This window comes from Corynebacterium sp. CCUG 70398, assembly GCF_024454055.1.
GTDB lineage: Bacteria > Actinomycetota > Actinomycetes > Mycobacteriales > Mycobacteriaceae > Corynebacterium > Corynebacterium genitalium.
The window spans coordinates 114,398-169,617 of the sequence record NZ_JAGPYZ010000005.1 but is presented as its reverse complement, the minus strand read 5'-3'; the positions used below and the strand labels follow the sequence as shown (position 1 = coordinate 169,617).

General features: G+C 63.1%; 51 protein-coding genes and 3 tRNA genes (1 of these 54 cut by a window edge). 30 read left to right on the top strand and 24 right to left on the bottom strand.

Going from position 1 to position 55,220, the window contains the following annotated elements; all coding sequences use genetic code 11:
* Positions 1 to 79: 79 nt before the first annotated feature.
* Positions 80 to 153, bottom strand: a tRNA-Arg gene (locus KBX07_RS07680).
* Between the two features lie 59 nt (positions 154 to 212).
* On the opposite strand from KBX07_RS07680, the gene KBX07_RS07675 reads away from it, so the two are divergent.
* From KBX07_RS07675 to KBX07_RS07655, 5 genes are all read left to right on the top strand, one after another.
* Entirely contained in the window at positions 213 to 2,252 is a 2,040-nt protein-coding gene (locus tag KBX07_RS07675; RefSeq protein WP_256023641.1) for a cytochrome c oxidase assembly protein, read from the top strand.
* Positions 2,253 to 2,403: 151 nt separating this feature from the next.
* The gene (gene ssb, locus KBX07_RS07670; protein WP_256023639.1) at positions 2,404 to 3,012 is read left to right on the top strand and encodes a single-stranded DNA-binding protein; all 609 of its coding nucleotides are present in this window, start codon (positions 2,404 to 2,406) and stop codon (positions 3,010 to 3,012) included.
* A gap of 110 nt (positions 3,013 to 3,122) precedes the next feature.
* Positions 3,123 to 4,793, top strand: coding sequence for an energy-dependent translational throttle protein EttA (gene ettA / locus KBX07_RS07665; protein ID WP_256023638.1), 1,671 nt, complete (start codon positions 3,123 to 3,125; stop codon positions 4,791 to 4,793).
* 36 nt (positions 4,794 to 4,829) lie between these two features.
* Complete coding sequence (locus tag KBX07_RS07660; RefSeq protein WP_005289010.1) at positions 4,830 to 5,243, top strand: thioesterase family protein; 414 nt, start codon at positions 4,830 to 4,832, stop codon at positions 5,241 to 5,243.
* 154 nt (positions 5,244 to 5,397) lie between these two features.
* Positions 5,398 to 5,922: a hypothetical protein gene (locus KBX07_RS07655; RefSeq protein ID WP_370687239.1), complete on the top strand. Its 525-nt coding sequence runs from the start codon at positions 5,398 to 5,400 to the stop codon at positions 5,920 to 5,922.
* A gap of 179 nt (positions 5,923 to 6,101) precedes the next feature.
* On the opposite strand, the gene KBX07_RS07650 is transcribed toward KBX07_RS07655, so the two are convergent.
* Both KBX07_RS07650 and KBX07_RS07645 read right to left on the bottom strand, forming a co-directional pair.
* Positions 6,102 to 7,007, bottom strand: a complete 906-nt coding sequence (locus tag KBX07_RS07650) for a D-arabinono-1,4-lactone oxidase (RefSeq protein WP_256023636.1) — start codon at positions 7,005 to 7,007, stop codon at positions 6,102 to 6,104.
* Between the two features lie 49 nt (positions 7,008 to 7,056).
* On the bottom strand, positions 7,057 to 7,458 hold the full coding sequence (locus KBX07_RS07645; protein ID WP_255998541.1) for a globin: 402 nt from the start codon (positions 7,456 to 7,458) through the stop codon (positions 7,057 to 7,059).
* A 108-nt stretch (positions 7,459 to 7,566) separates the two neighbouring features.
* Here KBX07_RS07645 and KBX07_RS07640 point away from each other — a divergent pair, with 108 nt between their 5' ends.
* A complete protein-coding gene (locus KBX07_RS07640; protein WP_005289022.1) occupies positions 7,567 to 8,757 on the top strand; it encodes a cystathionine gamma-synthase in 1,191 nt (396 codons plus the stop codon).
* A gap of 147 nt (positions 8,758 to 8,904) precedes the next feature.
* Here KBX07_RS07640 and pepN read toward each other — a convergent pair whose 3' ends face one another.
* Entirely contained in the window at positions 8,905 to 11,328 is a 2,424-nt protein-coding gene (gene pepN / locus KBX07_RS07635; protein ID WP_256023634.1) for an aminopeptidase N, read from the bottom strand.
* Between the two features lie 49 nt (positions 11,329 to 11,377).
* On the opposite strand from pepN, the gene KBX07_RS07630 reads away from it, so the two are divergent.
* The 3 genes from KBX07_RS07630 to KBX07_RS07620 all read left to right on the top strand — a co-directional run bounded on the left by KBX07_RS07630 (position 11,378) and on the right by KBX07_RS07620 (position 13,496).
* On the top strand, positions 11,378 to 11,992 hold the full coding sequence (locus tag KBX07_RS07630; RefSeq protein WP_256023648.1) for a DsbA family protein: 615 nt from the start codon (positions 11,378 to 11,380) through the stop codon (positions 11,990 to 11,992).
* 49 nt (positions 11,993 to 12,041) lie between these two features.
* Positions 12,042 to 12,530: a ribose-5-phosphate isomerase gene (locus tag KBX07_RS07625; protein WP_256023633.1), complete on the top strand. Its 489-nt coding sequence runs from the start codon at positions 12,042 to 12,044 to the stop codon at positions 12,528 to 12,530.
* Between the two features lie 282 nt (positions 12,531 to 12,812).
* A complete protein-coding gene (locus KBX07_RS07620; protein WP_256023631.1) occupies positions 12,813 to 13,496 on the top strand; it encodes a hypothetical protein in 684 nt (227 codons plus the stop codon).
* Positions 13,497 to 13,608: 112 nt separating this feature from the next.
* Here KBX07_RS07620 and KBX07_RS07615 read toward each other — a convergent pair whose 3' ends face one another.
* Genes KBX07_RS07615 through KBX07_RS07600 form a run of 4 tightly spaced genes read right to left on the bottom strand, consistent with a single transcriptional unit; the run spans position 13,609 to position 16,879 of the window.
* Complete coding sequence (locus KBX07_RS07615; RefSeq protein ID WP_256023629.1) at positions 13,609 to 13,968, bottom strand: DUF4440 domain-containing protein; 360 nt, start codon at positions 13,966 to 13,968, stop codon at positions 13,609 to 13,611.
* A gap of 9 nt (positions 13,969 to 13,977) precedes the next feature.
* Positions 13,978 to 15,138, bottom strand: a complete 1,161-nt coding sequence (locus KBX07_RS07610) for a glycosyltransferase family 2 protein (RefSeq protein ID WP_256023628.1) — start codon at positions 15,136 to 15,138, stop codon at positions 13,978 to 13,980.
* The gene (locus tag KBX07_RS07605) at positions 15,129 to 16,037 is read right to left on the bottom strand and encodes a glycosyltransferase family 1 protein (RefSeq protein ID WP_256023626.1); all 909 of its coding nucleotides are present in this window, start codon (positions 16,035 to 16,037) and stop codon (positions 15,129 to 15,131) included. Before KBX07_RS07605 ends, KBX07_RS07610 begins: the two co-directional genes overlap by 10 nt.
* Positions 16,034 to 16,879 (bottom strand): WcbI family polysaccharide biosynthesis putative acetyltransferase, encoded by an 846-nt coding sequence (locus tag KBX07_RS07600; protein WP_256023624.1) that lies wholly within the window; start codon positions 16,877 to 16,879, stop codon positions 16,034 to 16,036. The genes KBX07_RS07605 and KBX07_RS07600 overlap by 4 nt, the downstream gene beginning before the upstream one ends.
* Before the next feature lie 79 nt (positions 16,880 to 16,958).
* Here KBX07_RS07600 and KBX07_RS07595 point away from each other — a divergent pair, with 79 nt between their 5' ends.
* From KBX07_RS07595 to KBX07_RS07580, 4 genes are read left to right on the top strand one after another with little or no spacing between them, the layout of a single operon-like run.
* Positions 16,959 to 17,918: a glycosyltransferase gene (locus KBX07_RS07595; protein ID WP_256023622.1), complete on the top strand. Its 960-nt coding sequence runs from the start codon at positions 16,959 to 16,961 to the stop codon at positions 17,916 to 17,918.
* Positions 17,915 to 19,030, top strand: coding sequence for a glycosyltransferase (locus tag KBX07_RS07590; protein ID WP_256023621.1), 1,116 nt, complete (start codon positions 17,915 to 17,917; stop codon positions 19,028 to 19,030). The genes KBX07_RS07595 and KBX07_RS07590 overlap by 4 nt, the downstream gene beginning before the upstream one ends.
* Complete coding sequence (locus KBX07_RS07585; RefSeq protein WP_256023619.1) at positions 19,027 to 19,989, top strand: glycosyltransferase; 963 nt, start codon at positions 19,027 to 19,029, stop codon at positions 19,987 to 19,989. Before KBX07_RS07590 ends, KBX07_RS07585 begins: the two co-directional genes overlap by 4 nt.
* The gene (locus tag KBX07_RS07580; RefSeq protein WP_256003165.1) at positions 19,986 to 20,759 is read left to right on the top strand and encodes a glycosyltransferase family 2 protein; all 774 of its coding nucleotides are present in this window, start codon (positions 19,986 to 19,988) and stop codon (positions 20,757 to 20,759) included. Before KBX07_RS07585 ends, KBX07_RS07580 begins: the two co-directional genes overlap by 4 nt.
* A 9-nt stretch (positions 20,760 to 20,768) precedes the next feature.
* On the opposite strand, the gene efeB is transcribed toward KBX07_RS07580, so the two are convergent.
* The 7 genes from efeB to KBX07_RS07545 form a co-directional block, all read right to left on the bottom strand.
* Complete coding sequence (efeB, locus tag KBX07_RS07575) at positions 20,769 to 22,037, bottom strand: iron uptake transporter deferrochelatase/peroxidase subunit (protein ID WP_256003163.1); 1,269 nt, start codon at positions 22,035 to 22,037, stop codon at positions 20,769 to 20,771.
* A 2-nt stretch (positions 22,038 to 22,039) separates the two neighbouring features.
* Positions 22,040 to 23,305, bottom strand: a complete 1,266-nt coding sequence (efeO, locus tag KBX07_RS07570) for an iron uptake system protein EfeO (RefSeq protein WP_256003162.1) — start codon at positions 23,303 to 23,305, stop codon at positions 22,040 to 22,042.
* Complete coding sequence (gene efeU, locus KBX07_RS07565) at positions 23,302 to 24,243, bottom strand: iron uptake transporter permease EfeU (protein ID WP_256003208.1); 942 nt, start codon at positions 24,241 to 24,243, stop codon at positions 23,302 to 23,304. Before efeU ends, efeO begins: the two co-directional genes overlap by 4 nt.
* Before the next feature lie 151 nt (positions 24,244 to 24,394).
* Positions 24,395 to 25,612 (bottom strand): peptidase M75 family protein, encoded by a 1,218-nt coding sequence (locus KBX07_RS07560; protein ID WP_256023618.1) that lies wholly within the window; start codon positions 25,610 to 25,612, stop codon positions 24,395 to 24,397.
* A 47-nt stretch (positions 25,613 to 25,659) separates the two neighbouring features.
* Positions 25,660 to 26,436, bottom strand: coding sequence for an enoyl-CoA hydratase-related protein (locus tag KBX07_RS07555; protein WP_256023616.1), 777 nt, complete (start codon positions 26,434 to 26,436; stop codon positions 25,660 to 25,662).
* A gap of 1 nt (position 26,437) precedes the next feature.
* Positions 26,438 to 27,418, bottom strand: coding sequence for a nitronate monooxygenase family protein (locus KBX07_RS07550; RefSeq protein ID WP_255998518.1), 981 nt, complete (start codon positions 27,416 to 27,418; stop codon positions 26,438 to 26,440).
* 88 nt (positions 27,419 to 27,506) lie between these two features.
* Positions 27,507 to 28,307 carry a DUF1542 domain-containing protein gene (locus KBX07_RS07545; RefSeq protein WP_255998517.1) on the bottom strand — a complete coding sequence of 267 codons (801 nt, stop codon included), beginning with the start codon at positions 28,305 to 28,307 and terminating at the stop codon, positions 27,507 to 27,509.
* A 92-nt stretch (positions 28,308 to 28,399) separates the two neighbouring features.
* Here KBX07_RS07545 and KBX07_RS07540 point away from each other — a divergent pair.
* The 5 genes from KBX07_RS07540 (at position 28,400) to KBX07_RS07520 (ending at position 31,572) form a co-directional block, all read left to right on the top strand.
* Positions 28,400 to 28,474 (top strand) — tRNA-Gly (locus KBX07_RS07540).
* Between the two features lie 129 nt (positions 28,475 to 28,603).
* Positions 28,604 to 28,677 (top strand) — tRNA-Pro (locus KBX07_RS07535).
* A 72-nt stretch (positions 28,678 to 28,749) separates the two neighbouring features.
* Positions 28,750 to 30,183: a trigger factor gene (gene tig / locus KBX07_RS07530; protein WP_256023615.1), complete on the top strand. Its 1,434-nt coding sequence runs from the start codon at positions 28,750 to 28,752 to the stop codon at positions 30,181 to 30,183.
* Positions 30,184 to 30,343: 160 nt separating this feature from the next.
* Positions 30,344 to 30,925 (top strand): ATP-dependent Clp protease proteolytic subunit, encoded by a 582-nt coding sequence (locus KBX07_RS07525; protein ID WP_005289085.1) that lies wholly within the window; start codon positions 30,344 to 30,346, stop codon positions 30,923 to 30,925.
* A 26-nt stretch (positions 30,926 to 30,951) separates the two neighbouring features.
* Positions 30,952 to 31,572 carry an ATP-dependent Clp protease proteolytic subunit gene (locus KBX07_RS07520; RefSeq protein ID WP_255998512.1) on the top strand — a complete coding sequence of 207 codons (621 nt, stop codon included), beginning with the start codon at positions 30,952 to 30,954 and terminating at the stop codon, positions 31,570 to 31,572.
* Positions 31,573 to 31,806: 234 nt separating this feature from the next.
* On the opposite strand, the gene KBX07_RS07515 is transcribed toward KBX07_RS07520, so the two are convergent.
* From KBX07_RS07515 to KBX07_RS07505, 3 genes are all read right to left on the bottom strand, one after another.
* Positions 31,807 to 32,313 (bottom strand): hypothetical protein, encoded by a 507-nt coding sequence (locus tag KBX07_RS07515; protein WP_255995666.1) that lies wholly within the window; start codon positions 32,311 to 32,313, stop codon positions 31,807 to 31,809.
* Between the two features lie 94 nt (positions 32,314 to 32,407).
* Positions 32,408 to 32,932: a hypothetical protein gene (locus tag KBX07_RS07510; RefSeq protein WP_256023613.1), complete on the bottom strand. Its 525-nt coding sequence runs from the start codon at positions 32,930 to 32,932 to the stop codon at positions 32,408 to 32,410.
* 110 nt (positions 32,933 to 33,042) lie between these two features.
* Positions 33,043 to 33,816, bottom strand: coding sequence for an alpha/beta fold hydrolase (locus KBX07_RS07505; protein ID WP_256023611.1), 774 nt, complete (start codon positions 33,814 to 33,816; stop codon positions 33,043 to 33,045).
* 201 nt (positions 33,817 to 34,017) lie between these two features.
* Between KBX07_RS07505 and clpX the strand changes: the two genes are divergently transcribed.
* Positions 34,018 to 35,298 (top strand): ATP-dependent Clp protease ATP-binding subunit ClpX, encoded by a 1,281-nt coding sequence (clpX, locus tag KBX07_RS07500; protein WP_256023610.1) that lies wholly within the window; start codon positions 34,018 to 34,020, stop codon positions 35,296 to 35,298.
* A 57-nt stretch (positions 35,299 to 35,355) separates the two neighbouring features.
* Here clpX and KBX07_RS07495 read toward each other — a convergent pair whose 3' ends face one another.
* Positions 35,356 to 36,174, bottom strand: a complete 819-nt coding sequence (locus KBX07_RS07495) for a TetR family transcriptional regulator (RefSeq protein ID WP_256023608.1) — start codon at positions 36,172 to 36,174, stop codon at positions 35,356 to 35,358.
* A gap of 195 nt (positions 36,175 to 36,369) precedes the next feature.
* On the opposite strand from KBX07_RS07495, the gene KBX07_RS07490 reads away from it, so the two are divergent.
* The 7 genes from KBX07_RS07490 to KBX07_RS07460 all read left to right on the top strand — a co-directional run bounded on the left by KBX07_RS07490 (position 36,370) and on the right by KBX07_RS07460 (position 46,444).
* Complete coding sequence (locus tag KBX07_RS07490) at positions 36,370 to 37,353, top strand: malate dehydrogenase (protein WP_256023606.1); 984 nt, start codon at positions 36,370 to 36,372, stop codon at positions 37,351 to 37,353.
* A gap of 40 nt (positions 37,354 to 37,393) precedes the next feature.
* A complete protein-coding gene (locus tag KBX07_RS07485; protein WP_305083415.1) occupies positions 37,394 to 40,156 on the top strand; it encodes a valine--tRNA ligase in 2,763 nt (920 codons plus the stop codon).
* Positions 40,157 to 40,184: 28 nt separating this feature from the next.
* On the top strand, positions 40,185 to 41,618 hold the full coding sequence (locus KBX07_RS07480; protein ID WP_256023646.1) for a folylpolyglutamate synthase/dihydrofolate synthase family protein: 1,434 nt from the start codon (positions 40,185 to 40,187) through the stop codon (positions 41,616 to 41,618).
* Entirely contained in the window at positions 41,615 to 42,079 is a 465-nt protein-coding gene (locus KBX07_RS07475) for a DUF4233 domain-containing protein (protein ID WP_255998503.1), read from the top strand. The genes KBX07_RS07480 and KBX07_RS07475 overlap by 4 nt, the downstream gene beginning before the upstream one ends.
* Positions 42,080 to 42,283: 204 nt before the next feature.
* The gene (locus tag KBX07_RS07470; protein WP_005289115.1) at positions 42,284 to 43,435 is read left to right on the top strand and encodes an acetyl-CoA C-acyltransferase; all 1,152 of its coding nucleotides are present in this window, start codon (positions 42,284 to 42,286) and stop codon (positions 43,433 to 43,435) included.
* Positions 43,436 to 43,439: 4 nt separating this feature from the next.
* The gene (locus KBX07_RS07465) at positions 43,440 to 45,635 is read left to right on the top strand and encodes a 3-hydroxyacyl-CoA dehydrogenase/enoyl-CoA hydratase family protein (RefSeq protein WP_256023603.1); all 2,196 of its coding nucleotides are present in this window, start codon (positions 43,440 to 43,442) and stop codon (positions 45,633 to 45,635) included.
* A 275-nt stretch (positions 45,636 to 45,910) separates the two neighbouring features.
* On the top strand, positions 45,911 to 46,444 hold the full coding sequence (locus tag KBX07_RS07460; protein WP_256003134.1) for a GNAT family N-acetyltransferase: 534 nt from the start codon (positions 45,911 to 45,913) through the stop codon (positions 46,442 to 46,444).
* Between the two features lie 19 nt (positions 46,445 to 46,463).
* Here the strand turns inward: KBX07_RS07460 and KBX07_RS07455 are convergent, their stop codons facing one another.
* On the bottom strand, positions 46,464 to 46,961 hold the full coding sequence (locus KBX07_RS07455) for a cysteine hydrolase (RefSeq protein ID WP_256023601.1): 498 nt from the start codon (positions 46,959 to 46,961) through the stop codon (positions 46,464 to 46,466).
* The gene (locus KBX07_RS07450) at positions 46,961 to 47,944 is read right to left on the bottom strand and encodes an aldo/keto reductase (RefSeq protein ID WP_255998169.1); all 984 of its coding nucleotides are present in this window, start codon (positions 47,942 to 47,944) and stop codon (positions 46,961 to 46,963) included. Before KBX07_RS07450 ends, KBX07_RS07455 begins: the two co-directional genes overlap by 1 nt.
* Positions 47,945 to 48,109: 165 nt before the next feature.
* Between KBX07_RS07450 and KBX07_RS07445 the strand changes: the two genes are divergently transcribed.
* Positions 48,110 to 49,024 carry a DUF2262 domain-containing protein gene (locus KBX07_RS07445; RefSeq protein WP_005289137.1) on the top strand — a complete coding sequence of 305 codons (915 nt, stop codon included), beginning with the start codon at positions 48,110 to 48,112 and terminating at the stop codon, positions 49,022 to 49,024.
* An 87-nt stretch (positions 49,025 to 49,111) separates the two neighbouring features.
* Here KBX07_RS07445 and KBX07_RS07440 read toward each other — a convergent pair whose 3' ends face one another.
* The 3 genes from KBX07_RS07440 to KBX07_RS07430 form a co-directional block, all read right to left on the bottom strand.
* Positions 49,112 to 50,320: an acyl-CoA dehydrogenase family protein gene (locus KBX07_RS07440; RefSeq protein ID WP_255998173.1), complete on the bottom strand. Its 1,209-nt coding sequence runs from the start codon at positions 50,318 to 50,320 to the stop codon at positions 49,112 to 49,114.
* A 111-nt stretch (positions 50,321 to 50,431) separates the two neighbouring features.
* Positions 50,432 to 51,631, bottom strand: coding sequence for an acyl-CoA dehydrogenase family protein (locus KBX07_RS07435; protein ID WP_005289144.1), 1,200 nt, complete (start codon positions 51,629 to 51,631; stop codon positions 50,432 to 50,434).
* Positions 51,632 to 51,753: 122 nt separating this feature from the next.
* On the bottom strand, positions 51,754 to 53,268 hold the full coding sequence (locus KBX07_RS07430) for an AMP-binding protein (protein ID WP_255995654.1): 1,515 nt from the start codon (positions 53,266 to 53,268) through the stop codon (positions 51,754 to 51,756).
* 204 nt (positions 53,269 to 53,472) lie between these two features.
* Between KBX07_RS07430 and KBX07_RS07425 the strand changes: the two genes are divergently transcribed.
* The 3 genes from KBX07_RS07425 to KBX07_RS07415 form a co-directional block, all read left to right on the top strand.
* Positions 53,473 to 53,778: a hypothetical protein gene (locus KBX07_RS07425; RefSeq protein WP_005289151.1), complete on the top strand. Its 306-nt coding sequence runs from the start codon at positions 53,473 to 53,475 to the stop codon at positions 53,776 to 53,778.
* Between the two features lie 23 nt (positions 53,779 to 53,801).
* Positions 53,802 to 54,212 (top strand): nucleoside-diphosphate kinase, encoded by a 411-nt coding sequence (ndk, locus tag KBX07_RS07420; protein ID WP_005289155.1) that lies wholly within the window; start codon positions 53,802 to 53,804, stop codon positions 54,210 to 54,212.
* 99 nt (positions 54,213 to 54,311) lie between these two features.
* Positions 54,312 to 55,220 carry the 5' portion of an alkaline phosphatase gene (locus tag KBX07_RS07415; protein ID WP_255998177.1) on the top strand. 789 nt of this gene lie beyond the right edge of the window, so the window shows 909 of its 1,698 coding nt (coding positions 1-909); the start codon lies at positions 54,312 to 54,314; the stop codon falls past the right edge of the window.

Sequence of the window (55,220 nt, the reverse complement as noted above, 5' to 3'; positions counted from 1 at the left end):
AAAAAATAAACACCAAGACGCCGGTTTGTCCACCATGTCGCGACTCATCTGTCAACAATGTCGCGACTGATGACAAAAGCGCCCCCGGCAGGATTCGAACCCGCGACCAGCCGGGTAGAAACCGGATGCTCTAATCCACTGAGCTACGGAGGCAGTGCCCCACTGGGGCGGGAATTATCGTATCCCACTGCACCGAAAGTAGGGTAAAGGCCATGTCAGCAGACCAGGCGGTGGAGCAGGCGGAACGCAAGCAGGACTCGGTGGCCCGCGAGCGGTCGCGTGGGCATGTGCGTGCGGCCTGGCCGATCTATCTGGCTGCGTTCGCAGTCGCCGCGGTGGTCGCTGGGGCCCTTGCGCAGGCGTTCCTGGGCGGCTCGTTGGCGTCGTTGGGTATTCCGGACCCGGGGGTGGTGACCACGGTGGGGTTGCCGTCGATACGCGCAATTGCATGGCTCCTTGCTGCTTTGGCCACGGGCTCCTTCCTATTTTCCGCCTACCTGATCCCGCCGGACGGGCCCCTGAACACCGCGCGTCTCACCGTCGACGGGCACTTGGCCGCGCGCACGGGGGCATGGGCGAGCGCCGGGCTGGCCGTAATCGGTGTGCTCATGGTTCCGCTCGTGCTTTCCGACGTCTCCGGCACACCGTTATCCCAGATTCTCTTCTCCGCCGAGATGTGGGGCACCGCGCTCGACCGCGTGGCGGACGCGAAGATCTGGCTGCTCGTGGCAGCCATTGCAGCGATCGTCGCCGGTGTCGGTTTCGCAGCGGGGTCATGGATGGCGCAAACGCCGCTGTTTCTTGGCGCGATCGCCGCCGTAATGCCGCTGGGCATGTCCGGCCACTCCGCGACCGGAGGCAACCACGACTACGGCACCAACTCGTACCTGTGGCACCTGGTGTTCATGATGATCTGGGTTGGCGGGCTGCTCGCACTCATCGCGCACGGGCGCAGGCTCGGCCCGCACATGCAGCAGGCGGTGCACCGCTACTCGCTCATCGCCCTGTTCGCGTTCTTCGCCATGACCATCTCTGGCGTGATTAACGCGCTCATCCGCGTGCGTTTCGACGATCTTCTCTCCACCGCCTACGGCTGGACCGTTTTGTTCAAAACAATCGGTTTGGTCGTGCTGGGATTGCTCGGCTTCGCCCACCGGCAGATCACAATCCCGCAGCTGGACCGGAAACCGCCGCTGTTCACCCGCATTGCGGTCGTGGAGGCGCTCGTCATGGCTGCGGTGACGGGTGTGGCTGTGTCCATGGGGCGCACTCCGCCGCCTGCGCCGCTCGACCCGGCGATCACCAACATGCAGGTCCAGATGGGCTACAACCTTGAGGTCGAACCGACAGTGGCAAACATCTTCACCATGTGGCGCTTCGAGGTGCTCTTCAGCGTCATCGCCATCTTGCTGGCCATCTACTACCTGCATCTCACCCGTCGGGTTGAAGGCTGGGACCGCGGGCGCACCGCCTGGTGGATCGCCGGATGCGCGACCATTGTTGTGACCATGTCCTCTGGCCTGGGCATGTACATGCCGGCGAGCTTCTCCATCCACATGATCGTGCACATGATCCTGTCCATGGGTGCGCCCGTCCTACTGGTGATGGGTGCGCCGCTGACGCTGATCAAACAGGCCTACCCGGCAGGGGAGTTCAACATCCGCGCGTGGGTGGAGGCCTTCGAGGAGTCGACGTTCCTGCGCGTGATCACCTACCCGCCGGTGTCGACGATCCAGTTCCTGGTCGTGTTCTACATCCTCTATGTCTTCCCATCGCTCTACGAAGTCGCGGTGTCAGAGCACGCGGGGCACGTGATCATGAACGCGGTTTTCTTAGTCTCCGGGTACTTCTACTTCTGGGATCTCATTGGCCCCGACCACATCCCGGGACGACGCCCGACCGTGGCCCGCTTCGGTTGGTTTGTTGTCTCCATGCCGCTGCACCTTTTCATGGGCGTGTACCTGATGCAGCTCAATATTGTTCTGGCGGAAAGCTTCTACGAAAATCTTGGGCTCCCATGGAACCCGGATCTGCTCCGCGATCAGAAGGTCGGCGGGGGCATTGGTTGGGCGTCGGGAAGCTTCCCGATGGCCGTGGTCTTCATCATCCTTCTTCTGGGGTGGCTGCGGGAAGATCGTGCTGATGCGAGGGCTACAGACCGCAGCGAGGACGAGACGGACGATGCGGAGTGGCGCGCCTACAACGAAATGCTCGCGCAGTACTCGCAGACCGGCCGTCGCAGCGAGAAGTAGCACGCTTATCGACGCCTCCCGCCCCCACCCGCCTGTGGATAACTCACCGTTATCCACAGCCTTTTTTGGGCCTCTTTGCGCAGGTTGATTGCGTGGTCGACCCTGGAAGGGCACCCCACCCACCAGCAAACCGCGAAAGGAAACTCCGACCATGCAATCACCCATCACGCTTTCTGGAAACCTCACCGACGATCCCGTCTGCAAGATCTTCAAAACCGGCTCGACCCTGACCAAGTTCCGTCTCGCATCGAGTCGCCGCGTGCGCACAGACAGCACCACCGCTGACGGCCGGCCCGTGTGGGCGGACGCTGACAGCCTGTTCATCGACGTCGAATGCTGGGGCCAACTGGCCGTCAATGTCGAGGCATCGCTGCGGAAGGGCTTACCCGCCGTCGTAGTCGGCCGTCTCGTTACTGAGACTTGGGTGGATGAGGGCGGCACAAAGCGTTCCAAGCAGCTGATCAAGGCGGCTCAGGTGGCGCTGGAGCTCAACAGGTACCAGGCGTCGTCGAAATGCACGACCGCCAAGGAGCACACCGCGGGCGACATCCCGTCGGTCAATCTGCGCACGCGCGAGGACACTGCCGGGGAGATCGGCGAGACACCAACTAACCAGCCCACCAGCCAGCCCACCAACCAGCCGACGGCCCAGCCAGAGCCACCGAGCTATGACGACGAAGCACTCGAGTCCCTGATGAACCGCGGCCCGTCTGACATGGGGGAGCACGCCCCGGAAGAGGAAACGGTGGGGGCGGCGTAGAGCGCACAGGAACGGTTTCTCTGCTTGCGGATCAGGCGGTGAGTGCGTGATGTACCCTTTGTGGTGGTTTACGCAAATAGCCGCCAACACGCATGTAAAGGGGGCCCCTAGTGGCTGAGTTCATCTACACGATGAAGAACGTTCGCAGGGCCGTCGGTGACAAGGTCATCCTGGACAATGTCACCATGGCTTTCTACCCCGGCGCCAAGATCGGTGTCGTGGGCCCGAACGGAGCGGGTAAGTCCTCGCTGCTGAAGATCATGGCCGGCATCGACCAGCCGAACAACGGCGAGGCCTTCCTCGACCCGGGTGCCTCCGTGGGCATCCTGCTGCAGGAGCCGCCGCTGAACGAGGACAAGACGGTCCGCGAGAACGTCGAAGAGGGCCTGGGCGACATCTTTGAGAAGAAGCAGCGCTTCGAGGAGATCGCCACCGAGATGGCCACCAACTACTCCGACGAGCTCATGGAGGAAATGGGCAAGCTCCAGGAGGAGCTCGACGCCGCTGACGCGTGGGAGGTCGACTCCAAGATCGAGCAGGCCATGGAGGCGCTGCGCTGCCCGCCGTCAGATTCCCCGGTGACCAACCTCTCCGGTGGTGAGCGCCGTCGTGTCGCACTGGCCAAGCTGCTGCTCAGCCAGCCGGACCTGCTGCTTCTCGACGAGCCTACGAACCACCTCGATGCCGAGTCCGTCCTCTGGCTGGAGAAGCACCTGCAGGACTACCCGGGCGCTGTCCTGGCCGTCACCCACGACCGCTACTTCCTCGACCACGTCGCGGAGTGGATCTGTGAGGTCGACCGCGGCAAGCTCTACCCCTACGAGGGCAACTACTCCACCTACCTGGAGAAGAAGGCCGAGCGTCTGGAGATTGCCGGCAAGAAGGACCAGAAGCTGCAGAAGCGCCTCAAGGGCGAGCTGGAGTGGGTCCGTTCTTCCCCGAAGGCACGCCAGGCGAAGAACAAGGCTCGTCTGGAGCGTTACGAGGAGATGGCGGCCGAGGCGGAGCAGTACAAGAAGCTCGACTTTGAAGAGATCCAGATCCCTACGCCGCCGCGTCTGGGCAACAAGGTCGTCGAGGTCAAGAACCTGGACAAGGGTTTCGATGGCCGCACCCTGATCAAGGACCTGTCGTTCACCTTGCCGCGTAACGGCATCGTCGGTGTCATCGGCCCGAACGGTGTGGGTAAGACCACCTTGTTCAAGACGATCGTCGGCTTGGAGGACCCGGACGCCGGTTCTGTCGAGGTCGGCGATACCGTGCAGTTGTCCTACGTGGACCAGAACCGCGCCAATATTGACCCGGAGCAGACCGTGTGGGAGGTCGTCTCCGACGGCCTCGACTACATCCACGTCGGCCAGAACGAGATGCCGTCGCGCGCGTACTTGTCCGCGTTCGGTTTCAAGGGCCCGGACCAGCAGAAGCCGTCGAAGGTGCTCTCCGGTGGTGAGCGTAACCGTCTCAACCTGGCGTTGACGCTGAAGCAGGGCGGAAACCTGATCCTGCTCGATGAGCCGACAAACGACCTCGATGTGGAAACCCTCGGCTCCCTGGAAAACGCCCTGCAGAACTTCCCGGGTTGTGCTGTGGTGATCTCCCACGACCGCTGGTTCCTCGACCGCACCTGCACCCACATCCTCGCCTGGGAAGGTAACATCGAGGAGGGCAAGTGGTTCTGGTTCGAAGGAAACTTCGGCGACTACGAGGCCAACAAGGTAGACCGCCTCGGTGAGGAAGCGGCGAAACCGTCGCGTGTCACCCACCGCAAGCTCACCCGCTAACGCTGTTTTTTCGAGCTGCTCTTCGAAAGGAACCACATGGCAGACAACAACCCGGCGAACACGCACATCATCGCGCTGCGCTGGAACGACTTCGACCGCTACGGCCACCTGAACAACTGCGCTTACCTTGATATCGCTCAAGAGGCCCGCATCAGGTTCACCAAGGAGCAGTTCGAGAACAACGGCCAGGAGTTCGGTGTCTTCGTCCGCCGCGCTGAGGTCGACTTCCTGCGTCCCGTCATGCCGGACTCTCTCGAGGTGGAGGTGGTCTCTACTGTCGTCGAGATCGGCAACACATCCTTCAAGACGGTCCAGGAAATCAAGGACCGTCAGGGCCGGGTGTGCGGCATTGTGACCTGCGTGCTCGTCGCCGTTGACCTGTCTACAGCGTCTCCGCGCGAGATCACCCAGCAGGAGCGCGGCATCCTCACCGCCAAGGCTGGGGAGTAGCGCCCTGGAAGCACTACATGTCAGCGCGGGAGCGGCGGGGCTGAAAGCCCTGACCTCCCGCGCGCTTCATCTTGATGCGCAGGCGTCCGCGCGTTTCGCCGTGCTTAGCGACGCCCCATCCGCCCCCGGCAGCAGCACCCCGATCGATGTGTTCGTGACCACCCCGTTCGATTGCGTGGCTTCGCGCCGGGTGACCGGGTCGGTCTCGCGCGACGGAGCGGTCGTGTCGGCCCGCGACTTGGACGCAGCCCTTGCCGAGGGGCGATCCGAGCTCGGCCCCGCCCGCGACCACGACTGGATCGGCGCTCTGCCGCCGAAGACCGGTTTCGTCGAACGGGAGATCGTGCCCGTCGCCGTGGTCCGCGACCTCGCCGATCAGGGGCGCAGGCTAGCCCGCCAGTTCTCCGGTCCCCTGGGCCCGCCGCGGTCCTTGCTGGAGCAGATCGTTCTGACGGTGCAGTCCCCCACCACACCGGCCGAGAGTTCGACGCCGACGGACGCAGTAGAGATCCCGATGCGCATGATCTTCACCTGCACATCCCTCGGCCTGATACCTGGTCCCTCGGCGCCGCCGGAGATTCCCCGGCACTTGCGCATCTCTACGGCTGGCCGCTGGATCCGAATGGATGCGCCCTTCGGTAGCGTGTACCACTCGGCTGGGCTCAACTTGCTGTTCTAGCTCCGTTCGCCTTTCGTCGTTCGACTTTCATGCTGCGGTTCTAGACGCGACCTGCAGTTTTCCCCGTCGTCGAACCGTCAAAGGCGAACCGTCAAAGGCGAACTGCGATGGGTGTACCTATGGCATGCGAACCAGTCCTCCGTCCGATATGAACCCAGCTCGAGACTGGCTGGGGCCGACTACCCGAACAAGCGGGTGAGGTGCTCCGAGCCGAAGGTGCGGTCCGGATCCATCTGCTCGCGGAGGGAGCAAAACTCGTCGAAACGCGGGTAGGTTTCGGCGAAGTCTTCCCGTCCCATGGTGTGCATCTTGCCCCAGTGGGGGCGGCCGTCGGCGGCTTTGAGGATCGGCTCGAGGTGGGGGAAGTAGTCGTGCGGGTTCATCGCCTTGGGCATGTGGAAAGCGATGTACATCGATTCGCGGCCGGTGGAGGTGGACAGGGCCACGTCGTCGGCGGCGGTGGAGCGCAGTTCGAGCGGGAAGGGAATAAGCCAGCCGCGCCTGTCCAGTTCGCGGCGGATCTCGCGTACTGTCTCCGGGCCGGCTTCGAGCGGCACGGCGAACTCCATCTCGTGGAACTTCACCCGGCGCGGGGTGGCGAAGACCTCGTGGGCGCGGGAACGGTAGCGGTTGGCGGCCATGGCGTCGGCGGCGACACCGTTGAGGAACGGGGCAGCACGGATGAGGTCGAGGTGCGCTACGCAATCGACCATGACGGTGATCTTCTCGCGCAGCGACGCATCTGCAGCTAGCTCAGCCAGCGCGACTTTGTCCACCGACGGGTAGGCCACCACGATGTCGTCGAAACCCTCGCGTGCCAGGTTGATCGCCTCCGGCACACTGTAGGCGAGGATGCCGCGGTACCCGTCGTGGGAGAGTGCGCGTCGTAAAGCAGCGACACTGCGCAAGCTTTTCGACGCCACACGAATCGGCAACCCCCGCGCCCGCGACGTCATTTGGGACGCGTTGTAGTCGAACGCCGCGATGTCGACGGCGGCGCAAAGGGCGACGGCGCGGCCAGCGCTGATCAGCGACGGCACGATGCTCAACAGCGTCTGGGACGGGCGAGTCACAGTAGACGGCATACGGGTAATCGTAGCTGGGCAAAACTAACCCGTTGGCCGTTTTGAATATTTATCGCATGCCGGGATGTTCACCAGGCTGATTGATCATCATGTACGCCACACGCTGCATGTGGTTCCACAACGCCTCGCGCTGGGCAGGGTTGAGTTCATCCTCGCTGAATTGGTCGAGGGAGTTGCTCATCAGCTCGAGCCAGCGCTCAGCCTCCGCCATGCCGATGCGGAAGGGGAAGTGGCGCCGCCGCAGCATCGGAGCACCGCGCTGCTCGTTGAACGTCGGCGGTCCACCCCAATACTGTGCGAGGAACCAGCGAAGGCGGTCCTCAGCACCGTCCCAGTCGTCGTCCGGGTACATCGGGCCGATGAGGTCATCGGTCTTGACCTGCGTATAAAAGCCGCTGACGAGGCGGCGGAAAAAGTCCTCGCCGCCAAGTGCGCTATAAAGCGAATCCATGCATTGAATGTTAACCAGGGGGCGAATCAGAGCAAATGAACCGCTTGGTCTACTCTGGGGCAGAGCACGCTTATCGACGCCCCGCTTATCGACGAAAGGACCCCGCCGATGCCCGGCTTCTCCACCGACTCCATCCACGCCGGTTACGAGCCCGACTCCCTGTACGGGTCGATCAACACGCCGATCTACGCGTCCACGACCTTCGCGCAGGACGATCTGGCAGTGACCCGCAACGGTTTCGAGTACACCCGCGTGGGCAACCCGACCATCGACGCGCTGGAGAAGACCGTCGCGGCGCTGGAGAAAGCTGACTACGGCGTGGCTTTCGGTTCCGGTATGGCCGCTGTCGATGCGCTGCTGCGCATCCTGCTCAAGCCTGGCGACCACATCGTCATCGGTAACGATGCCTACGGCGGCACCTACCGCTTGATCCAGCAGATCTTCACCCAGTGGGGCGTGGAGAACACCCCGGTGGACATCACCAACGTCGACGAGGTCGCCGCTGCGATCCAGCCGAACACCAAGGTGGTGTGGGTTGAGTCGCCGACGAACCCGCTGCTGTCTATTGCTGATATCGAGGGGCTTTCGGCAGTCAAGGGTGACGCCACGCTCGTCGTCGACAACACCTTTGCATCCCCGTACCTGCAACAGCCGCTGGATCTCGGCGCGGACGTGGTGCTGCACTCGACCACGAAGTACATCGGCGGCCACTCTGACGTGGTCGGCGGTGTCGTTGTCGGCCGCAACGCCGTGGAAGGGCACGAGGGCGTTTCCGCGATCACCGCAGGTAGCTTCGACGCGCTGAACAACCTGGAGGAGCAGTTGCGCTTCTTCTTCGGCTGGATCGGTGCGATCCCCTCGCCGTTTGACACCTACCTCACCGCCCGCGGCGCGAAGACCCTGGCAGTACGGATGGACAAGCACTGCGACAACGCAGAGGCTGTCGCTGACTACTTGTCCAAGCAGGACAAGGTCGCCCGCGTCTACTACCCGGGCCTGGAAGACCACCCGGGGCACGACATCGCCGTCAAGCAAATGCGCCGCTTCGGCGGCATGGTCTCAGTGGCGTTCCAGACCGCTGAGCAGGCCATGACGTTCTGCCGCTCGACGAAGCTGTTCTGCCTGGCCGAATCCCTCGGCGGCGTCGAGTCCCTCGTCGAACACCCCGCCACCATGACCCACGTCTCCGTCGCGGGCTCAGCGCTTGAGGTCCCGCCGGAGCTGGTGCGCATCTCCGTCGGCATTGAGGACACCGAGGACCTCATCGCCGACCTCGAGCAGGCCATCGCGCAGATCTAGCGCAGATCCGACCCTCCGCGGGTGGCCCCCAAGATATAGTTGACACCCGCGACCGCCAGGGGCATCAAAACCCCAGGTCAGATTTCGTTGCAGCGGGAACGGTGCGAACTATATCTGGACGGGGCCCGAGGGGTAGGGGGAGAGCCCCTACGCGCCGTCACCCGTTGCACTCTCCGCTGCCGCAGCGTCCACGATCCGGTTCCGCAGCGAGCGCGCTACCCGGTCCTGCCCCTCAGAGATGATGCGGCGCAGACCTGCCGGGATGTCGCCGGCGAGGAACTCGTCGGCCTTCGTGACAGCTTCCTCCGACACATCCCACAACGGGTAGATGCCCTCGAGCGTGCGCTGCGCCATCTCGTTCGACAGCCGCTCCCACAGCTCAGGCGCGACACGGAAGTACTCATCGGTCAAACCCTCAAGCCCACGGTCGTTGAACGTCAGGCCATCCATGAGGAAGCGCAGCGCCAGGTTCGAGCGTTCGCCAGCGATGATTTCATCCCACGCCCATCGCTTATCGACGACCGCCCGCGCCCGCAACCTCGACACCTTACCCTCCGAGGACGGATCCTTCTCCTGCTCGGCAGCGTCGAGGTCGAGCTCGCCTGCGGCAATGAGAGCCGTGAGAACCAGCCAGCGCACTTCCTGGTTGGTCTCGTTCTCGAGGAGCTCGCGGAAGTATCGAATCGAATCGTTGTCGAGGCGCAGCCGAGACAACGCGCGGTCGTAAATCGCCGCTGGCTGGGCACCGCGGAAGGCATGGTTGAGCAGGTCGAACCCCTGCGCCTGCCAGTCCGGATCGACGTAGTTCTTCACGGCCGTGGTGGCCTGCGCGACGATGCGCTCCTGCACCGCCGGCTGGTCCTCGTTCGCGCCGAAGCGGGCGACGAGCTTCACGAACTCGCGTGCCGGCAACCGCCCGTCGCGGGCCGCCTCCCACACGGCAGACCAGCACAGCGTGCGGGCCATCGGGTCCTCAATCCGGCCGAGGTGCTCCAGAACGAAGTCCATGTGCTCCTCGGTCAGGCCCATTAGGCAGTAGGTGAGGTCCTCGTCGTTGACCAGCGCGAGGTCGTGGGCCACGCCGGCGAACTCGGGGACCTCGGTGCGCTCACCGGTGATGTCGATCTCGGTGTGGTGGGTCCTGCGGACCGCACCGTCGATAAGCGAATAAAGGCCGACGCCCACGCGGTGCGTGCGCTGCACCTCGGACTCCTGAACCACCGTGAAGCTGTCCGCGGTGATCTCGGGGTAGAGGCGCGAGACGCCGGTGGTGCGCAGCCACTGCTGGGACCAGTCGGACAGGTCGCGGCCGGAGGTCTCCTCAAGCGCGCCGAGCAAATCGGCGAACTCGGCGTTGCCGAACGCGTGATTGTCGAAGTGCTTGCGCACCCCGGCGAAGAACTCGTCCCGGCCGACGTAGGCCTGCAGCTGCTTGAGTACGGACGCGCCCTTGGCGTAGGTGATGCCGTCGAAGTTCTGCTCGGCGGTCTCGATGTCGGGGGCGTCGGCACCAACGGGGTGCGTCGACGGGAGCTGGTCGGCCGCGTAGGCCCACGCCTTTTCGACGCTGGCGAACGTCACCCACGCATTCGTGAACTCCGTCGCCTCAGCCTGAGCGATAGCGGCGGACCAGGTGGCAAACGACTCGTTGAGCCACAGGTCGTCCCACCACTTCATGGTCACCAAATCACCGAACCACATGTGCGCCATCTCGTGGAGGATGGTGTCGTTGCGGCGCTCAATGCGGTAAGGGGTGGGTTCGGAGGTGAACACGTACTCGTCGCGCAGCGTCACGGCACCGACGTTCTCCATCGCGCCCATGTTGTATTCGGGGCAGAAGATCTGGTCGTACTTGCCAAAGGGGTAGGGCCGGCCGAAGTTCTCGTGGAAGTACGCAAAGCCTTCCTTGGTTTCGCGGAACAGGCGGTCGGCGTCGAGGTGCTCCATCAGCGACGCGCGGGCGTACAGGCCCAGCGGGATCGTCTTCTGCTCGTCGGAGTAGGTGTCGTTGACAGACTCGTACTCGCCAGCACACACCGCGATGAGGTAGGTCGACAGCGGGTAGGAGATGTTCGTCGACGTCGTAGCGGTGCCGCTGTTGTTCTCGGCGCGGGTGGTCTCCTCGTTGAGCACCACCACGTACTTCGACGGCGCAGTGACCGAAATATCGTAGGTGGCCTTCAGGTCCGGCTGGTCGAAGCAGGCAAAAACCAGCTGCGCGTACGCCGGCTCGAACTGGGTGTAGAGGTACTCCCTGCCGTCAGCCGGATCGGTGAACTTGTGCAGGCCTTCGCCGGTGTGGGAGTAGGAGTGCGTGGAGGTCACGGTCAGTTCGTGCTGTCCGGTAGAAAGCTGCAGCGTGCGATCGTCGATAAGCGTGCCGTCGAGCGTCGCCTCAAAGCTGTCCGCAAGAAGGTCGAAGAATGTCTCGCCCTCGCCGGAGTTGAATGTGATCGTGGTGCGGGTGGTGAATGTGTCCGCGCCGGTAATGTCGAGAGCCACGTCGTAGTGAATGTCGCTGATCAGAGCAGCGCGGGCGTGAGCATCGGTCCTGAGCAAATTCGTCTTCATGCAAACCAACGTACCGTTGAGGGGGCAAGCCCCCATCAACGAAAGGGTCATAATGGAAAACGTGACGTTCTGGTTCGACGCATCTTGCCCGTTCTGCTGGCAGACTTCCCGCTGGATCAAGGAAGTTGAAAAAGTCCGCGACATCGAGATCGACTGGATCCCCATGTCGCTGTCCGTGCTGAACGACGGCCGCGACCTCCCCGAGGACTACATGGCCATGATGGAAGCTAACTGGGGCCCGGCGCGCGTGTTCGCCAAGGTCAAGCAGGAGCGCCCCGAGCTTATCGACGACCTGTACACCGCCATGGGCACCCTCATCCACCCCGGCGGCCAGGGAGGCCAGAAGGGTTACGGCGCCTACGACGACGTGATCAAGAAGGCGCTGGAGGAAGTCGGTCTAGACGAGTCCTTCGCATCGGTGGCGAACGAAGCGTCCTACGACGACGTGCTCCGCAGCTACCACCAGGGCGCAATGGACGCCGTCGGCGATGAGGTGGGCACCCCGGTCATCCAGCTCGGTGAGACTGCCTTCTTCGGCCCGGTGATCACCCGCGTTCCTACCGGCGAGGAAGCAGGTGCGCTCTTCGACCACGCACTGGGCCTGGCCCAGTACCCCTACTTCTTCGAGCTCAAGCGCTCCCGTACCGAGGCGCCGCAGGTCTAAGGCGTGCGGGGTGCGCCGGGCGCGGTCGCTTTTGGTTACGCTGGGAACCATGCGTATTTACCTTGGAGCAGACCACGCCGGATTCGAGCGCAAGAACGAGATCGCCGAGCACCTCAAGGCTGCCGGCCATGAGGTCGTCGACTGCGGTGCACACGAGTACGACGCTGCAGACGACTACCCAGCGTTCTGCATCGCCGCAGCGGAGAAGACTGTCGCCGACCCGTCTTCGCTGGGCATCGTGCTTGGCGGTTCCGGCAACGGCGAGCAGATCGCCGCGAACAAGGTCAAGGGTGCCCGTTGCGCTCTGGCTTGGTCCGTTGAGACCGCTCAGCTCGCACGGGAGCACAACAACGCCCAGCTGATCAGCATCGGTGGCCGCATGCACTCCCTGGAGGAGACCCTCGAGATTGTCGACGCTTTCGTCGGCATCACCCCGGACCACCAGGTCGAGGAGCGTCACCAGCGTCGCATCGATATTCTCGCCCGCTACGAGGAGACCGGGGAGGCCGAAGAGATCCCGGCTCCGAAGACGCTCTAGAAAAGGCGCGGGCTCGTCGCCGCCTGCTGAGCCTGAAATCGCCCCACGTCGACTGTGAGCCGCGTGGGGCTGGTGCGTTTTCGGGGCGTTGGCGACGTCGATAAGCAAAATTGAAGCATAAGGAAAAGCGCATTTTCGTGCCGTCGAAAATGCCCTCGTAAATCCCCAGGTCACGTGTTACAGGAGTGAACCCAGTTACTTGACGTGTGGACAGCGCGAAAATGTCCCCGAAGGCCTTGGGTTGGCTAGCGCAAAACCGCCGCGCACGACACAATTGAGCGCATGGGGGACGATGCCGAACTTCGGCTGATTCGGGAGGTCGCACTGGCGCGCCCGCACGCGGTGGTGACGGGGCCAGCGGCGGCGAAGCGCTTGGGGCTGCCAACGCTCGATCGGGTGACAGTCGTGGATTTGCGCTACCGGACATCCGCGAATGCGTTGGGGCGGGGGAAAGACCCTTCAGTGCGCTACCGGGGCGGCAAACTCAGGGCGGACCAGATTTTCATGCGCGATGGGGTCGCGCACGTCGACATGATGCAAGTGCTGTTTGATATTTACCGGTCCCACGGTCGTCTGGCAGCTCTTGTGCCGCTGGAGCATCTCCGATTCAAGCACCAGGTCACAATCGAGCGGTTGCTCGATGCTGCGAGGTGGCTGCCCAGGGCGAACGGTATACGCGGGTTTGAGGAGCTGATCCGGTACAGCTCGAATACGTCGCAAAGCCCGCTGGAAACCATCGGCCGTGACGCGATCTTGCAGGCACATATCCCGGAGATCCGCGCGATCGAATACCAGGCGGAAATCCGGTATGTCGGTTTCTACGGGGAACCGCGGACAGCGCTTGTCGACGTCCTCATCAACGGGTGGCTCGTCGTCGAGTTCGACGGGCGCGTGAAGTTCAGTGGCGACTACGGCGAGGTGCGTGATGTCACCGTGGCCCAGCTCGACCGGCAGAACGCCGTGTAAGCGAAGGGTTATTTCTTCCTGCGTGCGGGCTGGGGCGATGTCGTCTCGGGGCAAATCGTCAGAGACATTGAGCGGACGTTGCGCACCCTGCCCGGCAAGGTCAGCGCTTGATCTAGTGGGTGACGGTGGTCTGCTGGTACAGCTTCATCCGGATCTGCCCGTCTACCAGCACGTAGGTGCTGGTCATGAGGGCTTCGAAGTTGTCAGAGCCGCGGCGGGCGGAGGCGTTGTAGAGGAGGGTGGCGGCGCCGTCGTTTAGCGGGATGAGCTGCGGGTCTGTGATCTCGTAGCTGTCCCACGGCGGCGCGTCGTTCATGCTCGCGGCGATGGTGGGCTGGTCCATGATCATGCCGTTGACCAGCACCATGACGGCGTCATCGGTCATGAGTTCGCCGTAGAACGTGCCGCCGCGCTGCTCGCATAGCGAGTCCCAGCCTTGGCGCTCGAGGCCCAGAAGCGTGTTGAGGTCCATAACCATTTTCTACCAGCCGGCGAAGTATCGCTCGAGGCGAACGGGACCATTGACCCACTCAATGCCAACGGGATGCTCGACGGCACGAGGTTCGCTGCCCAACGCACGGGCCCGCGCAGTACGCACGCTTATCGACGGCACCCCCGCCACATCAACCCTCCACCCCGTGCCAACACGCGTGTCCTGGGTAGCCCGGTGGAATGCTGCGGGATCGGACAGAGCCCACGGGCCGGCAAGATCGACGCTGATGCGGTGCTGTTCCGCAGGGTTCTCCGGGCCCGTCGGCGCGGTCCTCACGCGGGGCTCGTGGCGGAACAGGTCCGGTACACCAACGGCGGGGCCGCAGTACACGATTGCGTCTGCACGCAACCACGATGCGATGACCTGCTCGAGCACGCCAGGGGAGCGCTCGGACATGGAACCCACGCGGACACCGATGTCAGCCAGCTCGAAGTGCACCCCGTCGGGCCGGGCGAGCGGGTGCGTGATGCGGTGCGCCAGCGCCACCGATTCGATGTTCTTAACGCGGGCTTCCTCGTCGGGGTTGTTGTAGCGCCCACCGAAATCTTCCTCGTCGTGGACCGCGACAGCATCTGGCTCGTGGACGAAGGTCGCGCCGGCGTTCCACGCCCGGAAACCGAATTCCCAGTCCTCCCCGCCGTAGCCGACGAAGGATCCGTCGAAGCCGCCGATAGCCTCGAAGAACCGGCGTGAGCAGGTGAGAACGGAGGAGATGATGAAGCGCCAGGAGGTGTCGTCGGCACGCGAGAGGTTGTCGGTGTCGCGCCAGGCGTCGCGCAGCCATGCGGGTTCCTCGCGCGCGGCGCCCGTGAGTCGCTTGCCGACGACCACCGCCCGCCAATCCTCCTCCACATGCCGGCACGCAGCAGCGAGATAACCGGACTCGGGCACAGTGTCGGCGTCGAGGAAGGCGAGCACGTCGCCCGTCGCGGTACTCGCCCCGAGGTTGCGTGCCGCGGCGGCGCGGAAACCGAGATCCTCCTGCGTAACCACCGTCGCCCCGGGCACGTCGGGCACGACCGCGGAGCCATCGTCGGCGACAATGATCTCGACCTCGCCGACGCCTTCCTGCGCGCGCACAGCCTCGACGACCCGCGCGAGCGCGTCGGGGTCGTTGTAGTGGGGGATGATGACGCTGATCATGCCCATGCCTTTCGCCATTGCGTAGCGACGTCTGCCCACCCGTACTCCGGGGCTGTCATCTGCGGTGAGGGGGTGGCTGCGTAGGCGTCGATTGCAGAGCGCCACGAGCTAGGCTGCACGCGGGTAATGCGTCCCGGGAGCCACGGGTCGATCTCGCGGGTGTAGTCGGAATCGTTGGCCAGGACGTGCCGGCCGGCTCCTAACCACGTCATCAGCGACCCGGAGGCGGAGAAGTGCCGGTGCGCGCAGACGGGAATCTGGATGCGGCCCATTTCGGCGGCCAGGTCAGCGTCGGAAAGCCATCCCGTGATCTCCGCATGGGCCTCAAGCCCACGCGCCCACTCCTCGTGGCCGGGGGAGACGGAGCCCAGGAAACGCAGACGGTAGTCGGTGCCGCGTAGGGCGCGGATAAGCTCTTCGTGCCCTTTGCCTGGGTACAGAAATCCGAGAATTCCCACGGTCCCCGGTTCCGGCTCGAACGCTGAGTCGATCAGCGGGATCGGCAGGCGGATCACACCCACGTCGATACCGGCGTCACGGAAAAACTCAGCCTCGTGCTCTGAGTTCACTACGGCGACGTTAGCGGCAGCGGCCAAACGTTGGTAGGCGGCGGCGCGGCGGGCGAAACGGTCAGCGCCTTCTTCGGGCTGGGGGATGTCGTGGAAGCTCACGCTGAGCTGGCGCGACCCGACCCGGGCAAGCAGAGCGTCGACAGCTGCAGCGGGGGAGTCGCCGAAGAGGTGATCGGTGAAAGCGACGTGCACAGAATCGACAGAATCCGGCAGGGCGACCGCGCTGAACTCGGATTCGCGCAGCACAGGGGCATCGGTAGCTGCTGCCAACTCCAGCGCGTACCGGGTCACCCCGTGCGATTCGGGCCCGACAATGAGGTGGGTGGGCATCATGCCAGCAACCCTAGGTTGGCAATCCGTTCCGCGTGGCGCTCCAACCCGTGCGCGACCAGTGCGGGCCGCTCGCGGTAGTGCGCCAGTTGCTTGTCGACGATCTCCTCCCACGGAATCTCCCCCGTTTCCCTGTGCATCCACGCGTCCTGGCCGCGCACCGATACGCCGAGGGCAGCGCACGCGCCGGGGTCGAGCGGTGCGTCGAGTTCGCCGAGCATTTCGTACTCAGGCATGGTCACGGACCCGGACAACCCCAATGTCTGCAGGATGCGGGATGCCACGACCGCCAAGGTCTCATTGTCGGGGTGGTTGATGATGTGCCATACGGGAAGGGTTTCCAGGTAGTCAGAAATCCTCACCGAGTCGAAGCGTTCTTCGCGGGTACGGATTTGGTTGACGGACATGGCAAGTGCTCGTCGATAAGCATCAGGCGTGAGTGACGGCGTGACCGGCGCGTCCAGGCCTTGCGCAGCGGCGCAGAGAATCCGCAGGTCATGGTAGGGGACCACCGGCGGGTTGAGGGAAGAGTCGGCGGGGTCGCGGATGATCGCGGTGAACGGCATGAGCGCGTCGAAACGCAGCACCGGCACGATCGCGTGGCGTGCACCGGACGGCAGCTGGGCGAGCATCTGCGCGGTGCCGACGGGCAGGCCGCGGTAGTCCTCGCGGATCGGCTGGGTGACCAGGACGTCGGTACGGGCGAGCATGTCGCCGAACCACCCCATGTCGGCTTGCGCGAGCTCGTGTACAGGAGGGATGCGCTCGGATTCGAAATGCCCAGTGCTGGCCAGGAGTTTGCGCAGGGACTCGGCTTGGCAGTTGCCTACGACGGTCAAGAACATGGCCCCGAATATAGTCATGCCAACATTTGCAGAAACGTTTATATTGGTCGGGTGCCCCGGAAGAGGAAAGGCGGTGGGTGTGAACGTTCTGTCGATCCCCGCTGAACATGTCTACACGCAGGCGATTCAGCCGGAAGGCGTGCGTTTTCCACCGGACCCGGATATTGACGGCAAATGGTGGCCCCACCCCGCGCTCACAGCGTCCTACTGGGACCAGCCGCGGGAAATGGATCTCGTGCACATCCACTTCGGTTTCGAGCATTACAGCCCCGATGAGCTGCGCGAACTTGTCGCAGCATTGCCGGTGCCACTCGTGCTCACTGTGCATGATCTGGACAATCCGCACCTCGAGGACCAGGCGGCCCACCACGAGAGCTTGGCTGTGCTCATCGACGCTGCGGCGCAGGTGGTCACGCTCACCAGCGCCGCCGCCGATGTCATCGCGCAGCGGTATTCGCGTGACGACGTCCACGTCATCCCCCACCCCCTCATCACCGAAACGCGGGACCCCGACCCGTCGGCATTCGGGGTGGCTGTGTTCTTGAAATCACTGCGCGGCAATGTCGTGGCAGAGCCGGCCTTCTACCGCGAGCTGGCGGAGCAGGTGCCGCTGACTGTTTACGTCCATGATGTCGAGGCGACAGCTGAGCTGCGCCGTGAGCTCGCGGGCCTCAATCTGGTCGTGCACGAGCCGATGGAGGACGCTGTATTGCATGACGCGGTGGCCAGCCACGCGGTATGCGTTCTGCCGTATGTGCGCGGCACCCACTCGGGTTGGTTGGAGATGTGCCGCGACCTGGGTGTGAGCGTGGCCGTGCCGGACTGCGGCTGTTATGCCTCGCAGGCAGATACGGCTGACGCGGTCATTGAATATGCCGCAGGTGACGGCACTGCCGCCGGCCGCGCCGCCGCAGAGTTGTTGGAGCGCGGCCAAATTCCGTACCAGGGGAACCGCCACGCTGAGCTGGAAGGCATTAAGCAGGCCTACGCCGCGGTGTACCGTGCAGCCTTGGCAGAGAGTGCGGAGGTCCGCCCGTGACCATCACCTTGCTCCAGGGGTGCACTCCTGCCCGCGGCCAGAACCTCCGCATCGCCTTCGTTGCCCCCGCCCGTTACCCGATTCGCGAGCCGTTCGCCGGTGGCCTCGAGGCTTTCTGCCACACCATGGTCACCGCGCTGCGCAACGAAGGCCACCAGGTGGACTTCTACGCCGCGAAAGGCTCGGACGGCAACGTCAAAAGCCACGAACTGCCGGGTGTGAACTGGGGAGACTCGCTGGAACTGGCCACCGACACCGGCTATCCGGTAGGTGAGCGCGAGCGGGAGGAGCAGGCCTTCCTCGCGCTACGTGAGCACTTGGTCGCGCAGGGTTATGACGTTGTGCACAACAACAGCTTGAGTCCCGCCATGTTCCCCTCACCCGCGTCGCCAGACCCGCTACCCATGGTGACCACGTTGCATACGCCACAGCTGCCCGAGATCTATGCGGCAGTCGAAGCAGCCGGTGAGTCCGCAGGCCGGTTCGCCGCCGTCAGCGCGACCACTGCAGCGAGCTGGGAGATGCCGCCTGTCGTCCACGGCCCGATTGAAGTCATCCCGAACGGCGTGAACACGCGCAAATGGGCGCCGGGTCCGGGCGGCCCCGGCGCGGTGTGGTTCGGCCGGATCGTTCCCGAGAAGGGCCTGCACTTGGCTATGGATGCGTGCCGGCTCCTCGGCTTGCCGCTGACGATCGCCGGCCGCAAGGGCGACCACGACTACTTCCAGGAGCAGATCGCCCCGCGTTTGGACGGCCACCTGATCCGCTGGCTGGGGGAGTTGTCGCATGGGGAGTTGCGTCGGCTCGTCGGCAAGCATGCGGTGTGCGTGGTCACGCCGCGCTGGGAGGAGCCGTTCGGCCTTGTCGCGTTCGAGGCGATGTCGTGCGGCACGCCCGTCGCCGCCTTCGACCGCGGCGGCATGGGCGAGCTGTTGGCATCTGCGCCCGCTGTGCTCGTTCCGCCCGACGATGTCGTTGCGCTGGCCGGCGCGATCCACAAGGCTCTCCACGTTGACCGCGCCGCAGCCCGTGCGTGGGTCGTGGAGAACCACAGCCTCACCCAGACGGCCCGCCGCTACGTGGATCTTTACCGCGAGGTGATGGTCAAATGATCGGCTTGTATGCGCACCACCACGGCTCCGGCCACATTCAGCGCTGCCGCGAAATCGCGCGCCACTTACCCGACGCGACGATTTTGTCCACACACCCCAGCGCAGACGTCGTGCTTATCGACGACGCCGGCGCCCCCACCTCCGACCCGCTCACCGCCGGAGGAACCCTCCACTACGCGCCGACCACGCACGAGGGCTACCGTGCCCGGATGCAGCAGATTGCCGCATGGGTGGAGGCCAACGACCCCTCTGTGTTCTACGTCGACTGCTCCGTGGAGGTCGCCGTCTTTGTCCGGCTCCTCGGCGTGCCCGTGGTCACCGTGGCCATGCCGGGTGTGCGCGACGATGCTCCCCACCAGCTCGGCTACGCCCAAGCCAGCGCGATCGTCGCAGCGTGGCCGGATTGGGTGCCCGTGCCTGCGCATTTGGAGGCGCATGCGGACCGACTGCATGCCGTCGGGGGCATTTCCCGGCTGCGCGGCTTAGCCGATCGCGGCCGCGATGAGAGGTCGGTGCTCGTCATGGCCGGCACGGGCGGCTCCACCTGGGACCGCGACTCGTGGGACGAGGTCGAGCGCGCCTGCCCGAACTGGGATTTCACCATTCTCGACGGTGCCAACCGTGTCGACGATGATGCCAAGCTCACCGAAATGCTGCAGTGTGCCGGGGTCATCGTGGTCGCCGCCGGGCAGAACTCCGTGGCTGATGTCGCAGCCTGCGGCGCACCCGCGATTGTCCTGCCGCAGCCCCGTCCGTTCGCTGAACAGGAAGCTACTGCCGCGGTGCTGCGTGACGCGGGACTCGCCCTCGTCCCCGAATCCTTCCCTGAGCCAGCGATGTGGCCAGCGTTGCTGCACCAGGCTGCCGGGATGGTCACTTTCTGGGACGATCCGCAGCGCGGCTGGCAGACCGGCGGTGCGGCGCGCCGGGCAGCCGATGTCATCTTGGGGGTCACATGACTGCGGTCATCACTTTGGCCAACGCGGCCCGCGCCGACCATGTCGCCCGCCAAGCGAAGCTCATTCCCAATGATGTCGAGCACATTCTCGTCGCGCTTGCTAATGCCGAGGAGCTCGCCGCCCGACTGCCCGATACGCACGTCGTTCCGCTAGAGGAGCCCAATCTCGCCCTCGCCCGCAACAGCGGCGCGGCCGAAGCGCTTGCTCGCGGGCACGAGCAGCTGATCTTCCTCGACGCGGACTGCCTGCCGGGCCCAGACCTCGTGGAGCGCTACCTAGCCGCTCTCGACCGCGCCCCCAATGCCGTTCTCGCCGGCCCGGTGACGTACCTGCCGGAGGGCGAGCTGCGCACCGACAACCCCCAGCCGCACGAAGCCCGGCCGAACCCACCAGCCGGCGAACTCGTCTCCGCCGAGGATTACAACCTTTTCTGGTCCTTATCCTTCGCGCTGACCGCTGACACGTGGCACCGCATCGATAGGCTTTTCAGTGGTTTTGACACCGCTTTTTCCGGTTACGGCGGCGAAGACACCGACTTCGCCTGGAACCTGCGCGAACATGGCATCGACTTCATCTGGGTCGGCGGCGCGCACGCCTACCACCAGTGGCATCCCGTGTCCTCCCCGCCGTGGGAGCACCTCGACGACATTCTCCGCAACGCCGCCGTCTTCCACTCCAAATGGGGCACGTGGCCAATGGAGGGCTGGCTTCACGAGTTCGAAGATGCAGGAGCTATCGCGCTTATCGACGGCACATGGCAACGCCGATAAGCACGCCCCTTAAGCGAACATTCCTTCGCCGATGAATCCCTCTTCACCCACGCCCGGCGGGATCAAATAAGTGCCGGTCTTTGTGGTCTTGAGATACTCCAGGAACATCTCGTCGCGGGACATCGATTGGTGGACGGTAGCGAAACGGTCCGGGGTGCGGGTGAACGCGATGAAGAACAACCCCGCGTCCATGCGTCCCTGCTCGTTGGATCCGTCGACGTAGTTGAAGGCACGGCGCAGCATGCGAATACCGCCGTTTTGGTTTGGGTGCACATTGAACAGGTGGGAGCCGCGGTCGATGATGGGGCGGCCGCGGTCATTCACTGCGTCAAAGTCGGGCTCGTCGAATTCGTCGGTGCCGGTCAGAGGTGCACCCGCAACCTTGTCGCGGCCGGTGACGCGCTCCTGCTCCTCGAGTTGGAGGGTGTCCCAGACCTCGATGTTCATCGCGATGCGCCGCGCTGTCAGGTACGTCCCGCCAGCCGCCCACGCTTGGGAGGAGTCGTCCGGGACCCACACGTGCTGGTCTAATTCCTCTTCGTCGTCGGAGCGGATGTTGGCGGTGCCGTCCTTTTGGCCGAAAAGGTTGCGCGGGGTCTGCTCTTCAGCAGTGGTCACTGACGCTTTGCCAAAGCCGATCTGGGTCCAGCGCAGCGACGCATCCGGAACAGCCAATCGGGTCAGATTCCGGATCGCATGTGTGGCTACTTGCGGGTCGTTCGCGCAGGCCTGGATGCAGATGTCGCCTTCGGATTGCTCGCGGTTGAGGAAGTCGTTGGTCATTGTCGGCATCTCGGTGAACTCGTCAGGCAGTTTGTCTGCCAGGCCGAACTGATCCCGGAACAGACTGCGCCCGAACCCGATCGTGATGGTCAGGGCAGACGGCCCCAGGTCGAACGCTTCACCGGAGTCATCCGGTGGGAAGTTCGCCCCACCGCCGAATGCGCCTTTCGACGAGACCTCTCCGCCCAACGTGAGGCGCCGGGCGGCGGCAGTCCACCGCTCCAGCAGCCGGATCAGTTTCTTCTGGTCGGCTTTCTCGGACATGTCGAACGCAGCGAAATGCAGGTTGTTCTGCATCGGCGTGATGATGCCGGCTTGGTGCGCCCCAGCGAAGTCGACGATGAGTTCCTCATGGTTCACACCGTCAATACCGCCGGCGCCACCGCTTCCGCTATCGCGCGAATCTTCCCGCGCGCACGCTGCTGCAGCCGCCCCGGCAGCACCGACGCCTCCGAGCGCGAGAAACTTTCGCCGGTCGAGTTCGAACCTGCTCATGGCTAGTTCTCTTCGCTGCTCTCGACATTCAGGCCCAGGACAGTTCCGGTGAGCTTGGCCAGGGGTTCGCGCAGCGCGTCGATGGCGCGGGTGAGTTCAGCTTGCTGGCCGGCATCGACCTCGTCGTAATCGACGTAGCCGTTCTCCAAGGAGCCGTACCCGTCAAGGAGTTCCTGGACGTCGTTGTAGCGCTCTTCGATGTCAGCGACGAGTTCTTTGCCCTCCTCGCCACGTTCGGCGGCGATGTCCTTGACCATGTCAAACGCAATGCGGGAGCCCTGGATGTTCGCCTGGAAGTCATACAGGTCCTTGTGGGACCACCAGTTCTCCTCACCGGTGACTTTTGTGGTGGCCACTTCCTCAAGCAGGCCCATCGCGCCGTTGGAGACGGTGTCGACAGTGATGTCGTTGCTCTCGATGAAGTCGTCTGCGTTCACGGTCTCGCTCAGCTGCCCGATGTCGGCAATCAGCGCATCCGCGATTTCGCGGCGCTTTGCCGGGTCAGACGGCTCCCAGTCCTCGCGGGCCGGGGAGCCGTCGGCGTTCTTGTCGCCCTCGGCAGGCGGCCAGAGGTCCTTCTCCATGCGGTGGAAACCCAACCAATCAGTGAACGTCGGGTCCTCTTCAGCGAGCTCGTCGGCTTCAGCGATGTAGTCCACTTCGCGGTAGTCGATGCGCGGGTCCAGCACGCCAAGTGCCTCGGCGACCGGTTCAATGCGCTCGTAGTGCACACGCGTGGTGGGGTAGAGTTCCTTCGCCCGCTCGTCGTTGCCGGATGCGTACGCCTCAGCGAACTCTTCGACCTTGGGTAGCAGCTCAGCGACTTCATTTTGGACGAATGCGACGTAGTTGTCGCGCGCCTCGTTGAAACGCTTCTCGTCGGACGCGTCGTATTCGATCGGTTCACCGGTGACTGTGAATTTGGCCTGGCCGACATTCGCACCGCGCAGGCCTGGCTTGCACGCGGTGTGGTAACTGCCGGGTTCAAGCTGGACGATCAGGTCCGCCGTGCCACCGGGGGTGATGTTCTCGCGTTCGGCGATCACGCGCAGTCCGTCTTCGGCGAGCACGTAGAATTCTGTGACGCGTTCGCCCTCGTTGGTGATGGAGAACGTCGTGGTTCCGCTTTCGGTCTCAGCGGCGCTGACTTCGCATGCGTCCTCTTTCGCGGTGACCTGCAGGCCTTCACCGTCAGCAGTGTTTTCCACGCATGCTGCCAATGGCAGGGTCATAGCCAGTGCGGCGACAAGTGCTGGGGAACGCTTCATAGATTTACCTTTCGTGATTCAGCGTCGATACGCTTTTCGCTTTTCGACGCACGGACGTGACCGACAAAGATCGGCACAATGACAGCCATGTACGCGCCCCAGGCAATGACCTGAAGCCACGACATCTGCGGCATGAAGCCGGTGAACGCTTGCAGGAGCGTGGCGACGATGCCCGACGGGTCAATCGCGCCGGAGACATCGAAGGCCCAGCCGAAGGGGAACGACGCCATCCAGAATGGATACGTGGCGAAACCGGTGAGAACTTCGCCCGTGCGTGGATGGGTCGGAGCAATAGGCTCACCGGAGAATGGTCCCGGGAGGAACTGCGCTTCCTGGAGGTCGTGCACCGCGTACGCGAGGATCCCGGCGGCGACAACGATGAGCAAGGCGCTTGACCAGCGGAAGAACGTGCCCAAGTCCAAACGCAGTGCCCCGCGGTAAATGGCCCAGCCCAGAACGATAGCAACAGCTATGCCGGAGAACGCGCCAACGACGGCCGACGGGGTCCTCGTCCACCCCCACAGCAGCAAGGTCAGCTCGGTTCCTTCTCTCGCGACTGCGACGAACGCCAGCCAGAAAATCGCTTGACGTCCGCGGCTTAGGGCTTCGCCTGTCTTATCGTCGAGCATCGTGCGCAGTCGCCCGCTTTCGTTGCTCAAAGAGAGGATCATGCCGGTGATCATGATGACCGCCACGAGCGACATGATCCCGCCAATCGCCTCCTGAGCGCGGAAACTCAAGCCGTAACGGCCGAAGGTGAAAAGCGCGCCCAAGGCAAGGCAGATCGCAGCTGCGATCACGACTCCGGTCCAAACAATGCGCATTGCGCCACGGCGGTTCGTCTCAGCTTGGCGCTGGACAGCGGCAAGCAACATGCCGACGATCAGCGACGCTTCGAGACCTTCGCGTAAGCCGACCAGGAACGCGGCAATGAACATGTGCACCGTGACTTTCTAGTGCGTTACTTGGCAAGATAGGCTTGCCTAAGGCAAGCAAAGTTAACCTTAGCTGCACTGGGGTGGGCACAGTGAATCCTTTAGTGATTTTCGTGCCGTTAATGTTGCGAAAATCACAAGGGGTGGGAACAGCCTAGGCAATCAGGTCGCCCAGTGAGCTGCGCAGGGCTGCGATCGCCTCAACTAGCTTTGCTCGGTCACCAGACTGGCCGGTGTCTGGGCCAGTTTCCTTCTGCTTCGTGATGAGGTTGTCGAGGGCGTCGAGGCGTGAGTCGGTGTCGTCGATAAGCTCTTCGTGCTTCTTGTTGTCCCTGTCGAGGTCTGCAACCGTGTCAAAGATGACGCGCACCCCCTCGGTGTTTGCCGCCAAGTCACTGAGGTCTGCGCCGGACCACCAGTTCTCCTCGCCGGTGGCTGCGGTCTCCGCCATGCGGTCGAGCAGGGTCAGCGCGCCGCCTGTGATCGACTCGAAGGTGATGTCGTCGCTTTCCTGGAACGGTGTGTCGTTGATGGTGCCGTGGAGTTGCTCGACGTCGGCGACGAGAGCGTCGGCAAGCTCGCGGCGCTCCTGCGGTGTGGAGGGCTCCCACTTTTGCAGGGCGGAGCTACCGTCAGAATTCTCGTCGCCCTCCGCAGGCGGCCACAGGTCCTTTTCTAGGCGGTGGAAACCGAGCCATTCGGTGAACGTCGGATCCTTCTCGGCGAGCTTCTCGGCTTGGCCGGTGTATTCGACTTCGGTGGCGTCGATTCGGGTGACGAGAAGCCCGAACGCCCCGGCGATCGGCTCGATGCGCTTGTAGTGGACCCGCGCGGCGGGGTAGAGCTCTTTGGCACGCTCGTCGTTGCCGGACGCGTACGCCTCGGCAAACTCTTCGACCGCGGGGAGTAGTTCCGCCGCTTCGTTTTGGACGAAGGTGACGTAATTGTCGCGGGCGTTCTTCTCGCGCTGCCCACGGGATTGCGTGTAGTCGACCTCGTCGCCGGTGACGGTGAATTCGGCCGCTTCGATGTACGGCCCGCGCTCGCTCATCCTGCAGGCGGTGAGATAGGTGCCGGGTTGTAGTTCGACGGACAGCTCCGCCGTTTCCTCGGGCTTGATGGCGCCCCGCTTGGCCACGACCCGGCGGCCGTCCTCCGCAAGAACGAGAAAGTCTGTCTCGCGCCCGCCATCGTTGGTCACTTCGAATGACACTTTGCCGCTGTCGGCCTCATTGTCGCCGACCTCGCAGGTGTCGTCCGCGACAGTGACCTGCTTCTCTTCATCGTCCGCACCGCCCGCGGAGCCTCCCGCGCATGCGGCTAACGGAAGAGTCAGGGCCAGTGCGGCGAGCAGAGCTGGGGAACGCTTCATAGCCCCACTTTATCCTGTGAGGCTATGAAGACTTCCGGCTAGCGGACTTAGAAGGTGACTTCGCGGCGCTCCAGGAACGCCTTCACGCCTTCTTTGTGCTCGACACTGTGGGCCAGAGCGGTCTGGGCGCAAGCTTCCTCAGCCAAGCTGAGCGGCAGCTGGGCCAAGGAAGCGCGGTTGACGGCGCGCTTTGCATCCGCAAGCGCCCCGCGCGGGGAGAAGCGGAATTCACGGGCGTATTCGAGGGCGCGGTCGAGAGCGTTGTCGGCGACCTCAGTGAACAGGCCCCACGCCACAGCGTCGGCGGCGGGGATGCGCTCGTGGCGCAGCACCAGCTGCATCGTGCGGTGGCGGCCAATTGATGCGGCCAGAGTCGCTACCGCACCGCCGTCCGGCATGAGGCCGATGCGCCCGAACGGCAGCGTGATGAAGGTCTCCTGGCCCGCAACAATGAGGTCGCATGCGCACGCCAGTGAAGCACCGATGCCGGCGACGGCGCCTTCAGCGGCAGCCACGACCGGGACGGAGGCGCGGGTGATCGCATTCACCATGTGTTCAATAGCGGTGAAGTTGCCTGCGGAGATCTCTTCTTCACCGCTGATGAAGACGGTCAGGTCCATGCCGGAGCAGAATGCTGCGTCATCACCGGTGACGATCACGCACCGGGTTGCCGGGTTCGCGTCCGCCTCATTGACAGCGTCGCCGATGGACCAGTAGGACTCCGGCTCCAAAGCGTTGCGCTTCTCCGGGTTGGAGATGCGCACGATGATCACCGCACCATCTTCGACGGTCTCGGAGGTGATGTTGCCCTTGAACTCGCGCATATTACTTCGCCACAAATCCAGCCAGGCGGCCCTCGATGATCTCCACTGCATCAGCAACAATGCGGTCCAGCAGCTCCTGGCAGGACGGGATGTCGTTGATGATGCCCTGGACCGGGCCAGCGGACCAGATGCCAGCATCCAGATCACCGGTCTCGTACACCTGCGCGCCGCGCTTACCAGCCACGAGGTCACGGATCTCCGGGAACTGCGCGCCCTGGTTGAGCTTTTCGACGACCTCGTCGCTCACCGCGTTCTTCGCCACACGGGCGGTGTTGTTCAGCGTGCGCAGGATGAGGTTGGTGTCCAGCTCGGAGCGGTCAACAATGGCCTGCTTGACGTTCTGGTGCACCGGAGCTTCCTCGGTGGCCACGAAGCGGGTACCCATGTTGATGCCCTCTGCGCCCAGCGACAGGGCAGCGGCCAGGCCGCGGCCGTCAGCGAAACCGCCGGAGGCGACGAAGGGGATCTCCAGCTTCTCCGCAGCAGCCGGCAGCAGGATCAGGCCCGGGATGTCGTCCTCGCCCGGGTGGCCGGCGCACTCGAAGCCGTCGATGGAGAGGATGTCAACGCCCTTGTTTTGGGCGGAGACGGCGTGGCGCACGGAGGTGCACTTGTGGATCACGGTCACGCCCGCAGCTTTGAGGCCCGGCACCAGCTGTGCCGGGTTGGCGCCGGCAGTCTCAACGATCTTGATGCCCTTTTCGATAGCCACGCGGAGGTACTCCTCGTACGGCGGCGGCGTAATCGTCGGCAGGATGGTCAGGTTCACACCGAAGGGCTTGTCGGTCATCTCACGGCAGCGGTCGATTTCCTTGCCCAGGTCTTCCGGGGTGGGCTGGGTCAAGGAGGTGATGATGCCGAGGCCGCCCGCATTGGAAACGGCAGCTGCCAGTTCGGCCTTGCCGACCCATTGCATGCCGCCCTGGATGATGGGGTGCTCAATGCCGAGCATTTCGTTAATGCGGGTGTTGATCTTGGCCATGTCGGCCCTCCTTGAACTCAAATAGCGTGTCGGTTGAGACCTACATTACACCCGGCGAGCCTATGAGATCTGGATAACGATCGAGCGGCTAGAAATCAAAGCCGAAGTCGAATCCGCCGCCATCGCCGAAGCCACCGCCATCGCTAAATCCGCCGCCCATGTCCCCGGCATCACCCATGTCGCCGGCATCACCGGCGCCCATATCTCCCATATCCTCTGCGCCGCCGTCGGCCCCGAAGTCGCCTGCGGCGAACTCGTCCGCGCTGGGTGTGCCCGCCATGCCGGCGAACATGGCGGAGTAGAACATCATGGAGCTCGCCGCCCACATGCCCGTCATCATGGCGGGACCCCACCACGCGGTGGAGTACCAGCCAGCCGGCACCGGACGGCCAGCAACGGCGCCGCCGGGGTAGTAGTGCGGGGTGTCCGCGCTGGCGTACGGCGACGCCGTCACAGCTTGGCCGTCGTGTTCAACGGTGCGGCGCTCAGTGACCTTGCCTGCCTGACGCTGCGCTTCCAGCTCAGGCAGGGCTGGTCCCGGCGCCAACCCAAGGATCTCTCGGGCGGCGTTGACGTAGTGCATACCTTCCAAGGCTGACTCACGTGCCAGCTGGGCCTGCCTGACCGTGGTGGCGCTCTGCAGAGCGGAATTCGCTGCGTTGTAGCGCTCGGAAGCGTCGGCCATGGCTTGCGTCGAGGCGGCATCTTCGCCCGAAATCGTCAACACTTGGTGTCCCAGGCGGTCGACCCACCGTTGGGCGTCCGCTTTTGCGTCGTCAAGCGACGCGTTGCTATTGATCGCACGCTGGCTGCTGTTCTGGGAGTTGTTGATCAGCGCCATCACGCCGCCGATCGCTACGACAATAAGGAGAAGACTAAGTACGCTCACACTAGTCACAACGGATGAACCGCCCCGCAAGTTCCATTTTTGGTCCCGCGCGTGAGGCTGGGCTAGGATTGTCTGCGCGCTTAAACCGCAGTGGGAATGTCGTATAGTGGCTAATACCTCAGCCTTCCAAGCTGAAGACGCGGGTTCGATTCCCGTCATTCCCTCCACCACAGAGCTGGCTCCTGGAAATCCGGAGTCAGCTCTTGTTCATTCCTGGCCCCCGATGAAACTGCCCTCATTGGGCCCACGTAGAATCGTCTCCCGTGAGCTAGCGGGGTGAACCCCTGAGCAGCTTACGGGGCGTGGCGCAGTTTGGTAGCGCACCTGCTTTGGGAGCAGGGGGTCGCAGGTTCAAATCCTGTCGCCCCGACAGGGCACCGCTTTACGCGGCGCCCAGGTGAACCTAACGACAACGAAGACAACTAGCCAGGAGAGTATTTCCGTGAAGACTTCCGTGGACAAGCTCAGCGACACTCGCGCGAAGCTGACCGTGACCGTTCCCTTCGAGGAGCTCGGCACGGAAATCGACCAGGCGTACAAGGCCATTGCTCAGCAGGTCAACATCCCGGGTTTCCGTCGCGGTAAGGCTCCGCGCCAGCTTATCGACGCCCGATTTGGCCGCGGCCCGATCCTCGAGCAGGTTGTCAACGATATGCTGCCGACCCGCTACGAGCAGGCCGTCACCGAGAACGAGCTGAACGTGCTGGGCCAGCCGCAGATCGAGATCACCGAGATTGAGGACAATGACCACGTCGAGTTCACCGCTGAGGTGGACATCCGCCCGGAGATTGAGGTTCCGGACTTCTCCAAGATCTCCGTCACGGTGCCGTCGATCAAGGTCGGCGACGACGCTGTCGACGAGGAGCTGGACAACTTGCGCGCCCGCTTCGGCGAACTCAAGGACACCAAGCGCAAGCTGAAGAAGGGCGACTTCGCGGTCATCGACCTCGAGGCAACCGTCGACGGTGAGAAGATTGAGGAAGCCTCCACGGAGGGTATTTCCTACGAGATCGGCCGCGACGACCTCATGGAAGGCCTGGACAAGGCCATTAAAGGCCTCAAGACCGGCGAGTCCGCTGAGTTCGAGTCCGAGATCCAATACGGCGAGCACAAGGGCGAGCAGGCCACCATCACCGTGACCGTCCAGCAGACCAAGGAGCGCACCCTGCCGGAGCTCGACGAAGAGTTCGTGCAGATGGCCTCCGAGTTCGACACCGTCGAGGAGCTGCGCGAGTCCACGAAGACCCAGCTCGAGGAAAACAGCAAGAACCAGCAGGCTGCTGACATCCGCGACGAGGTCCTCAAGGCCGCGCTGGCACAGTCCTCCTTCGAGCTGCCCACCGCAGCTGTCGACGAGCAGGTCCACAACCAGCTCCACCAGATCCTCGGCCAGATGGCCCACGACGAGTCCGCCTTCGCCCAGCTGCTCGAGGCGCAGGGCACGACCCGCGAGGAGTTCGACAAGGAGTCCCGCGAGAACGCCGAGGACTCCATCCGTACCCAGCTTTTCCTCGATGCTGTCGCCGACCAGGAAGAGCCGGAGGTGTCCCAGCAGGAGCTGACCGACCACATCCTGTTCACCGCCCAGTCCTACGGCATGGACCCGAACCAGTTCATCATGCAGCTGCAGCAGTCCGGCCAGGTGGCGAATCTCTACGCCGATGTCCGCCGCGGCAAGGCACTGGCCGCCGCTATCGCGCGCACCACCGTGAAGGACGAGGACGGCAACACCATCGATCCGAACGAGTACTTCGGTGAACTCGACGAGGACGAGGTTGCTGAGGCAGAGGCTGCCGACGCAGCCGTGGCTGAAGCCGCCGAGGCAGACGCTGCTGGCGCTGACGCCGCAGACGCTGATTCGGCAGACGAGAAGTAAATCTTCGTGCACCCCGGCAGGCTGGACATTCTCCCGTCTGCCGGGGTTTGCCGTTAGCCCGCACGCTGACAGCGAACACAGACCACCCGGCGGGAATCCGCGACTAGGGTGGGGCGTTACTTGAGACGCAACGAAAACTGATTTAGAAGGAGCACTGTAGATGACAACCCCGGCCACCGGCATGAACCTGGGTGACTCGGTGTACGAGCGCCTGCTGCGTGAGCGCATCATCTTCCTCGGCCAGCAGGTCGACGATGAGATTGCGAACAAGCTGTGCGCGCAGATCCTCCTGCTGTCCGCAGAGGATCCGAACCGCGACATCTCGCTGTACATCAACTCTCCGGGCGGCTCTGTGACGGCGGGCATGGCGATCTACGACACGATGAAGTACTCGCCGTGCGACATTGCCACCTACGGCATGGGTCTGGCCGCATCGATGGGCCAGTTCTTGCTGTCGGGCGGCACGAAGGGCAAGCGTTTTGCTCTGCCGCACGCGCGCATCATGATGCACCAGCCGTCGGCAGGCGTGGGTGGTACCGCAGCTGACATCGCCATCCAAGCGGAGCAGTTCGCGCAGACGAAGAAAGAGATGGCGGAGCTCATCGCGGAGCACACCGGCCAGAGCTTCGAGCAAATCACCAAGGACTCGGACCGCGACCGCTGGTTCACCGCGCAGGAGGCGAAGGATTACGGGATCGTCGACCACGTGATCTCCAACGCCCAAGGCACCATCAGCAACTAACCCGGCAGAGATTCAAAGGAGAAAATATGTCTTTCCAGATGCCTAGCTCCCGTTACGTCCTGCCGAGCTTTATCGAGCAGTCGTCGTACGGCACGAAGGAAACCAACCCATACTCGAAGCTTTTCGAGGAGCGCATCATCTTCCTGGGCACCCAGGTCGATGATACGTCCGCCAACGACATCATGGCGCAGCTGCTTGTCCTGGAGTCCCAGGATCCGGACCGCGACATCACGATGTACATCAACTCCCCGGGCGGTTCCTTTACCTCCCTGATGGCCATCTACGACACGATGCAGTACGTCCGCCCCGACGTGCAGACTGTCTGCCTGGGTCAGGCCGCATCCGCTGCGGCGGTGATTCTCGCTGCTGGTGCTCCGGGCAAGCGCGCTGCGCTGCCGAACTCCCGCGTGCTCATTCACCAGCCGGCCACCCAGGGCACCCAGGGCCAGGTTTCTGACCTGGAGATTCAGGCCCAGGAGATCGAGCGCATGCGCCGCCTCATGGAGGAGACGCTGGCCCGCCACTCCGGCCGCACCGCTGAGCAGGTTCGCATCGACACCGACCGCGACAAGATCCTCACCGCTGAGGAAGCTGTCGAGTACGGCATCATCGACCAGGTCTTCGACTACCGCAAGCTCAACGCATAAGAGCTTTTCGCTTATCGACGCCCCCGCGTCCAGCCTTCACCGGCCTGGATTCGCGGGGGCGTTGTCTTTATTCGCATTCACGCGCCAAACCGAGGAACGGTTCCGGCGCCGCAACAGATCCACGACTTCTAGTCCCGCAGATTTAGTTTGCATCGGGCCTGATCTTGGTAGCCAAAAGACCAGGTCAGAATTCGTTGCCGATGCAAACATGCGAACTAAATCTTGGAACCGGCCTTAATGGCACGGAGTGAGCTTTTCGACGAACTCTTCCGGCGCACCCATCTCGCGCACCTTGTCGTGGTCGTAGCACTTGAAGTTCGACGCCGGATCGCGTCCGTCGTGCTCAATTGGCTGCCAGTCGTTTCCGTCCCAGTGCAGGTATTCCACGTTGTCGGAGCGGTACTTCCCGATCACGGCGAACTGCCCGTCGCAGTAGGTGGAGATGGTGTCACCGATATCGCCTTCCTCTGCGGGGGTCCACTCGCACGGGCCGGTCGGGGATTCGGCCGGTTCCGCAGCCGCGGCTGCGTCAGATGCTTCTTCCGTTTCGGAGACTGTGACCGTGGTGGAGCTATCGTCTGTTTCTGGTTCAGTCTCCTCGGAGACAGTTTCCGTTGTGGTCTCAGGACTCGGGGTGGGTTCTGGAAGCGGGGCGTCCTCGGTGCATGCGGCTAGCCCGAGAGGAAGTAGAGCCGCGCAGACGAGGGTGCTGAGAGTGTGGGTTGCAGAACGAGTGGTCATTGTGGCCTCCGGCAAATCAACCAACAGTTGTACAGGCCAAATTACCTAGGATGAATCGCTCGGCACTGGTTCCGCAAGTCTGTCGTTGAAACTCTTAATCGCATTCCAGCATGCCGTCAGTAATGAACGCCGGTGCGTCAGCGTCTGCGTAGGAGTCTACGTCGTAACAGTTGAAGCCGGTGAACGTTTGCCCATCTGGCTGGATCTCCACCCAGTGGGTGCCTGAAAGCATGTAGTACACGGAGTCGTCGGACTGAGGGGTGTAGCCGTAGGCCCATTCTCCGTCACATTCTCCGAGCACCCTGCCGTCGTGCTCCAAGTCTCCTGCTACGGCGGAACAAGACACTTCGATGGGGTCCTCGGACTCTCCGACCGGAGCTTGTTCTGCCGGCACCTCATCGGCGGGCTCATCGTCGACCAGTTCTTCTTCGGCCTCGGCATCGGCCTCATCGACGACTGTCTCAGTGATGGTCACCGGGTCGAGGGATTCGGGGTTGGCGCTGTCGTCGATAGTGGGTTCTTCGATTCCACCGCATGCGGCGAGGCTGAGCGGGAGGAGAACAGCTGCGCCGACGGCAGCAGCTGCTCGGCGGGTGTTTAGGCGCGGGAGGGCGATCATGGCGATATTCCTTGCATCGTCAAGTAACGGGATGCTTTAAACATAGCCGGGGATCGCGGTTGTGGTGGGGGAAACGCCCCGGATCGGGGCGAGGGGAGACGTCGTAAAGCTTAGACCTTGAGGAACGCGACCAGAGCTTCGTTGAACATGTCGGGCTGTTCCGTTGCCACCTGGTGGGACGCAGACTCAATGACAGTCATCTCGCTTGGGCCCGTGACTCCATCGGCGATTTCGCGGAGTTTGTCGGGGCCGGTGGAGGGATCGTCGGAACCTGCGATGGCCAGGACCGGAACGGTGATTTCCTGCAGGCGCTCATCAAAACCCCACTTGGCCAAGGCATCGCCGCACTGCGCGTACGCCTCCGGATCGACAGAGCCGACCATGGCCTTGAACTTATCGACGACATCACCGTGCTCTGCCTTGAACCCGTCCGTGAACCAGTTGTCCACCGTAGGATCCACGATCGGGCCCATGCCCTCGTTGCGGGCAGTGTCGGAGCGCTCCTGCCACTTGCCGGCCCCGCCGAGGAACGTCGCCGTAGAAGCGAAGACCGCGCGCTCGACCAAGTCGGACGTTGCGGCGAGGTGCTGGGCAATCGCACCACCCATGGACAGGCCCACGATTGCGCAGGAGGAAATGCCCAGCGAGTTGAGGGTCTCGATGACATCGCTTGCGAGGTCGTCGACCGTGGTCATGCCCAGATTGACCGCCGGGACGGGGGACTCGCCGTGGCCGCGGTGGTTAATGCGCACCACTTTGAACTCGTCTTCTAATGCGGGAAGCTGCGCATCCCACGACTCGTGGGTCGTGCCGATGGACGGCAGCAGGACAACGGTCTTTTCACTGTTGTCATTGCCGGATACTTTTGCGTCAAGGATTGTCATGGCATTCATTGTTCCCGAACTACCGGCATCCTGCAGACGCGCGATCAATGCCGGTTTTGGCGGCTCGGACGGTTACACTCGAGAGACCGAAACCTCACATGTTTTCTGCTCGGGGGCGGACGGGAATGTTCCACCCGCCGGGTAGCGTTGAGGTTGTCAGTTCTAAGTGGCGAGACAGAAGCGAGAGTTGAGACACATCCCATGGCAGTAACGCAAGACAGCTCGGATTTGCTGAAGTGCTCCTTCTGCGGCAAGAGCCAGAAGCAGGTGCGCAAGCTCATTGCCGGCGGCGGCGTCTACATCTGCGATGAGTGCATTGAGCTGTGCAACGAGATCATCGAGGAAGAGCTGGCCGGTGCACAGGCCCAGGAGGCGAGCGACGACGGGCACCTGCCGCGTCCCTCTGAGATCACCTCGTTTTTGGACCAGTATGTGATCGGGCAGGGTCGCGCGAAGCGCACCTTGGCCGTTGCTGTGTACAACCACTACAAGCGTGTCCGCACGGAGAAGTCCGCTGCATCGGGGGCTCGCAAGCGGGATGAGGACGTGGAGATTGCCAAGTCCAACATTCTGCTGCTCGGGCCGACAGGCTCGGGTAAGACCTACCTGGCGCAGACCCTGGCCCGGATGCTCAACGTGCCGTTCGCGATCGCCGATGCGACATCGCTGACAGAGGCGGGCTATGTCGGCGAGGATGTGGAGAACATCCTGCTGAAGTTGCTGCAGGCAGCAGACTTTGACGTGAACCGTGCCCAGAACGGCATCATCTACGTCGACGAGGTAGACAAGATCTCCCGGAAGTCGGAGAACCCCTCCATCACCCGTGACGTGTCTGGTGAGGGTGTGCAGCAGGCGCTGCTGAAGATCCTCGAAGGCACCGTTGCATCCGTGCCGCCGCAAGGTGGGCGCAAGCACCCCAACCAGGAGTTCATCCAGCTGGACACGACGAACATCCTGTTCATCGTGGCGGGTGCTTTCGACGGTTTGGACAAGGTCATCGCCGAACGCGTGGGCAAGAAGGGAATCGGCTTCGGCGCGGAGATCGATTCGGCCGCGGAGCGCGAGGAAGCCAACATGCTCGCCCAGGTGCAGCCGGAGGACTTGGTCAAGTTCGGTCTCATCCCCGAGTTCATTGGCCGTCTGCCGATTCTTGCCGCTGTGGAGAACCTCGACGAAGAATCCATGGTGCGCGTGCTCACTGAGCCGAAGAACTCTCTGGTCAAGCAGTACCAGCGCCTGTTCAACATGGATGGGGCGCAGTTGCGGTTCGACGACGGGGCGCTGTATGCCGTGGCGAAAAAGGCAGCGGAGCGCGGCACGGGTGCCCGTGGCCTACGCGCGATCATGGAAGAGATCCTCGTCCCGATCATGTACGACCTGCCGGACCGCGATGACGTGGACGAAGTGGTCATCACTGATGCGGTGGTCAACGACGACGCTGAGCCGGACTACGTGCTCCGCGACGCCAAGAAGTCCGCTTAAGCCGGGGACTTTCAGCGAGCTCGACCTACAGCGGGCTCGACCCACAGCGTGCCCGGCTTAGAGGGCGCCGGCGCCGCTGCCGTTGTCGTAAATGTCGTCGGCGGATTCGCCCACGCTGTAATCGACGGGCAGCGCATCGTCCCCCTGCTCAGAGTCAGACGAGCCTGCCTGCATGTCCCTCGGCAGCGACACTGTCAGGTAAGAATTATGCCCAGTGTCGGGGATCGTCGAGGTCAGGAACGACAACACGAGGTCAATGGTGAGCCGCCGCATCCCCTCCGTGTTGTCCGGGGTGAACAGGTTGATCGCGCCGAAACTGTCCATCGTGTCCTTGTTTCCCACACGGAAGAACGCGATCGAGGCGATGATGAAGCCAAGGTCAGAGGCAGACACACCGGGACGGAATGCTCCGGCATCCTGACCCATCATGAGTAACCGCTCGATCTGGAGGATCATGTCCATGTTGCTCCAGATGGCGGTCACGTCGCTCTTGTCCAGAACCGGGTCGAGGTTCTCACGCAGGAACAGCTGGATTGAGTCCGGGTGCTGGACCATCTGATGGAAGATCGAGTCTACAAAGCGGCGGATGCCCTCAACAGGCACCTTGAAGGTGCGTTCGAGGAATTCCTGCGGCGGGGAGAAGGACCATGCAGCGCGTTGCAGGGCACTGACGTATAGGCCCTTCTTGTCGCCGAAGTGGTAGTGCAGCATGCGTTTGGTCACGCCGGCTTCCGTAGCAATGGTCTCCAGCCGGGTGGCGGCGTACCCGTTGCGAGCGAATTCGCGCAGCGCGACATCGACGGCCTGCTCGATGCGGGCCTTGACTGCGGGCGCGGAGTGGCCAACCGGATTGCGCTGCGCGGTCAGGTCGGACACGTCTGCCTCCTCGGGGCCGGGGGATAAATACTTAATTGATCAACCATAAGATTGCCTAAATTGTTCGCACGGTGGGCGAATATGGGGGTAAACGGGGCAGTCAGGGTGGAAAAACCCTAGAAGAACGGGGGTAGCATGGACCTGGAGGACAACCCCGGCAGGGGGTGAGACGCTACAGCAAGGAGATCATCCACTATGACTGCACCGAACCAACCCGTGAAAGTCACTGTCACCGGCGCCGCCGGCAACATCGCGTACTCGTTGCTGTGGCGCATCGGTGCTGGCGAAGTGTTCGGCCCCGACATCCTGGTGGACCTGACGCTGATGGACATCCCGGACAACGTGCAGAAGGTCGACGGCGTAGCCATGGAACTCGGCGACTCTGCGTTGAACAAGATCTGCAATCTGCACGTCACGGATGACGCGAAGAAGGCTTTCGACGGCACGAACGCCGCGTTCCTCGTCGGCGCGAAGCCGCGCGGCAAGGGTGAATCCCGTGCGGACATGCTGGAGGCCAACGGCAAGATCTTCATCGACCAGGGCCGCTCCATCAATGACCACGCAGCGGATGACGTGCGTGTGCTGGTGATCGGCAACCCGGCCAACACCAACGCCTACATCGCCAACAAAGCTGCCCCCGATGTCGGCCCGGAGCACTTCAACGCGCTCATGCGCCTGGACCACAACCGCACGATCTCGATGCTGTCCCAGCAGCTGGACGAGCACTCGAGCCGTTTCGAGTCCATCGCGGTGTGGGGCAACCACGGTGACACGATGTTCCCTGACATTGAGTACGCGACCGTGGGTGGCCAGCCAGTGAAAGACCGTGTGGAGCGTGATTGGTATGTCGAGGAGTTCATTCCGCGCGTCGCTAAGCGTGGCTCCGAGATCATCGAAGTGCGCGGGCGCTCGTCTGCGGCCTCTGCTGCGTCGGCGGCTGTGGACCACATGCGCGACTGGGTCGCCGGCACCGAAGGCAAGTGGGTGACCTCGGCTGTGGTCTCGAATGGTAGTTACGGGGTCGACGAGGGCCTGGTTTTCGGTCTTCCGGTCATCGGCATCAACGGCCGCTGGAGTGTCGTCGAAGGCTTGGATTTGAACGAGTTCCAGCGCGAGCGGATTGATGCCAACATTGAGGCACTGCGCGCGGAAGCGGAGATCGCGGACAAGCTGTTCTAGAGCTTTCCCCCTTATCAGCGCGAGCGTCGACCCCGCTAGACTGTTCTGCGTGACTGAACAAAGCGGCAAGACATTCAACGAGTCCCTCATCGGTGCCAACCGCGCTGACTCCCTGCCGAAAAGCTGGGAGCCGCAGGAGATCGAGCAGGGCATCTACGAGGATTGGGTAGCTAAGGGCTACTTCACTGCTGATCCGGCCTCGGACAAGCCCGCCTACTCGATCGTGCTGCCGCCGCCGAACGTGACTGGTCAGCTCCACATGGGGCACGCGCTCGACCACACACTGATGGACTCCCTGTCACGCCGCAAACGCATGCAGGGCTTCGAAGTCCTGTGGCTGCCGGGCATGGACCACGCTGGCATTGCCACCCAGACCAAGGTCGAAGCCATGCTCAAAGAGACCGAGGGCAAGGACCGCTACGACTACGGGCGCGACGAATTCATCGGCCGTGTGTGGGAGTGGAAAGAAAAGTACGGCGGCACCATCACCTCGCAGATGCGGGCGATCGGCGATTCCGTCGACTGGTCGCGGGAGCGTTTCACGCTTGACGACGGTCTGAACCGCGCCGTCGTGACCATCTTCAAACAGCTCTATGACGCTGGGATGATTTACCGCGACTACCGCCTGGTCAACTGGTCGCCGGTGCTCGAGACAGCTGTCTCTGACATTGAGGTCGTGTACAAGGATGTCGAGGGCGAGTTCGTCTCCATCCGCTACGGCTCTCTCAACGATGATGAGCCGCACCTTGTTGTGGCCACCACCCGTGTTGAGACGATGCTCGGCGACGTCGCCATCGCGGTCCACCCTGATGACGAGCGCTACACGGACCTGGTGGGCCAGGAATTCGACCACCCGTTCCGCGACGACTTGAAGATCAAGGTCATCGCCGACGACTACGTCGACATGGAGCTGGGAACCGGTGCCGTGAAGATCACCCCGGCGCACGACCCGAACGACTACGACATGGGCCTGCGCCACGACCTGGACATGCCGATCATCATGGACGCCACCGGCCACATCGCGGGCACCGGCACCCAGTTCGACGGGCTCGACCGCTTCGATGCGCGTGTGCGAGTTCGCGAGGAACTCGCACAGATGGGCCGGATCGTCAAAGAAGTCCGCCCCTACGTCCACTCCGTCGGCCACTCCGAGCGCACGGGTGAGCCAATCGAGCCGCGCCTGTCCCTGCAGTGGTTTGTCAAGGTTGACGAGCTCGCCTGCATGTCCGGCGACGCTGTCCGCTCCGGCGACACCGAGATCCACCCTGAGTCGTTGAGCAAGCGCTACTTCGACTGGGTGGACAACATGCACGACTGGACCATTTCGCGCCAGCTGTGGTGGGGCCACCGCATTCCGATCTGGTATGGCCCCGAGGACGAGAACGGCGAACGCGACATTGTCTGCTGTGGCCCCGACGAGGAGCCGCCGGCCGGATACGAGCAAGATCCGGACGTCCTGGACACCTGGTTCTCGTCTGCCCTGTGGCCATTTTCGACGATGGGCTGGCCGGAGAAGACCCCGGAGCTGGAGAAGTTCTACCCGACGACCGTGCTGGTCACCGCCTACGACATCCTCTTCTTCTGGGTTGCCCGCATGATGATGTTCGGCACCTTCGCAGGCACGCAGACCCCGGATGTCCTCGACTCTGGCGCCGACGGCCGTCCGCAAATACCTTTTGAGCACATCTTCCTCCACGGCCTCGTCCGCGATGAGAAGGGCCGGAAGATGTCGAAGTCCCTGGGCAACGGCATCGACCCGATGGACTGGGTGCGCGACTACGGTGCGGACGCACTGCGCTTCGCCCTGGCTCGCGGCGCTAACCCGGGCATCGACCTGCCGATCGGTGATGACAACGCCGCCTCTGCCCGCAACTTCGCCACCAAGCTCTACAACGCCACGAAGTTCGCGCTGATGAACGGTGCTGCGCTCGGGGCATTGCCCGAGCGCAGCGAACTGACTGATGCCGATAGGTGGATCCTCGACCGCCTCGAGACGGTGCGCGGCCACGTCGACCAGCTTCTCGACGACTACCAGTTCTCCAAGGCCAACGAGGAGCTCTACCACTTCGCCTGGGACGAGCTGTGCGACTGGTACCTGGAGATCGCGAAGACCCAGATTCCACGCGACATCGATGCTGCGAGCGAGGCGGACCGCGCACGCGGCCGCAACACGCAGATCGTTCTCGGGCGCGTCCTCGACGTGGTCCTGCGCCTGCTGCACCCGACGATGCCGTTCGTCACCGAGGTCCTGTGGAAAGCACTCACGGAAGAAGAGTCGCTGTGCCTGGCACCATGGCCGACAGCGGAGGACATTAATGGCGGCGCGCAACCCGACGAGGCCGCGCAGCGCCGGATTGAGGACGCAATCGCCCTGATCACTGAGTTGCGCCGCTTCCGCTCCGACCAGGGTGTCAAGCCCTCGCAGAAGGTTCCGGCGAAGCTCGACTTCGCGGCAGCCGATCTGGTGGGGCAGGAGGAGCTGGTCCGGTCGATCGCGAAGGTGGAGGCTCCGGAGGAGGGCTTCGCGCCGTCGGCAAGCATCGAGGTGCGCTTGAGCCAAGCCACGATCGATGTGGCGCTGGATACCTCGGGCACGGTCGACCTTGCCGCTGAGCGCAAGCGTCTGGAAAAGGAGCTCGCCGCCGCGCAGAAGGAGCTGGAGACCACCGGCAAGAAGCTCGGCAACGAGGCTTTCCTGGCGAAGGCGCCGGAGGAGGTTGTGGCGAAGATCCGCACCCGCCAACAGGTCGCGCAGGAAGAGGTCGAGCGCGTCACCGCCCGCCTCGACGGATTGGGAGGATAGTTTGAGCGACGACAGCTTCAACGTCGACATGGACGAGGACGGCCTGGTCCTCAATCTCGGCGACGGGCAGGAGACGGGGGAGGAGACCGTCGATAAGCCTGTGACGGAGCGCGACCTCGCAGAACTCGCGCGCGTGGAGGAGGAGCTGCGGGCGCGTTGGCCGGAGACGAAGCTGGACCCGTCGCTGGAGCGCATTGAGATGCTGATGGATCTGCTGGGGCAGCCGCAGCAGTCCTTCAAGGTCGTTCACGTCGCTGGCACGAACGGCAAGACCTCGACGGTGCGGATGATCGAATCGCTGCTGCGCACATTCGGCGCGCGGGTGGGCCGCACCACAAGCCCGCACCTGCAGACCGTCACGGAGCGCATCGGTATCGACGGCGCGCCCATTCATCCGGCCGACTTCGTGCGCGTGTACGAAGAAATCAAGCCCTACATGCAGCTTGTCGACGACAAATCCGACCACCCCCTGTCCTATTTCGAAGCGATTGTCGGGATTGCTCTGGCGGCGTTTGCTGATGCCCCGGTGGATATTGCCGTCGTCGAGGTAGGGATGGGCGGAACCTGGGACGCGACCAATGTCGTCGATGCGGATGTCGACGTGATCATGCCGATCGGGCTGGACCACACCGACTACCTGGGCGACACGATCGAGCAAATCGCGGGGGAGAAGGCCGGAATTGTGAAGAGCCCGGAGTCCGTGACAGTGGTCGCGGACCAAGAGCCCGAAGCCATGCGCGTCGTGCTTGAGCGCACCGTCGAGGTCGGTAGCGCGGTGGCTCGTCTGGGGCAGGAGTTCGGCGTGGAGTCCTCCACCGTCGCTGTTGGTGGACAGACGTTGACACTGCGCGGGCTATCGGGCGAGTACGACGAGATCTTCCTGCCTCTGTCCGGGCCACACCAGGCGCGCAACGCGGCAGTCGCGTTGGCCGCCGTGGAGGCGTTCTTCGGCGCTGGTGCCGGCAAAACTCTCGACGTGGACTTGGTGCGCGTCGGGTTTGCCGCGGCGGTCTCGCCGGGTCGCCTGGAGCGCGTCCGCTCCACCCCGACGACGTTCATCGATGCCACCCACAACCCCCACGGTGCGCGCGCACTCGCCGCAGCCTTGGAGCGCGATTTCGAGTTCGCGCGGCTGGTCGGAGTGCTCGGCATTCTCGACGACAAAGACGCCCTCGGTATCTTCCAAGCCCTCGAGCCGGTCTTGAGTGAAGTAGTGATCACCCAGACGTCTTCCCCGCGCGCCACCGACGCCTACGATCTCGCCGAGATCGCCCGAGATGTCTTCGGCGAAGAGCGGGTCCACGTCGAAGAGCACCTGCCGTCGGCCTACTCACTGGCAGTCGAACTCGCCGAAGAAGCCCTCGAAGCAGTTGGCGTGCAATCCGGTTCAGGCGTGCTCATCACCGGCTCGGTGGTCACCGCGGGTGAAGCACGCGCGATGTTTGGAAAGGATCCGCAATGACATCCGAAAAGCCACGCAAGCCGCGCGAGTCTCGTCGATCTGACGACATCGAGTACGGCCCGCTCGGCCCCGGCCAGGAGCCGGTCAAGGATCCGATGAAGGGCCTGTCCGGAGTGATGTCCGGAACCCTCATCATGGAGGCCATCACGATCTTCCTCTGCCTGACCGTGATCCTAAAAATCCAGGAAGGCGCGTTGTGGACCACCTTCAACTGGGTGTTCGTCACCGTGATGGGCTTCGCCCACCTCATTGCCGCTTTCGTGCAGCGTCGGCCGGGCGCGCTGTGGTTGAACCTGGGGTTGCAGGTGCCGCTGATTGTGGTCGGTTTCTTCATCCACTGGTCCGTCGGCGCTGTGGGGATCATGTTCGCCATCGTGTGGTTTTTGGTGGTCCAGATGCGTTCGGACATTTTGGAGCGTCAGCGCCGAGGACTGCTGACCACGCAGCACTTGGGGACCTAAGGACCTGGAATACTGCTCGAGGTTTTCTGGAATACTGCTCGCCCATTACTGCTGGTCAAAGACGTGCGGAACGGCTTATAAGTGCGAGCAGTATTCCAGAGCTGAGCGGTCATTGGGAATCGGCTGGTTTTCCGTGATCTGGCGGTGTGATCTTTCCTATACTTGTGGGGATGTGTAATCCACGACAAGTTACTAAGGAGCTCCATGTCTGAAGCTGTTTACATCACCCAGGCCAAGCGCACCCCGATCGGCACCTTCGGCGGCTCGCTGTCGAAGACGCCGACCATTGACCTCGGCGCGCACATCGCCAAGGCTGTGATCGAGGAGTCCGGCGTTTCCGCTGATAACTTCGACTCTGCAGTGTGGGCCAACGTGGTCACGACCATTCCGCGCGACAACTACACTTCCCGTGCGGTCTCTCTCGAGGCAGGCATGCCCAACAGCTCCCACGCCTACGGTGTCAACCGCCTGTGCGGTTCCGGCGTGCAGGCCATCATCTCCGCTGCCCAGCAGCTGATGACCGATGATGCGAAGCTCTCCATTGCCGGCGGTGTGGAGATCATGTCCCAGGCTCCGTACTCCGTCGAGGGCATGCGCCAGGGCCGCAAGATGGGCGACGGCCGTCTGATCGACTGGCTCACCGGTGCTCTCACTGACCCGATGGGCAACGGCGGCATGGGCATTACCGCCGAGAACATCGCGGCCAAGGTGGGCATTTCCCGTGAGCGCCAGGACGAGTACGCCCTGCAGTCCCAGGAGCGCGCCGCAGCCGCTATCGCCAACGGCGAGTTCGAAGAGCAGATCGTTCCGGTCGGCGAGTTCACCACGGACGAGCACCCGCGCCAAACCACGTTGGAGAAGCTGGCGGGGCTGCGCCCGTCGTTTAGCAAGGAAGGCACCGTCACCGCGGGTAACTCTTCCGGCATTAACGACGCTGCTGCTGCCACCGTCATGACCAACGAGTCCGGCCTGAAGGAATTCGGTCTGGAGCCGATGGCGAAGATCGTCTCCTGGGGCCTGGCTGGCTGTGACCCGGCCACCATGGGTCTCGGCCCGATCGGCGCTGTGCCCAAGGCTCTGGACAAGGCGGGCCTGGACCTGAACGACATCAAGCTCATCGAGTCCAACGAGGCTTTCGCCGCACAGTGCATCGCTGTCGCAGACGGCCTGGGCTTCGACAACGAGAAGACCAACATCCAGGGTGGCGCTATCGCTCTCGGCCACCCGATCGGCGCTACCGGCGTCATCCTGACCACCAAGCTCATCCACCAGCTGAAGAACGCTGGCGGCGGCCTCGGCCTTGTTACCGCGTGCATCGGCGGCGGCCAGGGCATCGCTCTCGTACTGGAGGTTTAAACAAATGGCTCAAGACATCACAACTGCTGCAGTGCTCGGCGCTGGTTCCATGGGTGCCGGCATCGCCGCGCACATGGCCAACGCAGGCATCAAGGTTCACCTGCTCGACCTGCCGAATGAGGAAGGCGACCGCGACGGCCGCGCCCAGAACGGCATTGACACCCAGATCAAGCGCCACGGTTTCCAGCGCCCCGAGTACGCCAAGCTGGTCACCCCGGGCAACACCGAGGACCACCTGGACCGCCTCGGCGAGGTCGACTGGATCGTGGAGGCTGTCTTCGAGGACATCCAGGTCAAGCGCGACACCTTCGCCAAGGTCGACGCGCACCGCAAGCCAGGCACCCCGGTGTCCTCCAACACCTCCACCATTCCGCTGGAGGTCCTGCTGGGTGAGGCGTCTGAGGAGTTCAAGCGCGACTTCTCCATCACCCACTTCTTCAACCCGCCGCGCGTGATGCGCCTGGTGGAGTACGTCGAGGGCCCGGAGACCTCTGCCGAGATCAACGAGCAGATGCACCACGTCCTCGAGCGCCAGATGGGCAAGGTCGTTGTGGATTGCCGCGACACCCCGGGCTTCATTGCCAACCGCATCGGTAACTTCTGGATGGCTGTCGGTGCCAAGACCGCTTTCGACCAGGGCATCAAGCCGGAGCAGGCTGACGTCGCTTTCGGCCGCCCGTTCGGCGTGCCCCGCACCGGCATCTTCGGCCTGTTCGACTACGTGGGCATTCAGCTCGTCCCGGGCATCTGGGGCTCGCTGCTGAAGGCCCTGCCGGAGTCGGACGCATACCACGACTACAACATCGTCGAGCGCGACGAGTTCAAGACCCTCCTGGACAAGGGCTTCACCGGCCGCACCGCCGAGTCCGGCTTCTACCGCGGCCGCGACGAGGTCTACGACTTCGAAGCCGGCGACTACCGCCCGAAGGAGTCCTTCGAGGTCCCGAAGGACGCCAAGGAGCTGATGGACTCTGGCACGCCGGAAGGCGAGTACGCGAAGGAGGTCTTCAAGACCTTCATCAAGTACTGCTGCGACACCGCTCCGGAGATCACCGACACCGTCGATCAGATCGACATCGCCATGCAGCTCGGTTACGGCTGGAAGAAGGGCCCGTTCGAGCTCGCTGATTCCATTGGCATTGACTACGTCGCATCGCTTTTCGACGACACCCCCGCCCTCCTCGAGTCCGCCAAGAACGCAAGCGGCTTCTACGCCGACGGCAAGGTGCTGGGCACCGACGGCAACCTGACCGATTTCCCGGAGCGCGAAGGCGTGATCGAGGTTGCAGAGCTGGTCGACGGTGCTGAAGTTGTCGCTGAGAACGACGACGCTGCTGTGTACAAGCTCGGTGAGGGCGACTACGCAGGCTTCGGTGTGTTCACCTACAAGACCCCGATGAACTCCAACTCCAACAACGTCACCGAGCTGCTGACCCACGCCCACGAGTGGGACCTCAAGGGCCTGGTCATCGCTAACGACGAGGAGCGTGCGTTCTCCGCCGGCGCCGACCTGGGCACCATTGCGAAGCTGTCTGGCCCGGAGGGTGACAATGAGGCGCTTCGCCGCACGATCCAGCAGGGTATCGATGGTTTCCGCGCACTGCGCACCGCCCCGTACCCGGTTGTTGGCGCTGTTCGCGGTGTCGCGCTCGGCGGCGGCATGGAGATCCTGCTGCACACCGACGCGTCCGTCATCCACGCCGAGACCCGTGTGGGCTTCCCGGAGCGCAACGTTGGCCTGTTCCCGGGCTGGTCCGGCCCGGTGCGCCTGCTGGAGCGCCTGGTGGAACTCGATGTGCCGAACCCGCACAAGGTCGCGTTCGACGCGTTGCTGGGCACCGTTAAGCCGGTGCCGGCTGCGAACATCGACTTCTGGCGTGACAACGACGAGATCATCCAGTCCCCGGACCACGTCGTTGAGGGCGCGCTGGAGCTGGTGAAGAAGCTTGCCGACGGTTACACCGCCCCGGCCGACGCCGAACTCCCCCTGATGAACGAGCCCCTCGAGTACACCGAGGGCTCCGAGACCGACGCCGCCATCGGCGAGGCTCTCGCCTCCGTCTTCGCCGGTGAAGGCACCGCCTCCGAGGACGAGCTGGGTAAGCGGCAGTCCGAGGCTGCCGCCAAGGTTCTGGCCCGCCAGGAGAACCACGATCGTGCAGTGGCTATGGCCACCACGCGCAAGCCGCTGAACAACTAGCGGTTGCCCGGCGCCTCCCGCCGCGCTGTTAGGCGACCGCTGGGAGACGCCACGACTATAGGCCGGCCCCGGATCATTTCGGGGCCGGCCTTTGTCATGCGCTTCTGTGCTGGCGGGGTGCGTCCTGTGGACCAAGATCTCGATGACATCCTTGCCGCGGCCAGAAATTCTGACCTGCGGTTTCGTCTCCGCTGGGGGAGCGATATGCAATCGAGATCTGCCCGTCTAGGACCGGCAGGTTGTGTCCGTGTCGTTGAGCTTGGAAGAATTGGGTGGTGGGATGTCAAAGCGAACTAGGAAACACCGAGCTCACCGACGGCGACTTGACCTTGCTGCCGTGGATACGGATAGACGAGGTTTCCGATCTCGCCGAGGATATTCTCGCGACCGTAACTGACGAGAACACGATCCGGTTCACGCATGTTCCGCACCCTTACACACAGGAACACCTCGAGTCTTTCCTCGAGCTGCCCGGGCGGGACATTGTCCGGTGGGCACTCGTACTGGAGGAGCGATACGCGGGCAGCATCGAACTCCGGATCCAACAGCAGTGTGCTGTTGCATCGATCGGTTACAGCGCAGCGCCATGGGCCCGCGGCCGTGGGCTGGTGACGCGGGCAGTTGAGATGGTCACGCAGAGCGCCCACAGTGCGGAAATGGAAGAGGTTCAGATTCGAGCAGCAGTAGACAATTCGGCCTCAAGATCCGTGGCAGAGCGTGCTGGTTTCACTCTCGAGCGGGTTGAAGCGAGGGGCGAGGAACTACGCGGGAAGTTCAACGATGTAGCCGTATACCTGCACACTTCGTAGGCGCGCCACTTCTACAAGGTCAAAGGACGGTCACTGAGTCGAGTCTGGACAATTGCTGCAGAGCGTGTTCGTGCTCGCCTTTTGTCGGGGCACTGCAGGCAGAACCGTAAACGATCACTTCATATCCCAAGCGCACTGCCGTGGAGGCGGTAGCGAGCACGGCGTGAGCTGTCGAGAACCCAGCGAGTGCAATGCGTCCGGTTTGTCGGGCTCCCAATTCCTGGTCCAGGGAGGTGTCTGAGAAGGCGTCGATCCCGAACTTGGTGATGATGGGGTCAGATTCCCGGTAACCGCATTCCGGCAAGAGACGCGCTTTACCGAGCGGGCCGCCGTCAGAGTCATCCATTGTGCGGAACTGGATCCACAGCACATCCGTCCCGTGGTTGCGCGCGGTATCAACTGTGTCCGCAATCTTTCTGATGAGGTTGGAGCGAACGGACTGATTCTCGCAGAGATCAAGAATCCACTCTTGGGCATCGATGACAATGAGACAGTCAACCGAATCTTGAGGGGGCATCAGTACCGGGATTCGGTTGGCTCGGGCAAGTCATTGATCGCCGCGATGTCATCGGCGTCGAGCTGCACGTTCGCTGCTTCATAGTTCGAGACGATGTGGGCAATGCTTCGGCTACCTGGAATCGCTTTCACCGCTGGGCTGACGCTGAGCACCCAGGCAAGAGCGACCTGGGATGTTGCCACTCCGTGTTTTTCCGCGATGCGCTGAAGAGTTTCAAGGATGACAGCATTGCGTTCCTGCGCGTCCGGGGTAAAACGTGGCATCCAACTACGGAAATCGCCCTCCATGAGTTCGGACGTGTTCAACGTGCCGGTGAGGTAACCGCGGCCGAGCGGGGAGAAGGCCACCAAAGACGCCCCGTTGTCTTCACACCACTGCAGGACGTTGGTCTTGCTGTCTGCGTGCTCAGAGGGCTGGTCTTTCAGCGGGTCGCGGGTCCAGACTGAGAGTTCAGATTGGACCGCGTCGATGGTGACTACCTCGGAAGCAGCGACTAACTGGTCGTAGGTCGGTTCGCTCACTCCGATATTGCGGATTTTCCCGGCGGCTTGAGCGTCGGCAAGCACCTGAACTTGTTCCTGCACCGGAATGGTTCCATCGAGGCGGTGCAGGTAGTACAGGTCCACATGTTCACGATTCAACCGGCGCAGGGACGCGTCGAGGGCATCGCGGAGGTACTGGGTGGAACCATCAACATGCATCTGCAAGGGTTCGACACTGTCGACGACGATGCCGCCCTTCGTAGCGATGTAGACATCCGAGTTGTTTGCAAAGGCCTTGCCTACGAGTTCTTCATTGTGGCCGGCTCCGTACATGTCGCTGGTATCGAAGTGCCTGATTCCAGCATCGAAGGCTTCACGTATGGTGTTTACGCTTGCATTGTCGTCCAGCTGGCCAGGTCTGCTGTAACCCCAACTGAAGCCCATGCAACCCAGGCCGATGCGGTCTGCGGGAAGAGGAGCGGGGTTGCCGATTGAGTTCATGACGAATTCCTCTCAGAAACACGGAAGCGAGAACTCTCGCCGAGCCTAGCCGCGTTCCCTTGAAGACCGCTGGGATAAATGCAGCAAGCCAGTTCCACTAGCCAAAGAAGCTTGCCGACGGTCACACCGACTCGGTACTGAACCGTCGCGGTTAAAATCGGCGCCGTGCTCTCCTTCTACAGCGAATTCCCGAATGAACCTGCCGTGAAATCACTGTTGAAGGGGGATGAACTGGAGTTCCTCCTCGTTCTCACTGAGGTGCCTGCGCGGGGAGCCCGAAACAACCTTCTCGGTGAGGACAGCGTTAGCGTCAAACTTGAGCATGTGGATGGTCTCGTTGTGCGAACGCTTCCGGATGGTGCGGTGCACACAGGTGAGATCAACATCGCATACCCGCAGGTTAATCGCACGAAGAACGGGAAGATGTCATTCGATCCCGGTGAAATGGCAGATTTGAAACCATTCACGGTGTACCGGGCGAAAGGGGCATTGTCTCCTTTCTCCAAGTATCGGGCGCAAGGGACCGCGCTTCTCTTCTCGGTGTGGGACGTGATCTCTCCTCAATCGGATCCGGAGCTGGAGGACATCGCCACAGGTGCGGCCAAGAATGGGGTGATCAATACAAAGCTTGGCCAATTGACCATTCAACGAGGCTTCGTTGGCTCCTTCGAAGGGCACGCAAAATCACTCGGTGTCAATGTCAGCATCCCCTATGAGGATCCGGATCCACTCTCTCAGGGGCTGACTCAGCACGAAGAACGGTTCGCATCAGCCGTGCACGTTCTGAACCGCGTTATCACGCGAAAGTTTCTCAAGGATGCCCGCAAGTTCGCCGCCACTGAGGCCCTGCCCAGGGCAAACGAATGGCGCCACGATGTCGCCGAAGCTGAGGGCCGCCGCACTCCCGCGCGGGAATGGAGAGTGCGGGACGTCGCTAGGCGTTTCCGCCCGACGAGCGTGATCGTCCCGGAGAAAGGCGAGATACTTATCGAATTCGACGACGGTGATCTCTTCGGTGGTCACCCGGTCACCGTTGTGGCGGACCGGGACGGGACACTCTTGGAAGTCGAGCTCGACTAAGGGCCCGTTCCGAGCGCTACTGTTCGAGGATTAGGGGCCGGGACGGGCCAGCAGGGGAGGGCTGGCCAGGTGCCACGCCCCTTCCGACTAGGAGCGGTAGGCGCTGACACCCGTGATGGACTTGCCCACGATGAGGGACTGCATCGTGTCTGTGCCTTCGTAGGTGTGGAGGGACTCGATGTCGGCGTGGTGGCGCGCGACGTCGTTCTCCAGCAGGATGCCCACGCCGCCGAACATGTCGCGTGCGTCGGCAGAGACCTTGCGGGCGCCGCGGGTGTTGTGGACCTTGGCCAGGGCGGCTTGCTTCTCGTTGAGCTCGCCGGCTTCCTCGAGCTCGAGCAGGCGGCGGCAGTAGAGCGCCATGGAGGTGATTTCCTGCAGCATGTCGGCCAGGCGCTGCTGGATGATCTGGTTCTTCACCAGCGGGCGGCCGAACTGCACGCGGCGCTGGGCGTAGTCGAGGGCCTTTTCGTAGCAGTCGATCGCCATGCCGAGCGCGACCCAGGCCACCGCGATACGGGTGCCGGTGAGCACGCGGGCAGTGTCCCGGAAGGTGTGGGAGTTGGGAAGGCGGCGGTCGTCGGAGACGCGGACGTCGTTAAGCTTGATGTGCGCCTGGGGGATGCCGCGCAGGGATGCTTTGCCCGTGATGGTCTCGGCGGAGTAGCCCTCCTGGTCCTGGTCGACGATGAAGCCCTTGACCTCGCCGTCTTCCTCGTCGCGGGCCCACACGACCGTGATGTGGCCGACGGAGCCGTGGCCGATCCACTTCTTCTCGCCGTTGATGACCCACTCGTCGCCCTCACGGCGCGCGGAGGTCTCCAGGCCGATCGAATCAGAGCCGTGGTCGGGCTCGGTCAGGGCGAAGCCGCCGCGAATCTCCATCCGCGACATCGGGCCCAGGTACTTAGCCTTCTGATCCTCGGAACCGCACTCGGAGATGGAACGCATGGCCAGGCCGGACTGCACGATGTGGGCGGTGGCGGTAGACGCGTCGGTACGCGCCAGCTCCATCTGGATCAGGCGGTTAGCGCGGATAGAAATCCCGGGCTGGCCGTCGATCTCGATGCCGTCGGTGACCAGGCCGCGGCGGGCAGCTTCCTCAACAGCAGGGATGTTGTACTCGGCCTTCTCCCACGACTCGTTGAGGGAGGGGCGGGCCCACTCCATGAACTCGCGGGCCTTCTGCCACCACTCGAGGTCTTCACCATCGACATCGGCGAAGACTTGGTAGTAGTCGGTTTTCGGGTTCAGCAGGGCGGCAACGCCGGTGAGGTTCTCGTCTGTCTGTGTCATGAGTTTTCTCGCTTCTTCGGTCAAGTGGAACAGGTAATGAGAGCTAGAAAAGCTGCACCGCGCCGGGGGCCGGTCGCGATGCAGCTGGGAGTCACCAGAGGGGGCAGGGGCCTAGCCAGCGAAAGCGCCGACGCCGGTGATGGACTTGCCCACGATGAGGGACTGCATGGTGTCGGTGCCCTCGTAGGTGTGCAGCGCCTCAATGTCGGCGTGGTGGCGGGCCACGTCGTTCTCCAGCAGGATGCCCACGCCGCCGAACATGTCGCGTGCGTCAGCGGAGATCTTGCGGGCCGCGCGGGTGCAGTGGACCTTGGCCAGGGCGGCCTGCTGCTCGGTGATCTCACCGGACTCTTCCAGCTCGAGCAGGCGGCGGCAGTACAGAAACATCGAGGTCAGGTCCTGCAGCATGTCAGCCAGGCGCTGCTGGATGATCTGGTTCTTCACCAGCGGGCGGCCAAACTGGGTGCGGCGCTGCGCGTAGTCCAGGGCCTTCTCGTAGCAGTCGGTGGCCAGACCCAGGGAGGCCCATGCCACGGAGATGCGGGTGCCGGCCAAGACCTTCGCAGTGTCGCGGAAAGAGTTCGCGTTTGGCAGGCGACGGTCCTCGGAGACGCGAACGTTGTTGAGCTTGATGTGCGCCTGCGGGATGCCGCGCAGGGACGCCTTGCCCGTGATGGTCTCAGCCTCGTAGCCGTCCTGGTCCTGGTCGACGATGAAGCCCTTGACCTGGCCATCGGAGGTGTCACGCGCCCACACAACGGCGATGTGGCCGACGGAACCGTGGCCGATCCACTTCTTCTCACCGTTGATGACCCACTCGTCGCCGTCGCGCTCGGCGGTGGTCTCCAGGCCGATGGAGTCAGAACCGTGGTCCGGCTCGGTCAGCGCGAAGGCGCCGCGGATCTCCAGCTTGGACATGGCCTTGAGGTACTTCGCCTTCTGCTCCTCAGAGCCGCACATGGCGATGGACTGCATAGCCAGACCACCCTGAACACCGAAAGCAGTGCCGAGGGATGCGTCGGTACGCGCGAGCTCGAACGCCATGAGGCGTGCGGCGCGTACGGACATGTGGGGCTCGCCCTCGATGTCGATGCCGTCGCGGACCAGGCCGCGCTTACCGGCTTCTTCGACGACGTGGAGCTGGTATTCGGCCTTCTCCCAACCCTCGTTCACGTACGGGCGGGCGTAGTCACAGAAGTCGCGGGCCTTCTTCCACCACTCCAGATCTTCGCCTTCGACGTCGGCGAATACCTGGTAGTAGTCGGTTTTCGGATCCAGCAGCTCGTGGACTGGGTTCTGGCTGTCAGCCATCTTTGCCCTCTTTTCTCAAAAATGTGGAGCGAAACAATTCCACTCCTAATTGTGACCTTTGTCGCAGGATTTATCAAACGAATCCGGCGCGAATTCACTGTGGGATTGCTCCCATCAACCCCTTAGCTTTCCAGCGGAATATCGCGAAGTTCTTTGCGCAGAATCTTGCCGGTCGGATTCTTCGGGATCTGGTCGATGAACGTCACCGCGCGGATCTTCTTGTACGGGGTAACCCGCTCGGCGACCCAGTCCATCAACTCCTCCTCGCTCAAGGACGCGCCCTGTTGCAGGACGACGAACGCGCGTGGGATTTCCAGGCCGTCGCGGTCGACGCCGACCACCCCGGCGTCTGCAACCGCTTCGTGGGTGAGCAGTAGTGCTTCGAGCTCGGCGGGGGCGACCTGGTAGCCCTTGTACTTGATCACTTCTTTGGCGCGGTCGACGATGTAGACGTGGCCGTTGTCTGCAACGCGAGCGACATCGCCGGTGCGCAGCCAGCCGCCGTCAAGCAATGTTTCGCGGGTGGCCTCCTCATTGTTGAGGTAGCCCTGCATGACTTGCGGTCCGCGCACGAGCAGCTCGCCGGACTCGCCTTGCTCCAGGTCCTCGAGTGTTTCAATGTCCACGACGCGGCACTCGGTGTTGGGGACCGGGAAGCCGATGGAGCCGGGGTTAGTCTCGCCGTGGACGCCAATGCACACCGCGGGTGAGGTCTCCGTCATGCCGTAACCCTGCACAAACGATGTTTTCAGGCGACGTTCGACGGCGCGCGCGACTTCCTCATCGAGCGGCGCCGCGCCGGAGAACATGACCTTGTTCGCCGCGAAGCCTTCGGGAGTGACAGCTGGGTGCTTCGCCAGCGCGACGGCCATCGGGGGAGCTACGAAGGTGAATTCGATGTCGTGCTCACCGTGTGCACGTAGGAAGACATCCAGGTCGAACTTGGGCAGGGTGTGCACGTTCCAGCGCAGCAACAGCGGTGACAGCAGTAGCGCGGTCATGCCGTAAATGTGGGAAAACGGCAGGGGAGACAGGGTGTTGACGTGCTTGTCCATGCCGTTGCGCTCGAGCATGGACACTGCTTGCAAGACATTCGACGTGAGGTTGCTGTGGGAGAGCATGACGCCCTTCGGCAACCCGGTAGTGCCGGAGGAGAACGGCACTGACGCGAGCGCGCTGCCATCGACGCTCAGTTCGGGTGCAGGCATTCGCTTTTCGACGATTCCCGCCAACTCGTGATCCCACACATGCTTGTCATGCCCTACGTCGGCCACGCCGATGAACAGGTCAGCGCCGGCCATTGTGGCCACCTTCTCCACGTCAGCGTCGTTCAGCAGCACGCCGATCGGGTTGACCGTGGCCCCGGCGCGGAAAATGCCGAACAAGGCTGCGGCGAAGTTGATGGAGTTCGGGATCTGCAGCGTGACCACGTTGCCGGGGCCGATACCGCGGTCAGCCAAATACCCGGCGATAGCGTCTGCCATCTCCTGCAGCTGTGCGTACGTGACGGTGTCGCCGGTGGTCAGCTCGGTGATCGCGGTGCGCTGGGCGTCATCGCCGGAAAGGTCGTTGAAGATGAGGTCGTAGACGGAGCCGCCGAACAGCTCAAGGTCCGGGTACGGGCTGGAATAGATCATGGAGTCTGGCCTTTCAGTCAATGGTCTCGCGCATGGATGCCGCGGGGAAAGATGGGTCCGCGGCAGTACTTCGCATAATAAAACAATTAGCCCCCTGAATGTGAGGTAAGTCGCTTTTTCTTTCTAGTGAGAAACGGTTAACGTTTCTCTGCTGCTTCAACGCTCGCCGGGCCAGCGAAAACACTGTGAAGTAGGGTGTGGTTCATGCAAGCTGCCTCCTTGATCTTTGCGGCCGTGTTCTCATTGGTCGCTATCGTCGGCGTGTTCCTGGATCTGCCCACCTGGATTTCCGTCGCCGCGCTTGCGGCCGCGGCCCTGTTCCTGGTGCTCGGCCTGGCAGATAAGTACCGGCAGATGGAGCGCACGTCGATCGAGCTCGACAGCGAGCAGCGCGCCACCATTGAGCGCATGAAGAAGGAGGGCAACCACGATATGGCGGCCCGCCAGGTGCAGTTGTGGTTCCGGAACACCAGCTACGAAGATGCAGCAGCCGTGGTGCGCGAGCTGTAGCGTCATCCCGTAGGCTGGGACGCATGACTGAACGCACTCTGATTCTGATTAAGCCCGACGGTGTGGCAAACGGCCACGTCGGCGAGATCATCACCCGCATCGAGCGCAAGGGCCTCAAGCTCGTCGAGATGGACCTGCGTACCGCTGACCGCGAGACCGCTGAGAAGCATTACGAGGAGCACAAGGACAAGCCGTTCTTCGGTGAGCTCGTGGACTTCATCACCTCCGCTCCGCTGGTCGCTGGCATCGTCGAGGGCGAGTCTGCAATCGCCGCGTGGCGTCAGCTCGCCGGTGGCACCCACCCGGTGGAGAAGGCCACCCCGGGCACCATCCGTGGTGACTTCGCCTTGACCGTCGGTGAGAACGTGGTGCACGGCTCCGACTCGCCGGAATCCGCTGAGCGCGAGATCGCGATCTGGTTCCCGAACCTCTAGATCCTCACTCGGTTAATGGCACGTGAACTCGTGCCGAACATTCCCCGATGAACTGCTGCTCCGGTTGCAGCTCTTCATCGGGGACTTGATTCTTAGTGCATGACTTCCCAGAATCTTCCCCGCCGTCGTTTTCTGGCCGGTTCGGCGACGGCTGCTGCAGCCGCTGCCGTCGGAACGCAAGCAGTCGCTCACGCGCAATCCTCTTCCTCTTCTTCTGCACTGTCCTCGGCGCGTTTGCCGAAGGCCCCGGCCCCCAAGCCGTGGTCGGTGTTCATGCACGGCGTTGCTTCGGGTGACCCACTGCCGGATTCGGTGATCATCTGGACCCGCGTGAGTGTGTCCCCAGAGGCTGCGCCGGGATCTGAAAAAGGTGAAGATGCGGATGTGACCTGGGAGATTGCCACCGACGACGCGTTCGCGAACATTGTCCGCAGTGGCTCGGCCCGCACTACCGCAGTTACCGACCACACCGTCAAGGTGGACCCGCGTGGCCTGCAGCCGGGGACGGAGTACTTCTACCGCTTCCGCTACAAAGACACCATCTCTCCGGTGGGCAAGACGCGCACCGCGCCCGCGTCCAACGCTGACATCAACGAGTACAAGCTCGTTGTTGCGTCCTGCGCCAACTACGAGTGCGGCTACTTCACCGCGTACCGTGACATGGCTGAGCGCGCCGAAGCTGGCGGGGTCGATGTCGTGGTCTTCCTCGGTGACTACATCTACGAGTACCCGACGGGGGAGTACGCCGGTAAGTCCGGTGTCTCCCGCCCGCACCACCCGGCGCACGAGATTGTGACGCTGGCGGACTACCGCATCCGTTACGGCCGCTACCGCACTGACGAGCACCTGCAGCGCGCGCACGCTGCAGCGCCGTGGGTGGTTGTGTGGGACGACCATGAGACTGCCAATGACTCCTGGGTTGGTGGCGCCGAGAACCACACCCCTGGCGAGGAAGGTGAGTGGAAGGTCCGCGAGTCGGCCGCGCACCAGGCCTACTTCGAGTGGCTT

What these genes read in the sequence shown, in the direction of transcription:
- KBX07_RS07440 (WP_255998173.1), bottom strand. Translation starts at nt 50,320, where the DNA reads ATGACACAGACAGACGAGAACCTCACCGGCGTTGCCGCCCTGCTGAAC.
- ndk (WP_005289155.1), top strand. Translation starts at nt 53,802, where the DNA reads ATGACTGAACGCACTCTGATTCTGATTAAGCCCGACGGTGTGGCAAAC.
- KBX07_RS07525 (WP_005289085.1), top strand. Translation starts at nt 30,344, where the DNA reads ATGACAACCCCGGCCACCGGCATGAACCTGGGTGACTCGGTGTACGAG.
- pepN (WP_256023634.1), bottom strand. Translation starts at nt 11,328, where the DNA reads ATGAAGACGAATTTGCTCAGGACCGATGCTCACGCCCGCGCTGCTCTG.
- KBX07_RS07615 (WP_256023629.1), bottom strand. Translation starts at nt 13,968, where the DNA reads ATGGACCTCAACACGCTTCTGGGCCTCGAGCGCCAAGGCTGGGACTCG.
- KBX07_RS07555 (WP_256023616.1), bottom strand. Translation starts at nt 26,436, where the DNA reads ATGCGCGAGTTCAAGGGCAACATCACCTCCGAGACCGTCGAAGATGGT.
- clpX (WP_256023610.1), top strand. Translation starts at nt 34,018, where the DNA reads ATGGCAGTAACGCAAGACAGCTCGGATTTGCTGAAGTGCTCCTTCTGC.
- KBX07_RS07645 (WP_255998541.1), bottom strand. Translation starts at nt 7,458, where the DNA reads ATGGATTCGCTTTATAGCGCACTTGGCGGCGAGGACTTTTTCCGCCGC.
- KBX07_RS07475 (WP_255998503.1), top strand. Translation starts at nt 41,615, where the DNA reads ATGACATCCGAAAAGCCACGCAAGCCGCGCGAGTCTCGTCGATCTGAC.
- KBX07_RS07505 (WP_256023611.1), bottom strand. Translation starts at nt 33,816, where the DNA reads ATGACAATCCTTGACGCAAAAGTATCCGGCAATGACAACAGTGAAAAG.
- KBX07_RS07480 (WP_256023646.1), top strand. Translation starts at nt 40,185, where the DNA reads ATGGACGAGGACGGCCTGGTCCTCAATCTCGGCGACGGGCAGGAGACG.
- KBX07_RS07550 (WP_255998518.1), bottom strand. Translation starts at nt 27,418, where the DNA reads ATGGCCAAGATCAACACCCGCATTAACGAAATGCTCGGCATTGAGCAC.
- KBX07_RS07650 (WP_256023636.1), bottom strand. Translation starts at nt 7,007, where the DNA reads ATGCCGTCTACTGTGACTCGCCCGTCCCAGACGCTGTTGAGCATCGTG.
- KBX07_RS07640 (WP_005289022.1), top strand. Translation starts at nt 7,567, where the DNA reads ATGCCCGGCTTCTCCACCGACTCCATCCACGCCGGTTACGAGCCCGAC.
- KBX07_RS07515 (WP_255995666.1), bottom strand. Translation starts at nt 32,313, where the DNA reads ATGACCACTCGTTCTGCAACCCACACTCTCAGCACCCTCGTCTGCGCG.
- KBX07_RS07450 (WP_255998169.1), bottom strand. Translation starts at nt 47,944, where the DNA reads ATGAACTCAATCGGCAACCCCGCTCCTCTTCCCGCAGACCGCATCGGC.
- ssb (WP_256023639.1), top strand. Translation starts at nt 2,404, where the DNA reads ATGCAATCACCCATCACGCTTTCTGGAAACCTCACCGACGATCCCGTC.
- KBX07_RS07560 (WP_256023618.1), bottom strand. Translation starts at nt 25,612, where the DNA reads ATGAAGCGTTCCCCAGCTCTGCTCGCCGCACTGGCCCTGACTCTTCCG.
- efeU (WP_256003208.1), bottom strand. Translation starts at nt 24,243, where the DNA reads ATGTTCATTGCCGCGTTCCTGGTCGGCTTACGCGAAGGTCTCGAAGCG.
- KBX07_RS07470 (WP_005289115.1), top strand. Translation starts at nt 42,284, where the DNA reads ATGTCTGAAGCTGTTTACATCACCCAGGCCAAGCGCACCCCGATCGGC.
- KBX07_RS07465 (WP_256023603.1), top strand. Translation starts at nt 43,440, where the DNA reads ATGGCTCAAGACATCACAACTGCTGCAGTGCTCGGCGCTGGTTCCATG.
- efeB (WP_256003163.1), bottom strand. Translation starts at nt 22,037, where the DNA reads ATGAGCAGGTTCGAACTCGACCGGCGAAAGTTTCTCGCGCTCGGAGGC.
- KBX07_RS07675 (WP_256023641.1), top strand. Translation starts at nt 213, where the DNA reads ATGTCAGCAGACCAGGCGGTGGAGCAGGCGGAACGCAAGCAGGACTCG.
- KBX07_RS07425 (WP_005289151.1), top strand. Translation starts at nt 53,473, where the DNA reads ATGCAAGCTGCCTCCTTGATCTTTGCGGCCGTGTTCTCATTGGTCGCT.
- KBX07_RS07600 (WP_256023624.1), bottom strand. Translation starts at nt 16,879, where the DNA reads ATGTTCTTGACCGTCGTAGGCAACTGCCAAGCCGAGTCCCTGCGCAAA.
- KBX07_RS07620 (WP_256023631.1), top strand. Translation starts at nt 12,813, where the DNA reads ATGGGGGACGATGCCGAACTTCGGCTGATTCGGGAGGTCGCACTGGCG.
- KBX07_RS07660 (WP_005289010.1), top strand. Translation starts at nt 4,830, where the DNA reads ATGGCAGACAACAACCCGGCGAACACGCACATCATCGCGCTGCGCTGG.
- KBX07_RS07490 (WP_256023606.1), top strand. Translation starts at nt 36,370, where the DNA reads ATGACTGCACCGAACCAACCCGTGAAAGTCACTGTCACCGGCGCCGCC.
- KBX07_RS07510 (WP_256023613.1), bottom strand. Translation starts at nt 32,932, where the DNA reads ATGATCGCCCTCCCGCGCCTAAACACCCGCCGAGCAGCTGCTGCCGTC.
- KBX07_RS07580 (WP_256003165.1), top strand. Translation starts at nt 19,986, where the DNA reads ATGACTGCGGTCATCACTTTGGCCAACGCGGCCCGCGCCGACCATGTC.
- KBX07_RS07455 (WP_256023601.1), bottom strand. Translation starts at nt 46,961, where the DNA reads ATGCCCCCTCAAGATTCGGTTGACTGTCTCATTGTCATCGATGCCCAA.
- efeO (WP_256003162.1), bottom strand. Translation starts at nt 23,305, where the DNA reads ATGAAGCGTTCCCCAGCACTTGTCGCCGCACTGGCTATGACCCTGCCA.
- KBX07_RS07520 (WP_255998512.1), top strand. Translation starts at nt 30,952, where the DNA reads ATGTCTTTCCAGATGCCTAGCTCCCGTTACGTCCTGCCGAGCTTTATC.
- KBX07_RS07435 (WP_005289144.1), bottom strand. Translation starts at nt 51,631, where the DNA reads ATGGCTGACAGCCAGAACCCAGTCCACGAGCTGCTGGATCCGAAAACC.
- KBX07_RS07430 (WP_255995654.1), bottom strand. Translation starts at nt 53,268, where the DNA reads ATGATCTATTCCAGCCCGTACCCGGACCTTGAGCTGTTCGGCGGCTCC.
- KBX07_RS07625 (WP_256023633.1), top strand. Translation starts at nt 12,042, where the DNA reads ATGCGTATTTACCTTGGAGCAGACCACGCCGGATTCGAGCGCAAGAAC.
- KBX07_RS07610 (WP_256023628.1), bottom strand. Translation starts at nt 15,138, where the DNA reads ATGGGCATGATCAGCGTCATCATCCCCCACTACAACGACCCCGACGCG.
- KBX07_RS07605 (WP_256023626.1), bottom strand. Translation starts at nt 16,037, where the DNA reads ATGATGCCCACCCACCTCATTGTCGGGCCCGAATCGCACGGGGTGACC.
- KBX07_RS07585 (WP_256023619.1), top strand. Translation starts at nt 19,027, where the DNA reads ATGATCGGCTTGTATGCGCACCACCACGGCTCCGGCCACATTCAGCGC.